Annotated in this window: 55 protein-coding genes, 1 tRNA gene and 1 pseudogene (2 of these 57 cut by a window edge); 28 read left to right on the plus strand and 29 right to left on the minus strand. The window is 52.2% G+C overall.

Annotated features, from left to right (window positions below):
• Together ACF8OF_RS09000 and ACF8OF_RS09005 are read right to left on the minus strand one after the other, a co-directional pair.
• A protein-coding gene (locus tag ACF8OF_RS09000) for a hypothetical protein (RefSeq protein WP_392496391.1) crosses the window boundary here: on the minus strand, positions 1 to 991 show its 5' portion. It extends 773 nt beyond the left edge of the window; only the first 991 of its 1764 coding nucleotides appear in the window; its start codon is at positions 989 to 991; its stop codon lies off the left edge, out of view.
• A 130-nt stretch (positions 992 to 1121) separates the two neighbouring features.
• The gene (locus ACF8OF_RS09005; RefSeq protein WP_262883617.1) at positions 1122 to 2507 is read right to left on the minus strand and encodes an NCS2 family protein; all 1386 of its coding nucleotides are present in this window, start codon (positions 2505 to 2507) and stop codon (positions 1122 to 1124) included.
• A gap of 241 nt (positions 2508 to 2748) precedes the next feature.
• Between ACF8OF_RS09005 and gltS the strand changes: the two genes are divergently transcribed.
• On the plus strand, positions 2749 to 3981 hold the full coding sequence (gene gltS, locus ACF8OF_RS09010) for a sodium/glutamate symporter (protein ID WP_025151522.1): 1233 nt from the start codon (positions 2749 to 2751) through the stop codon (positions 3979 to 3981).
• 50 nt (positions 3982 to 4031) lie between these two features.
• Here gltS and recG read toward each other — a convergent pair whose 3' ends face one another.
• The 6 genes from recG to ACF8OF_RS09040 all read right to left on the minus strand — a co-directional run bounded on the left by recG (position 4032) and on the right by ACF8OF_RS09040 (position 10827).
• Positions 4032 to 6113, minus strand: a complete 2082-nt coding sequence (gene recG, locus ACF8OF_RS09015) for an ATP-dependent DNA helicase RecG (RefSeq protein WP_392496392.1) — start codon at positions 6111 to 6113, stop codon at positions 4032 to 4034.
• Between the two features lie 18 nt (positions 6114 to 6131).
• Positions 6132 to 6827 (minus strand): tRNA (guanosine(18)-2'-O)-methyltransferase TrmH, encoded by a 696-nt coding sequence (gene trmH / locus ACF8OF_RS09020; RefSeq protein WP_279799505.1) that lies wholly within the window; start codon positions 6825 to 6827, stop codon positions 6132 to 6134.
• A gap of 9 nt (positions 6828 to 6836) precedes the next feature.
• Entirely contained in the window at positions 6837 to 8942 is a 2106-nt protein-coding gene (spoT, locus tag ACF8OF_RS09025; protein ID WP_262859588.1) for a bifunctional GTP diphosphokinase/guanosine-3',5'-bis pyrophosphate 3'-pyrophosphohydrolase, read from the minus strand.
• A 17-nt stretch (positions 8943 to 8959) separates the two neighbouring features.
• Complete coding sequence (rpoZ, locus tag ACF8OF_RS09030; RefSeq protein ID WP_004236565.1) at positions 8960 to 9235, minus strand: DNA-directed RNA polymerase subunit omega; 276 nt, start codon at positions 9233 to 9235, stop codon at positions 8960 to 8962.
• A gap of 54 nt (positions 9236 to 9289) precedes the next feature.
• Positions 9290 to 9913, minus strand: a complete 624-nt coding sequence (gene gmk, locus ACF8OF_RS09035; RefSeq protein ID WP_072871429.1) for a guanylate kinase — start codon at positions 9911 to 9913, stop codon at positions 9290 to 9292.
• 296 nt (positions 9914 to 10209) lie between these two features.
• Positions 10210 to 10827, minus strand: a complete 618-nt coding sequence (locus ACF8OF_RS09040) for a trimeric intracellular cation channel family protein (protein WP_004236560.1) — start codon at positions 10825 to 10827, stop codon at positions 10210 to 10212.
• A gap of 139 nt (positions 10828 to 10966) precedes the next feature.
• On the opposite strand from ACF8OF_RS09040, the gene ACF8OF_RS09045 reads away from it, so the two are divergent.
• Positions 10967 to 12247, plus strand: coding sequence for a DUF3748 domain-containing protein (locus ACF8OF_RS09045; protein WP_279799501.1), 1281 nt, complete (start codon positions 10967 to 10969; stop codon positions 12245 to 12247).
• 10 nt (positions 12248 to 12257) lie between these two features.
• Here ACF8OF_RS09045 and ACF8OF_RS09050 read toward each other — a convergent pair whose 3' ends face one another.
• Both ACF8OF_RS09050 and ACF8OF_RS09055 read right to left on the minus strand, forming a co-directional pair.
• On the minus strand, positions 12258 to 12596 hold the full coding sequence (locus ACF8OF_RS09050) for a YceK/YidQ family lipoprotein (protein ID WP_262859586.1): 339 nt from the start codon (positions 12594 to 12596) through the stop codon (positions 12258 to 12260).
• A gap of 470 nt (positions 12597 to 13066) precedes the next feature.
• Positions 13067 to 13639, minus strand: a complete 573-nt coding sequence (locus ACF8OF_RS09055; RefSeq protein ID WP_392496393.1) for a DNA-3-methyladenine glycosylase I — start codon at positions 13637 to 13639, stop codon at positions 13067 to 13069.
• A 184-nt stretch (positions 13640 to 13823) separates the two neighbouring features.
• On the opposite strand from ACF8OF_RS09055, the gene glyQ reads away from it, so the two are divergent.
• Both glyQ and glyS read left to right on the plus strand, forming a co-directional pair.
• Positions 13824 to 14732 carry a glycine--tRNA ligase subunit alpha gene (glyQ, locus tag ACF8OF_RS09060; protein WP_004236554.1) on the plus strand — a complete coding sequence of 303 codons (909 nt, stop codon included), beginning with the start codon at positions 13824 to 13826 and terminating at the stop codon, positions 14730 to 14732.
• 9 nt (positions 14733 to 14741) lie between these two features.
• Entirely contained in the window at positions 14742 to 16811 is a 2070-nt protein-coding gene (gene glyS / locus ACF8OF_RS09065; RefSeq protein ID WP_392496394.1) for a glycine--tRNA ligase subunit beta, read from the plus strand.
• 59 nt (positions 16812 to 16870) lie between these two features.
• Here glyS and ACF8OF_RS09070 read toward each other — a convergent pair whose 3' ends face one another.
• A complete protein-coding gene (locus tag ACF8OF_RS09070) occupies positions 16871 to 17962 on the minus strand; it encodes a filamentous hemagglutinin N-terminal domain-containing protein (RefSeq protein ID WP_392496395.1) in 1092 nt (363 codons plus the stop codon).
• Between the two features lie 267 nt (positions 17963 to 18229).
• Here ACF8OF_RS09070 and ACF8OF_RS09075 point away from each other — a divergent pair.
• From ACF8OF_RS09075 to ACF8OF_RS09115, 9 genes are all read left to right on the plus strand, one after another.
• Positions 18230 to 18306: transfer RNA gene (locus tag ACF8OF_RS09075), tRNA-Pro, on the plus strand.
• Positions 18307 to 18468: 162 nt separating this feature from the next.
• On the plus strand, positions 18469 to 20016 hold the full coding sequence (locus ACF8OF_RS09080; RefSeq protein ID WP_392496396.1) for a ShlB/FhaC/HecB family hemolysin secretion/activation protein: 1548 nt from the start codon (positions 18469 to 18471) through the stop codon (positions 20014 to 20016).
• 438 nt (positions 20017 to 20454) lie between these two features.
• Complete coding sequence (gene dppA, locus ACF8OF_RS09085) at positions 20455 to 22068, plus strand: dipeptide ABC transporter periplasmic-binding protein DppA (protein WP_392496416.1); 1614 nt, start codon at positions 20455 to 20457, stop codon at positions 22066 to 22068.
• Positions 22069 to 22268: 200 nt separating this feature from the next.
• A complete protein-coding gene (dppB, locus tag ACF8OF_RS09090; protein ID WP_072871414.1) occupies positions 22269 to 23288 on the plus strand; it encodes a dipeptide ABC transporter permease DppB in 1020 nt (339 codons plus the stop codon).
• Between the two features lie 12 nt (positions 23289 to 23300).
• Positions 23301 to 24203, plus strand: a complete 903-nt coding sequence (gene dppC, locus ACF8OF_RS09095) for a dipeptide ABC transporter permease DppC (protein ID WP_262859580.1) — start codon at positions 23301 to 23303, stop codon at positions 24201 to 24203.
• A gap of 10 nt (positions 24204 to 24213) precedes the next feature.
• The gene (dppD, locus tag ACF8OF_RS09100) at positions 24214 to 25197 is read left to right on the plus strand and encodes a dipeptide ABC transporter ATP-binding protein (protein WP_279799487.1); all 984 of its coding nucleotides are present in this window, start codon (positions 24214 to 24216) and stop codon (positions 25195 to 25197) included.
• Entirely contained in the window at positions 25190 to 26188 is a 999-nt protein-coding gene (gene dppF / locus ACF8OF_RS09105) for a dipeptide ABC transporter ATP-binding subunit DppF (RefSeq protein WP_392496397.1), read from the plus strand. Before dppD ends, dppF begins: the two co-directional genes overlap by 8 nt.
• Before the next feature lie 190 nt (positions 26189 to 26378).
• The gene (locus tag ACF8OF_RS09110; protein ID WP_392496398.1) at positions 26379 to 27086 is read left to right on the plus strand and encodes a HAMP domain-containing protein; all 708 of its coding nucleotides are present in this window, start codon (positions 26379 to 26381) and stop codon (positions 27084 to 27086) included.
• Between the two features lie 163 nt (positions 27087 to 27249).
• On the plus strand, positions 27250 to 28917 hold the full coding sequence (locus ACF8OF_RS09115) for a M16 family metallopeptidase (RefSeq protein ID WP_392496400.1): 1668 nt from the start codon (positions 27250 to 27252) through the stop codon (positions 28915 to 28917).
• A gap of 55 nt (positions 28918 to 28972) precedes the next feature.
• Here ACF8OF_RS09115 and ACF8OF_RS09120 read toward each other — a convergent pair whose 3' ends face one another.
• The 3 genes from ACF8OF_RS09120 to yhjD form a co-directional block, all read right to left on the minus strand.
• Positions 28973 to 30001, minus strand: a complete 1029-nt coding sequence (locus tag ACF8OF_RS09120) for a serine hydrolase domain-containing protein (RefSeq protein ID WP_392496401.1) — start codon at positions 29999 to 30001, stop codon at positions 28973 to 28975.
• Positions 30002 to 30003: 2 nt separating this feature from the next.
• Positions 30004 to 30210, minus strand: a complete 207-nt coding sequence (locus tag ACF8OF_RS09125) for a 4-oxalocrotonate tautomerase family protein (RefSeq protein ID WP_279799481.1) — start codon at positions 30208 to 30210, stop codon at positions 30004 to 30006.
• A gap of 106 nt (positions 30211 to 30316) precedes the next feature.
• On the minus strand, positions 30317 to 31309 hold the full coding sequence (gene yhjD / locus ACF8OF_RS09130; RefSeq protein WP_392496402.1) for an inner membrane protein YhjD: 993 nt from the start codon (positions 31307 to 31309) through the stop codon (positions 30317 to 30319).
• A 192-nt stretch (positions 31310 to 31501) separates the two neighbouring features.
• On the opposite strand from yhjD, the gene ACF8OF_RS09135 reads away from it, so the two are divergent.
• Positions 31502 to 31951, plus strand: coding sequence for a putative T6SS immunity periplasmic lipoprotein (locus ACF8OF_RS09135; protein WP_392496403.1), 450 nt, complete (start codon positions 31502 to 31504; stop codon positions 31949 to 31951).
• 45 nt (positions 31952 to 31996) lie between these two features.
• Here ACF8OF_RS09135 and ACF8OF_RS09140 read toward each other — a convergent pair whose 3' ends face one another.
• The gene (locus ACF8OF_RS09140; RefSeq protein WP_262859572.1) at positions 31997 to 32386 is read right to left on the minus strand and encodes a DUF1090 domain-containing protein; all 390 of its coding nucleotides are present in this window, start codon (positions 32384 to 32386) and stop codon (positions 31997 to 31999) included.
• A gap of 189 nt (positions 32387 to 32575) precedes the next feature.
• Between ACF8OF_RS09140 and ACF8OF_RS09145 the strand changes: the two genes are divergently transcribed.
• Together ACF8OF_RS09145 and gorA are read left to right on the plus strand one after the other, a co-directional pair.
• Positions 32576 to 33418: a 23S rRNA (adenine(2030)-N(6))-methyltransferase RlmJ gene (locus ACF8OF_RS09145; RefSeq protein WP_262859571.1), complete on the plus strand. Its 843-nt coding sequence runs from the start codon at positions 32576 to 32578 to the stop codon at positions 33416 to 33418.
• A gap of 69 nt (positions 33419 to 33487) precedes the next feature.
• On the plus strand, positions 33488 to 34840 hold the full coding sequence (gene gorA / locus ACF8OF_RS09150; RefSeq protein WP_392496404.1) for a glutathione-disulfide reductase: 1353 nt from the start codon (positions 33488 to 33490) through the stop codon (positions 34838 to 34840).
• Positions 34841 to 35002: 162 nt separating this feature from the next.
• Here the strand turns inward: gorA and ACF8OF_RS09155 are convergent, their stop codons facing one another.
• The 5 genes and pseudogenes from ACF8OF_RS09155 to mobA all read right to left on the minus strand — a co-directional run.
• A complete protein-coding gene (locus tag ACF8OF_RS09155; protein ID WP_392496405.1) occupies positions 35003 to 35404 on the minus strand; it encodes a GNAT family N-acetyltransferase in 402 nt (133 codons plus the stop codon).
• Positions 35401 to 35922, minus strand: coding sequence for an isopentenyl-diphosphate Delta-isomerase (gene idi / locus ACF8OF_RS09160; RefSeq protein ID WP_392496406.1), 522 nt, complete (start codon positions 35920 to 35922; stop codon positions 35401 to 35403). The genes ACF8OF_RS09155 and idi overlap by 4 nt, the downstream gene beginning before the upstream one ends.
• Positions 35923 to 36049: 127 nt before the next feature.
• Entirely contained in the window at positions 36050 to 36352 is a 303-nt protein-coding gene (locus tag ACF8OF_RS09165; protein WP_004240743.1) for an HdeA/HdeB family chaperone, read from the minus strand.
• Between the two features lie 209 nt (positions 36353 to 36561).
• Positions 36562 to 37080 (minus strand): molybdopterin-guanine dinucleotide biosynthesis protein MobB, encoded by a 519-nt coding sequence (gene mobB / locus ACF8OF_RS09170; protein ID WP_279799533.1) that lies wholly within the window; start codon positions 37078 to 37080, stop codon positions 36562 to 36564.
• A 36-nt stretch (positions 37081 to 37116) separates the two neighbouring features.
• Positions 37117 to 37659: pseudogene (gene mobA, locus ACF8OF_RS09175) on the minus strand (molybdenum cofactor guanylyltransferase MobA); the annotation flags it as partial.
• 220 nt (positions 37660 to 37879) lie between these two features.
• Between mobA and ACF8OF_RS09180 the strand changes: the two are divergent.
• The 4 genes from ACF8OF_RS09180 (at position 37880) to polA (ending at position 42923) form a co-directional block, all read left to right on the plus strand.
• Positions 37880 to 38149, plus strand: coding sequence for a YihD family protein (locus tag ACF8OF_RS09180; protein ID WP_025151496.1), 270 nt, complete (start codon positions 37880 to 37882; stop codon positions 38147 to 38149).
• Positions 38149 to 39144, plus strand: a complete 996-nt coding sequence (locus tag ACF8OF_RS09185; protein WP_274371063.1) for a serine/threonine protein kinase — start codon at positions 38149 to 38151, stop codon at positions 39142 to 39144. The genes ACF8OF_RS09180 and ACF8OF_RS09185 overlap by 1 nt, the downstream gene beginning before the upstream one ends.
• A gap of 18 nt (positions 39145 to 39162) precedes the next feature.
• Positions 39163 to 39786 carry a thiol:disulfide interchange protein DsbA gene (dsbA, locus tag ACF8OF_RS09190; protein ID WP_025151494.1) on the plus strand — a complete coding sequence of 208 codons (624 nt, stop codon included), beginning with the start codon at positions 39163 to 39165 and terminating at the stop codon, positions 39784 to 39786.
• A 344-nt stretch (positions 39787 to 40130) separates the two neighbouring features.
• Entirely contained in the window at positions 40131 to 42923 is a 2793-nt protein-coding gene (gene polA / locus ACF8OF_RS09195; RefSeq protein WP_392496407.1) for a DNA polymerase I, read from the plus strand.
• A 258-nt stretch (positions 42924 to 43181) separates the two neighbouring features.
• On the opposite strand, the gene def is transcribed toward polA, so the two are convergent.
• Together def and yihA are read right to left on the minus strand one after the other, a co-directional pair.
• Positions 43182 to 43694 (minus strand): peptide deformylase, encoded by a 513-nt coding sequence (gene def, locus ACF8OF_RS09200; protein ID WP_262859565.1) that lies wholly within the window; start codon positions 43692 to 43694, stop codon positions 43182 to 43184.
• A gap of 449 nt (positions 43695 to 44143) precedes the next feature.
• Entirely contained in the window at positions 44144 to 44767 is a 624-nt protein-coding gene (yihA, locus tag ACF8OF_RS09205) for a ribosome biogenesis GTP-binding protein YihA/YsxC (RefSeq protein WP_025154782.1), read from the minus strand.
• A 553-nt stretch (positions 44768 to 45320) separates the two neighbouring features.
• Here yihA and ppiA point away from each other — a divergent pair.
• The 3 genes from ppiA (at position 45321) to ACF8OF_RS09220 (ending at position 48062) form a co-directional block, all read left to right on the plus strand.
• Positions 45321 to 45887, plus strand: coding sequence for a peptidylprolyl isomerase A (gene ppiA / locus ACF8OF_RS09210; RefSeq protein ID WP_025154783.1), 567 nt, complete (start codon positions 45321 to 45323; stop codon positions 45885 to 45887).
• A 266-nt stretch (positions 45888 to 46153) separates the two neighbouring features.
• Positions 46154 to 46729, plus strand: coding sequence for an aminodeoxychorismate synthase component II (locus ACF8OF_RS09215; protein ID WP_004236520.1), 576 nt, complete (start codon positions 46154 to 46156; stop codon positions 46727 to 46729).
• A 112-nt stretch (positions 46730 to 46841) separates the two neighbouring features.
• Positions 46842 to 48062, plus strand: coding sequence for an aspartate aminotransferase family protein (locus tag ACF8OF_RS09220; protein WP_262883837.1), 1221 nt, complete (start codon positions 46842 to 46844; stop codon positions 48060 to 48062).
• Positions 48063 to 48130: 68 nt separating this feature from the next.
• Here ACF8OF_RS09220 and crp read toward each other — a convergent pair whose 3' ends face one another.
• Positions 48131 to 48763: a cAMP-activated global transcriptional regulator CRP gene (gene crp, locus ACF8OF_RS09225; protein WP_004240730.1), complete on the minus strand. Its 633-nt coding sequence runs from the start codon at positions 48761 to 48763 to the stop codon at positions 48131 to 48133.
• 303 nt (positions 48764 to 49066) lie between these two features.
• Between crp and ACF8OF_RS09230 the strand changes: the two genes are divergently transcribed.
• Positions 49067 to 49474, plus strand: a complete 408-nt coding sequence (locus ACF8OF_RS09230) for an OsmC family protein (protein ID WP_025154785.1) — start codon at positions 49067 to 49069, stop codon at positions 49472 to 49474.
• Positions 49475 to 49537: 63 nt separating this feature from the next.
• On the opposite strand, the gene ACF8OF_RS09235 is transcribed toward ACF8OF_RS09230, so the two are convergent.
• The 3 genes from ACF8OF_RS09235 to ACF8OF_RS09245 are packed head-to-tail and all read right to left on the minus strand — an operon-like array spanning position 49538 to position 51636.
• The gene (locus tag ACF8OF_RS09235; protein ID WP_025154786.1) at positions 49538 to 50413 is read right to left on the minus strand and encodes a phosphoribulokinase; all 876 of its coding nucleotides are present in this window, start codon (positions 50411 to 50413) and stop codon (positions 49538 to 49540) included.
• A gap of 21 nt (positions 50414 to 50434) precedes the next feature.
• Positions 50435 to 50653, minus strand: coding sequence for a YheU family protein (locus ACF8OF_RS09240; protein WP_004236514.1), 219 nt, complete (start codon positions 50651 to 50653; stop codon positions 50435 to 50437).
• Positions 50650 to 51636, minus strand: coding sequence for a hydrolase (locus ACF8OF_RS09245; protein ID WP_274371066.1), 987 nt, complete (start codon positions 51634 to 51636; stop codon positions 50650 to 50652). Before ACF8OF_RS09245 ends, ACF8OF_RS09240 begins: the two co-directional genes overlap by 4 nt.
• A gap of 92 nt (positions 51637 to 51728) precedes the next feature.
• Between ACF8OF_RS09245 and ACF8OF_RS09250 the strand changes: the two genes are divergently transcribed.
• The 3 genes from ACF8OF_RS09250 (at position 51729) to ACF8OF_RS09260 (ending at position 53107) form a co-directional block, all read left to right on the plus strand.
• Positions 51729 to 52331: a LysE family translocator gene (locus ACF8OF_RS09250; RefSeq protein ID WP_025154788.1), complete on the plus strand. Its 603-nt coding sequence runs from the start codon at positions 51729 to 51731 to the stop codon at positions 52329 to 52331.
• A 151-nt stretch (positions 52332 to 52482) separates the two neighbouring features.
• Positions 52483 to 52761, plus strand: coding sequence for a type II toxin-antitoxin system HicA family toxin (locus ACF8OF_RS09255; RefSeq protein ID WP_262883835.1), 279 nt, complete (start codon positions 52483 to 52485; stop codon positions 52759 to 52761).
• Positions 52754 to 53107 (plus strand): type II toxin-antitoxin system HicB family antitoxin, encoded by a 354-nt coding sequence (locus ACF8OF_RS09260; protein WP_262883834.1) that lies wholly within the window; start codon positions 52754 to 52756, stop codon positions 53105 to 53107. The genes ACF8OF_RS09255 and ACF8OF_RS09260 overlap by 8 nt, the downstream gene beginning before the upstream one ends.
• 70 nt (positions 53108 to 53177) lie before the next feature.
• Here the strand turns inward: ACF8OF_RS09260 and murP are convergent, their stop codons facing one another.
• Both murP and murQ read right to left on the minus strand, forming a co-directional pair.
• Entirely contained in the window at positions 53178 to 54623 is a 1446-nt protein-coding gene (murP, locus tag ACF8OF_RS09265) for a PTS N-acetylmuramic acid transporter subunit IIBC (protein ID WP_262862836.1), read from the minus strand.
• Positions 54624 to 54638: 15 nt separating this feature from the next.
• Positions 54639 to 55550, minus strand: a complete 912-nt coding sequence (murQ, locus tag ACF8OF_RS09270; protein ID WP_279799453.1) for an N-acetylmuramic acid 6-phosphate etherase — start codon at positions 55548 to 55550, stop codon at positions 54639 to 54641.
• A 262-nt stretch (positions 55551 to 55812) separates the two neighbouring features.
• Here murQ and ACF8OF_RS09275 point away from each other — a divergent pair, with 262 nt between their 5' ends.
• Positions 55813 to 56673 (plus strand): SIS domain-containing protein, encoded by an 861-nt coding sequence (locus tag ACF8OF_RS09275; RefSeq protein ID WP_392496410.1) that lies wholly within the window; start codon positions 55813 to 55815, stop codon positions 56671 to 56673.
• A 36-nt stretch (positions 56674 to 56709) separates the two neighbouring features.
• Here ACF8OF_RS09275 and ACF8OF_RS09280 read toward each other — a convergent pair whose 3' ends face one another.
• Positions 56710 to 56842 carry the final stretch of an ABC transporter ATP-binding protein gene (locus ACF8OF_RS09280; RefSeq protein WP_004236508.1) on the minus strand. 1796 nt of this gene lie beyond the right edge of the window, so 133 of the gene's 1929 nt are visible here — the last part of the coding sequence; its start codon lies beyond the right edge, outside the window; the stop codon is at positions 56710 to 56712.

A 56842-nucleotide genomic window follows, 5' to 3' on the forward strand; every position in this document is an offset into this window, starting at 1 on the left:
GACCGGTCAGGCGGTTGACGGCAATCTGATCGCCGCGCAGTTCCAGCGTGCTGATAATGTCAGAAAAATGCTGCCCGCTGAGTGTCAGATCCGCGGCGGCGATATCCGCCTGTCCGTTGGCTGTCTGCCAGCGTCCCTGTTTAAAGGCCAGATTTTTGACCGTGCCTTCCAGATAGTTTACCGCCCACTGATGACCTTCGAGCTTGATATTGGTGGCGGTGATATTTTTGGCCTGAATATCCGGCAGATTTTCTGTACTGTCTGCCAGCTGTGTCAGTGTTTGCGGTGTCTGCCAGCGGATGTCATTAAGCAGCAGGTTATCCAGCTGCCACTGACCTTCGGCGCTGCGGCGTCCGGTGGCGGTGATCAGGCCGTTTTCCAGTGTGGCGGTCAGGTTATCAAAGGTGAACTGTTTTCCGCTGACATCCCCCTGTGTGAGGATATTTTTCAATGGCAGGCCGTAGTAGTTCAGGCTGCTGGCGGAAAACTGGTATTTACCGTTACCGGTCAGATCACTGCCCTGTGGCTGCCACGGCGTGATCCCGCCGGTAACACCTTCCGCATCAATTACCCGGTTGCCGTCGGTGCGGCGGAGTGCGGTCTGATTGAGCTGTAATAACCCGGCACTGACCGGCAGAGTACCGCTGTCAGCCGCATCAGAAATTTCGATATCCCCTTTCTGCACAATGATACGGGCAAACCAGCCGGGCTCAGAAAAACTGCGCCAGTCCAGGGTCAGCTCAACATTGGCGGCTTCCAGAGCAAAATCGCCGGAAACCGTGCTGATACTGATATCACTGAGTGAAATACGTGAAGGGGAGGAGAGCGAGTGACTTATCGCGGAAAGCGAGACGTTGTAGCGTGTATTGTCACTGATAAGGGCTGAAACCTGTTTTGTGCCCCATGATGTCTGTACCACAAGGGCACCGGCAACGATAAGAATAATGACCAGTGTTATCAGCCAGAAAACAGCCCGTCCCAACCATTTCATAATGCGCTCCCCGAGAGATAATCCTGAGGGCATACTAGCGTGAGGCTCTTTGTGGTGACAAGGATTATCGCGGTTTTTCCGCACAGAGCAGTCCGCGTGACCGTTTCCGGTCACGCGGTTAAACAGATGATTATTTCTCCGGCGGGAAAATCAGGTTCAGGGCAATCGCGGTCAGACCGCCCGCCGCAATTCCTGAGGAGAGCAGCGTTTTCAGCCAGTCCGGTGCGAACTGCAGGATCAGCGGCTGCTGGGAAACGCCCATGCCGACAGCCAGCGACAGCGCGATAATCATAATCGCGCGGCGGTTCAGGGTTTCGCGGGAAACAATGCGCACACCGGAGGCCGCAATCGTCCCGAACATGACAATGGTTGCACCGCCGAGTACCGGTTCCGGAATGTGCTGCACAAAACCGGCTACAGCCGGGAACAGCCCCAGTACGATCAGCATCAGTGCCACCACATAACCAACATAACGGCTGGCAACGCCGGTCAGCTGGATCACGCCGTTGTTCTGCCCGAAACAGGAGTTCGGGAAAGTATTAAAGACTGCAGACAGGGCGGAATTGAGGCCGTTTGCCAGTACACCGCCTTTCAGACGCTTCATATAGAGCGGGCCGGATACCGGCTGTTCGGAGACATCGGACGTGGCGGTGATATCACCGATGGTTTCCAGCGAGGTCACCATAAAGATCAGGATCAGCGGCAGCAGCAGGTTCCAGTCAATGGATAAGCCGTAATAGAGTGGCGCGGGGATCACCACCACTTCCTCCGGAATTTCCGCATGGTTCTCCGGCAGCATACCCATCCACCAGGCAGCCAGATAGCCTGCGGTCATCGCCAGCACCAGAGAGGCGACACGCAGATACGGGTTTTTCTGACGGTTCAGCAGCACAATCACCGCCAGCACAATACCGGCGAGGATCAGGTTATCGGCAGAGCCGAAGGTGTTATCCGCCATTGCGCCGTAACCGCCGCCGATGGAGGTCAGCCCGACCTGAATTAATGACAGGCCGATAATCATCACCACCACACCGGAGACCAGCGGTGTGATAATGCGGCGCGCCAGATGCAGGAACCGGGAGAGGATCACTTCTGTCATGGCGGCCAGCATCAGCGTGCCGAACAGCGCCGCCATCATTCCTTCTGTATCCACACCATTATTTTTCAGTGCCATACCGCCCATAATCAGCGGGGCAACAAAGTTAAAACTGGTGCCCTGAATCGAGAGCAGCCCGGAGCCGACCGGCCCCCAGGTGCGGATTTGCAGCAGTGAGGCCAGCCCGGAAGCAAACAGCGACATACTGATAATCCGCTGGGTATCATGAGCAGACAGGCCGAGCGCCTGAGCGATAAGCAACCCGGGTGTAATCACCGCCACAAACATCGCCAGCAGATGCTGACAGGCGGCAAAGAGGGTCTGCGGCAGCGGCGGACGATCTTCCAGACGGTAAATAAGTTCACTATTTGTGTTAGTCGCGGGAGTTACGCTGGTTTTGTCAGAAATGGCAGAGTTCATGTCAACAGGTCCGGGATAAGCAATTTCCGTATTTTAATGATCTGCGGCACAAAAGCAATCGTTTGCGCGAATGAGTTGTTATTTTTTATAGCGGAATATAATCACAGTTTTATTTATTTTAACTTGTCTTTATCCGCTTTTTTTTCTTTAATCCGGATACCTGCTTTTTCCTCTTGCGTAACAGGGACGTGATTAACGCGATAATGATGTAACAAATACCAACAATAAAAGGGGTACGTGAATGTATCAACTCGATGTTTACGGCACGCTGGTTGCGGCCACTCTCGTCCTGTTATTGGGACGTAAACTCGTAAAAACTGTACCATTCCTCGAAAAGTATACTATTCCTGAGCCTGTGGCCGGTGGTCTTCTGGTCGCGATTGTATTATTGGGGTTCAAATCCGGTATGGATTTGGAAGTGAAATTTGATGATTCACTGAAAGACCCGCTGATGCTGGCGTTCTTTGCCACCATCGGCTTAAACGCCAACTTAGCCAGCCTGAAGGCAGGCGGCAAAACCTTATTTATCTTTGTGATTGCCGTTGTGGGCTTACTGATTGTGCAGAACTCCGTCGGTATTTCCCTGGCGAAAATGATGGGGCTTGATCCGCTGATTGGTCTGCTGGCCGGTTCTATCACACTCTCCGGCGGTCATGGTACCGGGGCGGCATGGGGTAAGATTTTCAGCGACAGCTATGGTTTTACCGCAGCAACAGAAATTGCGATTGCCTGCGCAACCTTTGGCCTGGTGCTCGGTGGCCTGATTGGTGGTCCGGTTGCCCGTTTCCTGATCAAAAAGACAGCCATGAGTGATGTGAAACTGCAGGATGATGAAGCACCGACTGCGTTTGAAAAACCGCAGGCCGGACGCATGATCACCTCGATGGTTCTGCTGGAAACCATTGCACTGATTGCTATCTGTTTGCTGGCGGGGACGTATCTGTATAGTGTTCTGACGGATTTCTTCACGTCGATGCAATGGAAGTTCCAGATCCCGGCATTCGTGTGTGTGCTGTTTATCGGGGTTATCCTGAGCAACAGTCTGTCACTGATGGGTTTCTACCGTGTATTTGAACGGGCGGTGTCGGTGCTGGGTAACGTCAGCCTGTCACTGTTCCTGGCGATGGCACTGATGAGCCTGAAACTGTGGGAAATTGCCTCTCTGGCGGTACCGATGCTGGTGATCCTGGCGGCACAGACTGTCGTGATGGCACTGTATGCGATTTTCGTCACGTACCGGGTGATGGGGAAAAACTATGATGCGGCGGTACTGGCTGCCGGTCACTGTGGTTTCGGGATGGGGGCAACGCCAACCGCGATTGCCAACATGCAGGCGGTAACTGATCGCTTCGGGCCTTCTCATGTGGCTTTCCTGGTGGTGCCGATGGTGGGAGCGTTCTTCCTCGATCTGATTAACGCACTGGTTATTCCGTTCTTCCTGGCGTTACCGATTTTCCCGGTTGCGGGCGGGTAACGGAACCGTTCTTAAAGCAGGCAAGCCACCCTTCCGGGTGGCTTTTTTCGTTATACGTTGGTGTATTGTGTGCGTTCCGGCAGCCAGCGTTCGATCAGGGCTTTCGCCTGTTCCGGATAATTCTGGTGCAGATGCCGTGCCACGCGCTGTACTTCCGGCAGCATGCCCTGATCGCGCAGTAAATCCGCAACTTTAAATTCGGCATTGCCGGTCTGGCGTGTGCCGAGCAGTTCGCCCGGCCCGCGGATTTCCAGGTCTTTCTGCGCGATAACAAAGCCGTCGTTGCTGTCCCGCAGCACCTGAAGACGCAGTTTTGCCGTCTGTGTCAGCGGGGTTTTATACAGCAGCACACAGTGGGAGACCGCAGAGCCGCGCCCGACCCGGCCGCGCAGCTGATGCAGCTGTGCCAGCCCGAGCCGTTCCGGGTTTTCGATAATCATCAGGCTGGCATTCGGCACATCCACCCCGACTTCAATCACGGTGGTGGCAACCAGCAGATCCAGTTCACCGGCTTTGAACTGCGCCATCACCGCCTGCTTTTCTGCCGGTTTCATGCGGCCGTGAACCATCCCGACCCGCAGATCCGGCAGCGTGGCTGACAGCTCATCAAACGTCACCTGAGCCGCCTGAGCTTCCAGCAGATCTGATTCATCGATCAGGGTACAGACCCAGTACGCCTGTCGCTTTTCATCCTGACAGGCACTGCGTACCCGCTCAATAATCTCATGGCGGCGGCTGTCCGGAATCGCTACCGTGGTCACCGGGGTTCTGCCGGGCGGTAGCTCGTCGATAACCGAGGTATCGAGATCGGCATAGGCGGTCATGGCCAGGGTGCGCGGGATCGGCGTGGCAGTCATGATCAGCTGATGCGGATGGAATCCCTGCTGTTCGCCTTTTTCCCACAATGCCAGCCGCTGGTGGACACCAAAGCGGTGCTGCTCATCAATAATCACCAGCGCCAGGGAATGAAAACGGATATGTTCCTGGAAAATAGCGTGTGTGCCGATAACCATCGCCACATTACCGGCAGCAATGGCCTCTTCCTGTGCCTGTCGTGCCTTGCCTTTCTGTTTTCCGGCAACCCAGCCGACACTGATACCCAGCGGCTCCAGCCACTGACGGAACGTATTGGCATGTTGTTCTGCCAGCAGTTCTGTCGGTGCCATCAGCGCCACCTGTTTGCCGTGTGCGATAGCGCGGAGTGCCGCCAGTGCAGCGACCAGCGTTTTCCCTGAGCCGACATCCCCCTGAATCAGGCGCATCATCGGCACCGGTTTTTCCAGATCCTGCTCTATGTCCGCCACCACGCGCTGCTGGGCATGGGTCGGCGAGAAGGGGAGTTGCGCCAGGAACTGATTTTTCAGTGTCTCCTGCGGTGACAGCGGCAGCGCGTGATAACGCTGCGCCCCGGCTCTGACCGCCAGCATACTGAGGTGATGTGCCAGCAGTTCTTCCAGCACAATCCGTTTCAGTGCCGGATGCTGACCGCTCTCCAGTTCGGTTAACTGTGTGTCTGCCGGTGGCCGGTGCAGTGTTTTCAGCGCCTGCGGCAGACTCATCATAGAGCGGGTCAGTTCCGGCGGCAGTAATTCATTGATGGCACAGGTATCGAGCAGTTCCAGCGCCTGATCGAGCAGTTTGCGGAGTGTGGCCTGGCGGACACCTTCGGTGGTCGGGTAGATGGGGGTGAGTGTTTCCTGTAATTCAACAGACGTATCACTCTGACGGACTTTGTATTCGGGGTGAAAAATTTCCGGGCCGTTTTTGCCGCGCCGGATTTCACCGTAAGCGGTGACCTGTTTCCCGGTCGCCAGTGCATTTTTCATCGCCGCCGAAAAATTAAAGAAACGCAGGGTTAATATGCCGGTACCGTCACTTATCTGACAGGTCATCATCCGTTTGCGGCCAAAGACCACATCGGTGCGCAGCACTTCACCGCTGACAGTGGCATAAATCCCGGGTAACAGATCGGTGATGGTATACAGCCGGGTCTGGTCTTCATAACGCAGCGGCAGATGGAACAGCAGATCCTGAAGGGTATGCAGACCGATACCGGCCAGTTTGCCCGCCTGCCCGGCTCCGACGCCGTGTAAAGTCGTGAGTGGGATAGCATCAAGCAGTTGACCTTTCATTTTCTGCTCCGTTTCGTATCAGGCGGATGGTTTCTTCTGTTGCATGGCAGCCCACCAGCTGTCCGGCGCAATGATATGGCCCTGTTCATCAATCTGCGGACGGGGCAGTTTTTTCTCGCGGGCGACCTGAGCCAGCACCGGATAGCCGCGTTCAAACAGTAGGCGCTGTTGTTCATCCAGTGCCAGGGCGCAGCGGGGATGCTCATAGAGACCGGCGGCTTCGCGCTGGCGCTGTGCCTCATAGAGGATCACGGCAGCGGCAACAGACACATTCAGTGACTGTACCATGCCGGACATCGGGATCATAATATGCTGATCCGCCAGCCGGATGGCTTCCTGAGATATGCCGGTTTTCTCAGAGCCCATGATAATGCAGGTCGGACGGGTAAAATCGACAGCCCGGAAATCCACCGCGCTGTCAGACAGATGGGTGGCAAGAATCTGCATACCCTGAGATTTCAGCAGGGTCACGGCATCACCGAGTGTGTCGTGGTTATGCACATTCACCCAGCTGTTGCTGCCGGCGGCGGAAGAGACCAGGGTTTTGATCTTCTCCGGCCAGACCGCATGCAGGTCATGGATACCGACCGCATCCGCGCTGCGGATCACTGCGGAGACATTGTGCGGCTTATGCACTTCCTCAAGACACAGGGTGAGGTCAGGCTGGCGCATCGCCATCATCCGGCAGATGCGCTCATAACGTTGGGAATTCATACCGTGTGATTAATTCCGGTTGCGGCTGACGCGCAGGACATCCGGCATAATGCGGATCTTACGCATAATATTCGCAAGCTGGATACGGTCTTTTGCGGTCAGGCGGATAAAGGCGCAGTAAACGCGGCCATCTTTCTCCTCGGTATTCATGCTCTGAATACTGGAGTTGGCATCATTAATTGCGGCGGTCAGATTAGCCAGCGCGCCCTGGTGGTTAAACATATCCACTTTGATTTCAGCAATGAAATCCGTGTCGATATCATTATCCCACTCAACAGCCATGAATTTTTCCGGCTCTTTTTCATATCCGCGGATATTACGGCAGGATTCATGGTGGATAACCAGCCCTTTACCCGGACTGATATGGGCGATAATCGGGTCACCGGGCACCGGACGGCAGCATTTGGCGAAGGTAATAAGCACGCCGTCCGCGCCTTTGATCGGCAGCTTGCGGGTGGTGCTCTCTTCGGTATTATTTTCCGGTTCATTCAGCAGGTTACGGGCAACCACCACGCTCATGGCATTCCCCAGGCCGATTTCCGCCAGCAGGTCATCCAGAGTGGCCAGTTTCATCCGCACCAGTTCACGGCTGATATTTTCCTGCGGGATATCGGTGATCTTACGGCCGTTACCGAGTGCGTGGTTGAGCAGACGGCGGCCCAGATTGACGGAATCATCCCGTTTGAGGTTTTTCAGCAGCTGACGGATTTTCGCCCGGGCTTTTGAGCTGACAACAAAGTTCAGCCATGCGGCATTTGGCCGGGCACCCGGTGCGGTAATAATTTCAACGGTTTGTCCGCTGGTCAGTTGCTGGGAGAGCGGGTACGGCTGGCGGTCAACGCGCGCACCGACACAGGAGTGACCGATATCCGTATGGACGGCATAGGCGAAATCCACCGGGGTGGCGCCGGTCGGCAGCTCGACAATCCGGCCTTCCGGTGTGAAGACATAGATTTCATCCGGGAAGAGATCGGATTTCACGCTCTCAATAAATTCGAAGGTGTTGCCGGTACTTTGCTGAAGTTCTATCAGGCTCTGCATCCAGCGGTGGGCACGCACCTGTGCGGTGGTGCCGGATTCACCGTGCTCTTTATAAGCCCAGTGTGCCGCCACCCCCATTTCTGCCATCTGATCCATATCTTCGGTCCGGATCTGCACTTCCACCGGCACCCCGTGAGGGCCGATAAGGGAGGTGTGTAATGACTGATAGCCGTTGGCTTTCGGGATAGCGATATAATCTTTGACGCGACCGGGACGCGGCTTGTACAGGCCGTGAACCTGACCCAGTACGCGGTAGCAGGTATCGACACTGCTCACAATCACGCGGAATGCATAAATGTCCATGATCGAGTGAAAACGCTGCTCTTTCAGGTGCATTTTCCGGTAGATAGAGTAAAGATGTTTTTCCCGCCCGCTGACTTTGCAGCTGATCCCGGCTTCCGTCAGACGTCCTTCGATTTCGGATAAAATCTTCTGGATCATCTCTTTACGGTTGCCGCGCGCGGCTTTTACCACTTCTTTGATGACGCGGTAGCGGTTCGGGTAAAGGGCTTCGAATCCCAGCTCCTCAAGCTCCGTTTTGATATGATGAATACCGAGACGGTGAGCCAGAGGACTGTAGATTTCAAGGGTTTCGCGCGCAATACGGCGACGCTTATCGGGACGCAGAGACCCGAGCGTGCGCATGTTGTGCGTGCGGTCTGCCAGCTTGATGAGAATGACACGAATGTCTTTCACCATCGCCATGACCATTTTGCGGAAGTTTTCAGCCTGAGCTTCTTTTTTGTCGCGGAAGTTCAGTTTGTCTAACTTCGATACCCCTTCCACCAGCCCGGCAACGGTGGTGCCGAACAGTTGTTCAATATCCTGAAAGGTGGCAGGCGTATCTTCAATAACGTCGTGCAGCAGTGCTGCCATCAGTGTTTCGAGGTCGAGACGCATCTCGGCCAGGATACAGGCAACAGCGACCGGATGGGTAATATACGGTTCGCCACTGGAGCGGGTCTGCCCTTCGTGAGCATCCCGCGCAACGACATAGGCTTGTTTTAACAGATCAATCTGCTCTTTCGGCAGATAATCCTTAACAATATGGTTCAGGCTTTCAAACAGGTACAAGGCAGACCTACCTTAACTTAACGACGTCCTTCGGCGATTGCAGAAACCGCTTGCATTTCAGCAGCTTCCTGCTCCTGTTGTTCCTGGCGCTCACGGGCGTCAAGGATCTGGCCGTTGATCAGATTTTCTTCGATTTCGCGCAGGGCGATCACGGTGACTTTATCGTTTTCTTCCGGAACCAGAGGCTCTTTGCCGCCGGCCTGTAACTGACGCGCACGGCGTGCTGCCACTAATACGAGGTCAAAACGGTTACCAATTTTTTCTACTGCGTCCTGGACTGTTACGCGTGCCATAGGTGTGCTACTCCACAGATAAATAAATGACTCGGCATGATACTGAAAGTTGTATCACTGTGCCAATAATTTGGCGATTAAAGCATCATGTCGCTGAACCTGGCGACCTGAACGCAGACGTTCCGCACGGATAATCGTCTGTAAATCGGTCAGCGCGACATTAAAATCATCGTTCACAATCAGATAATCGTACTCGCCATAGTGCTGCATTTCACTGACCGCCTGTGCCATACGTCCGGCAATGACCTCGTCAGTGTCCTGACCACGACCGCGCAGACGGCGCAGCAACTCTTCACGGGACGGCGGCAGAATAAAGATACTGCGGGCTGCCGGCATCTGTTCCCGGATCTGGCGGGCTCCCTGCCAGTCAATATCAAGAAATACATCAACACCGGAGTTCAGGATATCTTCCACTGTTTTACGGGCGGTACCGTAGTAATTCCCGAAGACACAGGCATGCTCGAGAAACTCATTACGGCTGATCATGCTTTTGAATTCATCTTCAGTGGTGAAGAAATAATGCTCTCCGTGCACTTCGCCCGGGCGGAGACCGCGGGTGGTGTGCGAAACAGAAACCTGGGTGTCATATAAAGGCTGTGTTTTCAGTAATGCCTGAATAAGACTCGATTTTCCCGCACCACTCGGCGCAGAGACAATATATAACGTACCTTGGGTCATTGTTGATGTCTTGTCTGATTGGGGGTTGAAAAAGCCTCGGGGAATAAATCCCCGCATATAGTATACACACACGCGCAGCGACATGCAGCGTTCAGGTGATTATCTGCTGAAAATTTCTTATTTTTCCGGTCAGATGAATACGGATGTTTCGTTTTTCTGCACCGGCGGAATAAAAATGTACGTACAGTTCCCCCGGTTACATGACAGTGCGGTACAACAGGAAAAAACAGACAAGCAGGGCTGATAAGCAGCGCCGGAACCGGTATTGTCCGGTTCCGGTTGAGCGGTTATTGCCGTTAATCCTGATTTTCGTAATTAAAGACCGGTAACCCGAGGCGGTAGCGGATGGCAATTAACCGGGATGTCAGACCGGCGACAAGGGTGATAATTATGACGGCATCGCGCGGCAGCGGCGTGTAAAACAGTAATCCCATATAGAGCCAGGCGGCGGCAAAGGAGATACCGGCATATAATTCTTTCTGGAAAACCAGCGGAATGGTGTTACACAGCATATCGCGCAGCACACCACCGAAAACACCGGTGATCACAGCGGCAATGGCGGCAATGATCGGGCCGTAGTTCATATCAAGTGCTATCTGAGCGCCGATAATGGAAAATACCATCAGCCCGATAGCATCCAGGATCAGGAAAAGACGGCGCAGATGTTTCATCATCGGCGCAACCCAGATAGTGATAACGGCAGCACAGGCAACCGTAATAATATATTCAGGGTGTTTGACCCAGCCCAGCGGGTAATGGCCCAGCAGCATGTCACGGACCGAACCACCGCCGATAGCCGTTGCGGAGGCGATAATAATCACGCCGAAGACATCCATTTTACGGCGGCCGGCGGCCAGCGCGCCGGTCATGGCTTCAGCGGTAATACCAATAATGTACAGGATACTGAGTAACATAGTCTTATCATTGCCGGTTTATCGGAAGGTTAGCATAGTCAGCACAGCCGCAAGTCTCGACTGAGTTTTTTTTAGTCTGACCCGATCGGATTACCTGAGGTTATCCGAACTGATGGTATAAAAAGAGAGTATCACTCTAATGAATGAATATCAGATAACAACAATACCCCGTCATCATCAGCTTACTAATATTAATGTATGGACGCCGGATAGCCAATGGCTGGTTTATGATGTCCGCCCTCAGGGGGCTTCATTTACCGGTGAAACGATAGAAAAAATTCATGTGAATACAACGGAGATCCGTGAAATTTACCGGGGAACCGCCGGGGCCTCTGTGGGGGTGGTGACGGTCAGCCCTGAATTACCGGTGCGCTATGCCTTTATCCGCGGGCCACTGAACCCGGATCCGCAGTGGCAGTATGATTTCCATCACCGTCAGGGCGTGATAGTCCGGGATGACGCACCGGGTATCGCACATAATATTGATGCTTTCTGTATTACGCCGCCTTATCAGCCCGGTGCTCTGCGCGGCGGTACACATGTGCATGTGTTCAGTCCGGACGGGGAGTGGCTGAGTTTTACTTATAATGACCATGTCCTGCATGAACGGGACCCGGCGCTGGATCTGCGCAATGTGGCGGTGGCGGTTCCGCTGCATCCGGTGTGTACCGGGAAACATCACCTGCGTGAATATGACGGCGAATTTTTCTGCTGTGTGGTCTCGCGGACAACCCCGGTACCACAACCGGGCAGTGATGACATCAGCCGGGCATACGAAGAGGGCTGGATTGGTCAGCAGGGGTATCTGCGGGCTGACGGTTCCCGTCAGCGCCGGGCGATTGCGTTTATCGGGGATACCCGGGCAGAAAACGGTGAGGTGATCGCGGAGATTTTCCGTCTCGATCTGCCGGAACGGCCTGAGGATTATGCCGTTGCCGGTGATCTGCCGATTGAGGGAACTGACAGCACGATGCCTGCCCCGCCGGCGGGAGTTACCCAGACACGTCTGACGTTTACCCATCAGCGAAAATACCCGGGGCTGGCAAAACAGCCGCGTTTCTGGCTGCGCAGCTCACCGCAGGGCGACAGAATAGCCTTTCTGATGCAGGACGATCGGGGGATTGTTCAGTTATGGACGATTTCCCCGCAGGGTGGTGAGCCGCATCAGGTCACTTCCGGCAGTGATGGTATTGCATCTGCATTCAGCTGGGACAGCTCCGGGCGGTATCTGACTTTTGTCCGCAAAGGATTGGTCATGGTGTGCTGTGCTGAAACCGGGGTATGCCGGGCGGTGACAACATCATCGGCAGAACCGGTGTCAGGGGATGCGGTGGTGTTTTCACCGGATAACAGCCGGGTGGCATTCCTGCGCCGCACAAACGGCTGGCAGCAAATTTGGGTGGCAGACACCGGGCTGTAACAGTGGCTGATTATTCCTGCGGTGCAGGTGGCGGGGAATTGTGCGCGGTTTCCGCTGCTTCCAGGCGTTTTACCCGTTCCGCAGGGGATGACTCACTGTTGTCTTTGCCGTCGGTGGCATAATCGACCGGGGCCAGCAGGGTATCGAGCACCGCAGAAAACGGCAGATCAATGGCGACAAGCGGTTTCATTACCCAGCCGGTTTCGTCATCCTGCAACATGGCGATACTGTTTTTGGTACCGGAATAGTAGCCCTCTGTCGGGCCGGTCCGGGTCATAATACTTGAGCAGCCGCTGAGTATTGTACTCAGTCCCAGCAATCCGCTTATCATCATACATTTGCGTGTCATAACATGTCCCTGCATATACAGCGGGCGGGTACCGGTAATTATTTCACCCGACCGGCGTACTATTCCATAAATAGAGTGTACTGAGAAGTTTTTGTTTTTTTGTGTGATCCGGGTTTCTGTTTAACGGCAGCGCATGATTACCGGTAAATTGCCACCGGTAAAAACGCGCAGATCACAGACAAAGGGTATCATCCCCGGAGAGCTGTTTTAACAGAACCGGCAGAATTATCTGTCAGAAAATGTGACTGAATTTATTGAACAATGCGGTTTGTCGGCGTTAATACAATGATAATAAGGGGATTATTACAGCCATTACCGGAGGAACTTCCGGGTAAACTGGGACGCATTACTGAACGGTGTGAGGTAAATATGCCTTGTGCTTTATACCGGCCGGTAATGTCAGTTAACAGATCCAAAGTCCTCGTTATACCTTTACCCCGTTATGTTCTTACCACATAACGGGGATTTTTTTACCGGCGGCTGCAACAATGCGGCAGATGATCATCAACCATACCGATGGCCTGCATAAAGGAATAACAGATAACCGGCCCGCAGAATTTAAATCCGCGTTTTTTCAGTGCTTTTGCCAGAACATGGGACAGCGGGGTATCGGCAGGGATGGTGCTGCTGTCGGTATAGTGGTTAACCAGCGGCGTGTTACCGGTGAAATTCCACAGAAAATCACTGAAATCCTCACCGGCCTGCTGCATCGTCAGATAGGCTTTTGCATTGCTGATAATGGCATTAATTTTTGCCCGCTGGCGGACAATGCCCGGGTTTTGCATCAGTTTATCCACATCGGCATCGGTCATAGCCGCCACTTTTTCCGGATCGAACTGAAAAAACGCCTGCCGGTAATTTTCCCGTTTTTTCAGGATCACCAGCCAGGAAAGACCCGCCTGCTGGCCTTCAAGGCAGATCATCTCAAACAGCTTATGGTTATCCCGTTCAGGGACACCCCATTCCGTGTCGTGATACTGAATATAAAGCGGGTCATCAGTAACCCAGGCACAGCGGGTCCGGGCAGCAGCGGACGGTGACATGACGTTCTCCGGAAAAACAGCGTTTCTGTTAATCTATACTGGATGAATATCCATGTAAACGGGTATGTTTCCGGTTTTTCGATCCGGGCGGAAAAAGATCGGAGAAGCGCTGTATAGTCCGGCGGTCAGAGGGTATACTGAATGACTTTATTTTATTATTCATTTTCTCGCGTGCGGATCCAACATGCAAAAGTTTGATACCAAAACCTTCCAGGGTCTTATCCTGACGTTACAGGATTACTGGGCGCGCCAGGGCTGTACTATTGTTCAGCCACTGGACATGGAAGTCGGCGCCGGCACTTCACACCCGATGACGTGTCTGAGAGCGTTAGGGCCGGAGCCGATTGCGGCGGCCTATGTGCAGCCATCCCGTCGTCCGACGGACGGCCGTTACGGGGAAAACCCGAACCGCCTGCAGCACTATTATCAGTTTCAGGTCATCATCAAACCGTCTCCGGATAACATCCAGGAACTGTATCTCGGCTCCCTGAAAGAGCTGGGCATTGACCCGACAGTCCATGACATCCGTTTTGTTGAAGATAACTGGGAAAACCCGACACTGGGTGCCTGGGGATTAGGCTGGGAAGTCTGGCTGAACGGCATGGAAGTCACACAGTTTACTTACTTCCAGCAGGTCGGCGGTCTGGAGTGCAAACCGGTTACCGGGGAAGTCACTTACGGTCTCGAGCGCCTGGCGATGTATATCCAGGGCGTGGACAGCGTTTACGATCTGGTCTGGTGTGACGGCCCGCTGGGTAAAACCACCTATGGTGATATCTATCATCAGAACGAGGTTGAGCAATCCACCTATAACTTTGAATACGCCGATGTGGACTTCTTATTCACCTGTTTCGAACAGTATGAGAAAGAAGCGCAGTCCCTGCTGGCACTGGAAACTCCGCTGCCGTTACCGGCCTATGAGCGTATTCTGAAAGCGGCTCACTCTTTCAACCTGCTTGATGCGCGCAAAGCGATTTCGGTGACGGAACGTCAGCGTTATATCCTGCGCATCCGTACCCTGACCAAAGCCGTTGCCGAAGCTTACTATGCCTCCCGTGAGGCACTGGGCTTCCCGATGTGTAAAAAGAACTAAGAGGCTGTCATGACACAACAGACTTTCCTGACGGAAATCGGCACAGAAGAGTTACCGCCGAAGGCGCTTCGTTCTCTTGCTGAATCTTTTGCGGCTAACCTGACTGCAGAACTGGCCGCAGCGAACCTGACTCACGGTGATGTGACCTGGTATGCGGCACCGCGCCGCCTGGCGGTAAAAATTGCCGGGCTGGCGGAATCTGCCGCTGATCGCGAAGTGGAAAAGCGCGGCCCTGCGATCGCCCAGGCATTTGATGCCGAAGGCAAACCGACCAAAGCGGCGGAAGGCTGGGCCCGCGGTTGCGGGATCACCGTTGATCAGGCTGATCGCATGGTCACCGACAAAGGTGAATGGCTGCTGTACCGCGCGGTAGAAAAAGGGAATAACGCCAAAGAATTACTGGCAGATATGGTCAGCCGTGCGCTGGCAAAACTGCCTATCCCGAAACTGATGCGCTGGGGTGATAAAGAGACTCACTTTGTGCGTCCGGTTCATACCGTCACGATGCTGATGGGCGCGGATGTGATTCCGGGTGACGTCCTGGGGATCACCTCTGGCCGTGTTATCCGTGGTCACCGTTTTATGGGTGAAGCGGAATTCACTATCGCACACGCAGATGAGTATCCGGCCATTCTGGAAACGCGCGGTAAAGTGATGGCGGATTACGATGCCCGTAAAGCCATGATCAAACGTGATGCGGAAAAAGCAGCACTGGCACTGGGCGGCGTGGCTGACCTGACTGACAGCCTGCTGGAAGAAGTCACTTCACTGGTGGAATGGCCGGTTGTGCTGACAGCGAAATTCGAGGAAAAATTCCTCGCGGTTCCGTCTGAAGCCCTGGTGTACACCATGAAAGGTGACCAGAAGTACTTCCCGGTTTACGACAAAAACGGCAACCTGATGCCGAACTTTATCTTTGTCGCCAATATCGAGTCTTCTGATCCGTCACAGATCATCGCAGGTAACGAAAAAGTCGTTCGTCCGCGTCTGGCGGATGCCGAGTTCTTCTTCAAAACCGACTGCAAAAAACGTCTGGAAGATAACCTGCCGCGTCTGAGCACGGTCCTGTTCCAGCAGCAGCTGGGCACACTGCGTGATAAAACCGATCGCCTGGAAGCACTGGCAGGCTGGATTGCCGGTCAGATTGGTGCGGATGTGAATCACGCCACCCGTGCCGGTCTGCTGGCCAAATGTGACCTGATGACCAACATGGTCTTTGAATTCACTGACACCCAGGGTGTGATGGGCATGCACTATGCACGCCATGACGGTGAATCTGAAGATGTGGCGCTGGCACTGAAAGAGCAGTATCAGCCGCGTTACGCCGGTGATAACCTGCCGTCAACGCCGGTGTCTGATGCGCTGGCGATTGCTGACAAAATGGATACCCTGGCGGGGATCTTTGGCATCGGCCAGCATCCGAAAGGGGATAAAGACCCGTTTGCGCTGCGCCGTGCCGCACTCGGCGTGCTGCGTATCATCGTTGAGAAAGGCTACAACCTCGACCTGGAAACGCTGACACAGGAAGCGGTCCGTCTGTATGGTGATAAGCTGACGAACGCGAATGTGGTCACTGACGTGGTTGATTTCATGTTAGGCCGTTTCCGCGCCTGGTATCAGGAGCAGGGTTTTGCGATTGATACTATCCAGGCGGTACTGGCGCGTCGTCCGACCCGTCCGGCAGACTTTGATGCCCGCATGAAAGCGGTCACGCACTTCCGCACACTGGACGAAGCTGCCGCTCTGGCCGCGGCTAACAAGCGTGTTTCCAACATTCTGTCGAAGAGTGATGATGCACTGAATGATACCGTTCTGGCGTCATTAATGAATGCACCGGAAGAAATTCGTCTGGCAGCGTACGTGACTGACCTGAAAACACAGCTGGCTCCGCTCTATGCGGAAGGCAAATATCAGGAAGCACTGACTGAACTGGCTTCTCTGCGTGAAGCGGTGGATGCATTCTTTGATAGTGTGATGGTGATGGATAAGGATGATAATATCCGCCGCAACCGTCTGACATTATTAAATGAACTGCGCAACCTGTTCCTGGGTGTTGCGGATATTTCACTGTTGCAGTGATAGTGATGTTGCGGTGATATTACAGGATAAAGCCCGGTTTGATGACCGGGCTTTATTTTTTACTCGAACGGCAGTAATAATGCGCCTTCAGTTTTCCGGATATCCATTTTATTCAGCTCAATATCCTGCTTTCCGCCGATATAATTTGTACCGTCAAAAATCAGGGTGAAATCACTGATCGGGCTTTTCGGATTAAGGTAATTTGTTTTCATCTGACCGTTATTTTCAATGCTGCTGTTACTCATAATGGTATTCATCAGCAATGTATTAATCTTACCTGATGGTGTATTTTCAAATCCGGAATGATGCAGATCCATTGTCAGCTGGTTATGGCCATACATTGGTGTTTTTTCCGGGTCAGTCAGCTGTAATTCAGGCCCGATGGTTATCTGTCCTGCATTCCGTATTTGCGCAGCAGCAGAATGAATATACATGTTATCCGCTTTGATATGACTGTTTCCTTTGATATTCAGAAAGTTTCTGGTGTTTTTTCTGTTTTTCAAAGCGTAATCCGGCTTGATCATTTCCAAATCACGAAGACCGCTGTTTGTTTTTGCCAGATCATAATGACCGATATAGGTTGCCAGATTTTTGGTTTTCAGTTGGCTGTTTTTCATATCAATAGCCGCGGCAATGAATGTGAGTTTATCGGTATCAGCAAAATGCTGTTCTGCGGTATTCAGCATGCGGACTTTTCCGCTGATATTCCGGTAACCGGAAAATTGCCCGTCCGGCGTCATACTGACATTACCGGCAGCCAGACTTAAACTGTTCACACCGGTCACACTGCATCCGTTACAGGCAATACCGTTCGGGTTAGCAATAACCAGATGGGCTTTTTGGCCATCCACATGCATATTGCCGTGCAGACGTGATTTTCCGGTTGAAAGCACTTCGTTAATAATTGTCCCGGCACCGGCGTCACGGTTATTAAATACCACACCCTGTTTATCAACATTAAACTGGTCGTAGGCATTATAAGAAACACCGTGTGTATTTGCCGGGGCGATATTGATGGTGGTGTTGTTTCCCTGACGGACGACCTGAGTTGACGCGGAAGATGCAGGATTAACGGTAATATCCGCCGCAGAGGCGAACTGAGCGAGGAAAAGGGCACTGCTGATAACGGACAGCTTTACTATTTTTGGCATAACCACTCCCTGGTTGTTGTTGAGGTATCAAATCCACGGGCAGGATAAATAAAATCGCTGACAGGAGATATGAACAGCGTGGTTATTTTTTGTCAGTTTTCAGCATTCCGATAGCAAATAAAAAACATACCGTTTACCAATAAGCGGATAAAAAACAGAAATTTGGCTGATAAACCGGCGAAATAAAAATAATGAGGCGAAAAACAAAAAATTCCGGTTTCTGCTCTTGACGTTTAGCCTTTCCGGCAGTAATATCCATCCCGCTTTCGGCGAGTAGCGCAGCTTGGTAGCGCAACTGGTTTGGGACCAGTGGGTCGTAGGTTCGAATCCTATCTCGCCGACCATATTAAGAAAAACCCTGCTTTTACAGCAGGGTTTTTTGCTTTTCAGCATCCTGCACTTTTTCCTTCTGTTCCTTTCAAAAATTACGCCGCTTTTTTGATATCGCTGTTTTCTGTTATCCGTTTAACTGCCCGCTGAAAGGATTTCATCAGACGGACGGATACATGATAAAAAAAACACTCGTTGCTGCTGTGATGGCGGTTTCCGGCTGTGCGTGGGGCAGTACAGACACATCTTCAGCGGTTTCTCCGGCCTCCTGCGCCATACTGTCAGACGTGGTGATTGAGCAGCGTGAATTAATCGGGCCGTCTTATCTGGCGGATCAATTTGAAAAAGATATCACCGGGCGCTGTCTGACATCAGAACAGATGGCAGAAGCGGTGATGGCTCTGGAGTCAGCGGTGCATGAGGCCGGTTTTATCACAGCACAAATCAGTGTGCCGCCGCAGAATGTCAGCGACGGCACACTGACCCTCCACTATCTGCCCGGTTATCTGACTGGCTACCGCGACAAAGAGGGTGGGGATGCACATTTCGGCCTGAATCTGATTTTTCCGCAGCGGGCGGACGGGCAACTGAATATCCGTGATACCGAACTGGGAATGACTCATCTGAATCAATTGCCCGGACTGGGTGCTCAGGCCGCTGTTGAACCTGACCCTCAAAACCCCGGTAACAGTATTATCACCATTGCCCGGCAGAAAAAACGCAGCATCAGCGGCTCACTGGAAATCAATAATCACGGCAGCCCGTCAACCGGCAGCAGGCAGATAAGCAACCGGCTCAGTATTGAGAATCCGTTGCAACTGTATGACCGCCTGTTTATTTATACCCTGCGCGATACGGATCGCGACCATTCTGCCGGCGTAAAATTTATTTATGGCCAGTACCGGCTCCCTTTCCGGCACTGGGAGTTTACCGCAGGCGGCAGTTACAGTGAGCAGAAGCAGCAATACCCGGTGTACCGCGGGTCACTGGACTATTTCACCCGCAGTAAAACGCTGGATCTGAGCCTTGGTCGTAAGCTGCTTCTGACCCCGGCGCATGATATCACCCTCAGCAGCGGCATTTCTGCGCTGACCCGGCATGTCACACTCGGACATGCGCCGCTGATATTGCCGGAGCGCCGTTCTGTTTACTGGAATACCGGGCTGAATCACCGCTGGTATCTGCCGGGTTTTACCTTTCAGTATCAGGTGCAGTATAAGCATTCCCTGAACCGTTTTGGTGCGCTGCCGGTCACCGAAAAAAAATTGAAACCGACGCGGCAACTGATGGCGGAAACAACACTGACAGTGCCGTTCCGTCTGGCTGGTCAGCCGTTTTATTATGAAGGCGTTATGCGTGGTTTTATGAATGCGGATAAAGCGGACGAGATGGATTACGAATCCATGAGCGGTCGTTATTCGGTACGCGGTTATCCGTTTTCCCACAGCATGAGCGCCGCGCGGGCGTTTATCAGCCGTAATGAAGTGGTCTGGCAGCAGGTATTGCCGGGGCATAACCTGTATCTGGCGGCAGATGCCGGGCTGCCGGGGGCAACGATTTCCGGCGGTGCGCGATCGCATGGTCTGGCGGGTACGGAGATCGGGATGAAGGGGTTTTATAACTCACTGAGCTACCAGGTCTTTGCCGGTCTGCCGCTGAAAGAAGCGGAGCGTGTACGGGCCTTTTCACCAGTGGGTGGATTTTCTGTCAGTGTCAGTTACTGAGGCGCAGTTTGATTTCAGTACGTGATAGTTCCGCTGTATATCAGGCAGGAGGCGGATTACAGCGGCAGTCGTGGCAAAATGTGCAACGGAAAACACTGTGACAGCGATATCAGACAAAATAATCGCGCAGTAATTAAGCATTCAGTCACAAAATCCGGATAATTTTTATCAGCTGTTTATTCTGTGAACGTTTTATCCGGCAGCTGAATAAATGCTCAGTTGTGTACCCGCTCAAACATTTTAGCTGTTTTTGTTATCAAAACGTTTGATTTGTGTGTTTTATGTGTAGTCATCGCCCATAGTCAATAGTATTGACTGCCTCTGTGACAGTTGATTTAGTGAAGTGTCAGAAAATAATAAACAAACTGAAATTTGTCGTCCGGCATTGCCGGACGACAGAGCAAACACGACATTCAACGACAGGCGGAGATAATGATGATGAGAAGCGCCAAACGTAAGACAGGATTAGCGAAGCTGGGTATTACACTGGTTGCCCTGGCGGTGTCTGCCAGCGTCAATGCGGCGGGAACGCTGGTTTTTTGTTCTGAGGGATCACCGGAAGGGTTTAACCCGCAGTTGTTCACCTCGGGAACCACGTATGATGCCAGCTCCGTGCCGCTGTATAACCGGCTGGTGGAGTTTAAGGCCGGTACCACAGAGCTGGAGCCGGGCCTGGCGGAATCCTGGGATGTGAGCGAAGACGGAAAAACCTATACATTCCATCTGCGTAAAGGGGTGAAGTTCCACAGCAGCAAGGATTTCAAACCGACCCGTGATTTGAATGCAGATGACGTGGTCTTTACCTTCGACCGCCAGAAAAACCCGGATAACCCGTATCACAAGGTCTCCGGCGGCAGCTATGAATATTTCAGCGGCATGGATATGGATAAAATCATCGACAAAGTTGAGAAAGTTGATGACAACACCGTCCGTTTTCAGCTGAGCCGCGCTGAAGCACCATTCCTGGCAAACCTCGGGATGGACTTCGCCTCCATTCTTTCCGCCGAATATGCCGATCAGATGCTGAAAGCCGGTACACCGGAGAAAGTCGACCTGAACCCGATCGGCACCGGGCCGTTTGTGTTGCAGCAGTACCAGAAAGATTCCCGTATCCTGTATAAAGCCAATGACGATTACTGGAACGGCAAACCGAAAATTGACCGCCTGGTTTTCTCCATCACCCCGGATGCCTCTGTCCGTTACGCTAAACTGCAGAAAAACGAATGTCAGGTGATGCCGTACCCGAACCCGGCAGACCTGGAACGTATGCGTGCGGATAAAAACATTGTTCTGAAAGAGCAGCCGGGCCTGAACGTCGGTTATCTCTCCTATAACGTCACGAAAAAACCGCTGGATAACGTCAAAGTGCGTCAGGCACTGAATATGGCGGTGAATAAAGATGCCATCATTGATGCGGTGTATCAGGGTGCAGGCCAGAAAGCGAAAAACCTGATCCCGCCGACCATGTGGGGTTACAACAACAGCATCGAAGACTATCCGTATGATCCGGAAAAAGCCAAAGCGCTGCTGAAAGAAGCAGGTATGGAAAACGGCTTTGAAATCGATCTGTGGGCGATGCCGGTGCAGCGTCCGTATAACCCGAACGCCCGCCGTATGGCTGAGATGATCCAGGCAGACTGGGCGAAAGTCGGCGTGAAAGCCAAAATTGTGACCTATGAGTGGGGTGAGTACCTCAAGCGCGCGAAAGCGGGCGAACCTCAGACTGTCATGATGGGCTGGACCGGTGACAACGGGGATCCGGATAACTTCTTCGCCACACTCTTCAGCTGTGCGGCTAAAGAGCAGGGCTCTAACTACTCGAAATGGTGTGATCAGTCCTTTGAAAACATCATTCAGCCGGCACGTACCACGGCTGATCCGAAAGAGCGTGCCAGGCTGTATGAGCAGGCTCAGGTGGTGATGAAAGAGCAGGCACCTGCACTGATTGTTGCACACTCAACAGTGTTTGAGCCGGTGCGCAAAGAAGTGAAAGGCTATGTGGTGGATCCGCTGGGTAAACACCACTTTGACAATGTTTCTATCGAAAAATAAGTAAACCGGAAATGAGTGTTACCGGTCTGCCGCCTCCTCCGGGGGGCGGCAACCCTGTATCGAACCGCATTGCACGGACGACGCAGAACACATAATTAAAACAATATTATTCATCGTGTGAGTATAAAGGGAAAGTCCTCCCTTTCGTCCGGTCTTATGACCAGAGCGCTGTCAGCGGCCATTACAAGAGAAACAGGGATATGCTGCAATTTATCCTCCGGCGTGTCGGGATGGTAATACCGACATTTATCGGTATTACATTACTGACGTTTATATTTGTTCATCTGATCCCGGGAGACCCGGTCACTATCATGGCGGGTGAGCGGGGAATTTCCCCGGAGCGCCACGCTCAGTTGATGGCGGCGCTGGGGCTGGATCAGCCTTACTGGAAACAGTACCTTCATTATATCAATGGTGTCCTGCACGGTGATCTCGGCCTCTCTCTGAAGAGCCGCCAGCCGGTGTGGGAAGAGTTTGTTCCCCGTTTTAAAGCCACCCTGGAACTTGCCGCCTGCGCGATGATTTTTGCCATCTCGGTCGGCATACCGGTCGGGGTACTGGCGGCCGTCAAACGCGGGTCGATCTTTGATCACACCGCTATCGGGGTCTCCCTGACCGGCTATTCGATGCCGATTTTCTGGTGGGGTATCATGCTGATCATGCTGGTGTCCGTAAATCTCGATCTGACACCGGTGTCGGGGCGGTTATCGGACAGTGTGTTCCTCGATGACAGTCAGCCGCTGACCGGATTTATGCTGATTGATACCCTGATCTGGGGTGAGGACGGCGATTTTCATGATGCGGTGATGCATCTTATTCTGCCGTCCATTGTGCTCGGTACCATCCCGCTGGCGGTGATTGTCCGTATGACCCGTTCGGCAATGCTGGAAGTGCTGGGTGAGGATTATATCCGTACCGCCCGCGCCAAAGGGCTGAGCCGCCTCCGGGTGATTGTGGTGCATGCACTGCGCAACGCCCTGTTGCCGGTGGTGACCGTTATCGGTTTACAGGTCGGCGTGATGCTGGCCGGCGCGATTCTGACCGAAACGATTTTTTCCTGGCCCGGTATCGGCCGCTGGCTGATCGATGCTCTTCAGCGCCGCGACTATCCGGTGGTGCAGGGCGGCGTTCTGCTGATCGCCATTCTGATTATCCTGGTTAACCTGTGCGTGGATTTACTCTACGGCGTCGTTAACCCGCGGATCCGTCATAAAAAATAACAGGAGCGCACAATGTCTGAGACGACAAATACTACCGTGACCCGCGCGCCTGAGCCGCTTTCCCCGCTGCGCGAATTCTGGCACTACTTCCGGCGCAACAAAGGCGCGCTGCTCGGCCTGATCTATATCCTGCTGATGCTGCTGATCGCCGTTTTTGCCCCGCTGCTCGCCCCGCATCTGCCGGATGAGCAGTTCCGTGACCATTTATTACAACCGCCGGTCTGGCAGGAAGGCGGCTCATGGCAGTTTATTCTCGGTACTGATGATATCGGCCGCGATATTCTGTCGCGCCTGATGTACGGCGCCCGGCTTTCACTGCTGGTCGGTTGCCTGGTGGTAGCGCTGTCGCTGCTGCTGGGGGTGGTGATTGGCCTCGCTGCCGGGTATTTCGGCGGCTGGGTTGATGCCCTGATCATGCGCATCGTCGATATTATGCTGGCACTGCCGAGCCTGCTGCTGGCTCTGGTGCTGGTGGCGATTTTCGGCCCGTCGATTGTTAACGCCTCGCTGGCGCTGACTTTCGTGGCACTGCCGCACTATATCCGTCTGACCCGCGCGGCGGTGCTGACGGAAGTGAGCCGCGACTATGTGACCGCGTCTGCGGTGGCGGGCGCAGGCCCGGTGCGCCAGATGTTTGTTAATATTCTGCCGAACTGTCTGGCGCCGCTGATTGTGCAGGCATCTCTGGGTTTCTCCAACGCTATCCTGGACATGGCGGCATTAGGTTTCCTCGGGATGGGCGCACAGCCGCCGACACCGGAGTGGGGAACCATGCTGTCCGATGTTTTACAGTTTACGCAGAGCGCGTGGTGGGTGGTGACCTTCCCGGGCCTGGCGATTTTACTGACGGTACTGGCGTTTAACCTGATGGGCGACGGATTGCGTGATGCCCTTGATCCTAAGCTTAAGCAGTAGAGGTGCAGACATGGCGTTATTAACAGTTGATAAATTATCTGTTCACTTCGGTGAAAAAGAGATGCCATTCCGCGCCGTTGACCGGATCAGCTATCAGGTTGAGGAAGGCGAAGTGCTCGGGATTGTCGGGGAATCCGGCTCCGGTAAATCCGTCAGTTCACTGGCGATTATGGGGCTGATTGATTTTCCGGGCCGGGTGATGGCGGATAACCTTGAGTTTGACGGCCGCCATCTGCTGACCATCTCAGAAAAAGAACGGCGCGAGCTGGTGGGCGCGGATGTGGCAATGATTTTCCAGGATCCGATGACCAGCCTGAATCCCTGCTATACCGTGGGGTATCAGATTATGGAAGCCCTGAAAGTTCACCAGGGCGGTAACCGGAAAACCCGGTTACAGCGGACTGTCGATCTGCTGACGCTGGTCGGCATTCCGGATCCGAAATCACGGCTGGATGTCTATCCGCACCAGTTATCCGGCGGGATGAGCCAGCGGGTGATGATTGCAATGGCGATAGCCTGCCGTCCGAAGCTGCTGATTGCCGATGAGCCGACAACGGCACTGGATGTGACCATTCAGGCGCAGATCATTGAGTTGTTGCTCGAGTTACAGCAGCAGGAAAACATGGCGCTGGTGCTGATCACTCATGACCTCGCGCTGGTGGCGGAAGCCGCTCATCACATTATTGTGATGTATGCGGGGCAGGTGGCGGAGTCCGGTAAGGCGTCGGATATCTTCCGCGCACCGCGTCATCCGTATACTCAGGCACTGTTACGGGCACTGCCGGAATTTGCCGGTAACAAGAGCCGTCTGGCATCACTGCCGGGGGTGGTGCCCGGTAAATATGACCGGCCTGAGGGCTGTCTGCTGAACCCGCGCTGCCCGTATGCCACGGATTTATGCCGCAGCACGGAACCGGAACTGCGTACTGTCGGGGCGCGTCAGGTGAAATGTCATACCCCGCTGGATGATGAAGGGAGACCGGGCCATGAGTGAAACCACACAGCCGCTGTTACATGTCAGTGATCTGAAAAAATATTATCCGGTGAAGAAAGGCTTTTTCTCACCGGAGCGGATGGTGAAAGCCCTCGACGGCATATCGTTTGATCTGAACCGCGGGAAAACCCTGGCGGTGGTCGGGGAGTCCGGCTGCGGAAAATCAACCCTTGGCCGTCTGCTGACCATGATTGAAAAACCGACCGGCGGGGAGCTGTTTTACCAGGGACAGGATCTGCTGGTGGCGGATAAACAGGCGGAGAAATTGCGGCGGCAGAAAATCCAGATTGTGTTTCAGAACCCGTATGGTTCACTCAATCCGCGTAAAAAAGTCGGGCAGATACTGGAAGAGCCGCTGATTATCAATACGTCCTTCAGTGCGGCAGAGCGCAAAGAGAAAGTGCTGGCGATGATGGCGAAAGTTGGTCTGAAAACCGAGCATTACAGCCGTTATCCGCATATGTTCTCCGGTGGTCAGCGCCAGCGTATTGCCATTGCCAGGGGGCTGATGCTGGATCCGGATGTGGTGATTGCCGATGAGCCGGTATCCGCACTGGATGTGTCCGTCCGCGCTCAGGTACTGAACCTGATGATGGATCTCCAGGATGAGCTGGGGCTGTCGTATGTGTTTATTTCCCATGATTTATCGGTGGTGGAACATATCGCGGATGATGTGATGGTCATGTATCTGGGGCGTTGTGTGGAAAAAGGTACCAAAGCGCAGATTTTTGAGAATCCGCGCCATCCTTACACACAGGCACTGCTCTCTGCGACACCACGGCTTAATCCGGCACAGCGCCGCGAACGGATTAAACTGACCGGTGAGCTGCCGAGCCCGCTGAATCCGCCGCCGGGATGTGCGTTTGCTGCCCGCTGCCGCCATGCATTCGGCACCTGTACGCAGTTTCGCCCGGAGCTCAAATCCTATGGCGGGCAGCTGATTGCCTGTTTTGCGGTGGACAGAGAAGAAGAGGCGAAAATTTCCGCATAACATTCTGTTTTACTGCAGATAGCAGAGAAACATATTTTAACAGAAGACAAACAGCGATAATGGAGCGCTCCGTTATCGCTTTTTCCTGTCTGACGTGTGAGATTAGATCAGCACAAAGTACAATGATGACGTATAATCACGGCGTATGGCGAAAGATGCGATAACTGAATTGTAACGAAAGGCGTGGAATATGCGTGTAAAAGTCAGAAAGTCACTGACTATCAAACAGATGTCAGTTGTCGCTGCGGTGACTTTGGTGACGATCGCACTTTTTATGACGCTTCTGTTATCACATCTGATACAACAGCGGAAAGATGATTACATCAATCAGCTTTATAATTCGTCAGTACAGGTCAGGAAACCGCTGGCAGATGCCTTGTTAGGGTCGGACTTAAACGCGATAAAATCGACGCTGATGACATTGCGGGCCAGCGGGATTTTAGGACGTGCGATTGTGGTGACGCCGGAAAATGTTCAGGTGATAAGCCTGGATTTTGCCACACACCGCCCTATTCCCGGCACAGCAAAAATGATTTTCGGGATCCCGGTTGAGATTAAGGTTCCGCTGTACGCCTATGGCGTGGCACATACCGGAAAACCCCCGCAGGGTTATCTCATTCTTCAGGTGGATGATAACCGCATATACCGCTTCGCGATGAATGTCGTGGCACTGATGGTAACCAGTTACCTGTTGCTGGCACTGGTACTGGTGATCGCGATAAGTTGGTGTATTAACCGCCTGATCGTGCGGCCGCTGCGTAAAATGGCCCGTGAGCTGAACAGTGATGAGCCTGCTGAGCAGCTCAGTTGTTCAGCTTATCATGCGGATGATGAACTCGGCCTGCTGGCGAAGGGTTACCGGAACCAGCTGAATAAACACAAACCGGAGTCATCATAAAACTTCCCGGACAGTTTGCTGTCTAAATCCGGACGAATCAAAGGACGTCCCGGAAGCCGGTCAGTTTTTGCCTGTACGTATCGTCTGTCAGAACAGTATTTCCGGCATCAGTGGTAAACCTCAGAAGAAGGCATACCAGGGATTCATATTAAAAGAGGTCAGCATGCAACGCTCTTATTTACGTGTTTTACTCGGTGGCGTCCTGATTGCCGTCACATCTCAGTTACACGCAGAAGCATTACAGCCGGACCCGGCATGGCAGCAGGGTAAACTGGCAAACGGATTCAGCTGGCAGCTGCTTCAGACGCCGCAGCGCCCGAATGACCGCATACAGATGCGCCTTTCTGTTCAGACCGGTTCCATGATGGAAAAACCGGCTGAAAAAGGGTTTGCTTATCTCATCCCGAAAGTGGTGATGTTCAACAGCCAGAGTCTGAACACACAGCAGTTATCGAACCTGCTGCGTAACGGGATAAACCCGGACATGCCGCTGCCGCCGGCCATTGTTTCCTATGATTTCACACTCTATAACCTGAGCCTGCCGAATAATAATCCGGAGGTGCTGAAAGCGGCACTGAGCTGGATGGCGGATGTCTCAGGTCATGGTATTTTTAATCAGGAAACCGTTGCGGCTGCGCTGGCTGCGCCGGACTCTCCGATCGCCACCTATCCGCCGGATATCAATGATCCTATCTGGCGTGCCCGGATAAAAGGCACCACCCTCCAGGGGTTTGACCCGGTACCGCCGCCTGCGGGCAAAATTGATGTTGAGGCACTGAACAGTTTCTATCAGCGCTGGTACACGCCGGATATGGCAACACTGTATGTTGCCGGCCCGGTTGATAAGCGTGCGCTGGAAGATGCCATCAGCAAAGCATTCGGTTCCCAGGAAGGTAAACGCCAGACACCGGTCAGTGTTGCCACTCTGCCGCCGATGAAACCGCGCTCAGTTCATGCGGTGAATGAAAATCAGAAAGACGATATGCTGGCGCTGGTCTGGGATCTGAACTGGTCTTCCGTTAAAGATTCGGATGCACTGAACCGCTACTGGTTAAATGATCTCGCCCGTGAAGCCCTTTTCGGCGCATTACAGCAGGGCATCGGCAAGAAAAATGAAAAGTTCATGGCAATGAATATGGACTGCCGGATGCAGTATCAGCGCGCCAGCTGTATGCTCAGTCTGCGGGCACCGAATGAAAAAATGCCGGTGATTGTCTCTGAGCTGGCCGGTGAACTGGCTGTGCTGAAAGAAAAAGGGATTTCCGCTGAGAACTTTGATGCCCTGATTGCCATGAAACAGGCTCAGCTTCAGCAGCTGTTTGCTATCTATGCCCGTACCACCACCGATATCCTGATCAACCAGCGTCTGATGTCCCAGCAGAGCAATATCATCGATATTCCGCCGGAGCAGTACCAGCGTCTGCGTCAGGCATTCCTGAACAACCTGACACCGGATGTGCTGAACGCAGAAATTCATGCGATTTTAGAGCAGGATACCGCATTCTTCTTTACTCAGCCGAAAGGTGAGACAGAAATGAATGTGGATCAGCTGCGCGCGCAGTTCGATAAGATAATGCATCCGGAGAAAGCGGTTGCTGCGGCAGAGAAACGGGCGGCAGATGCGGAATCTGCGGAGAAAGCGGCTGCGGAAAAAGCAGCGGCAGAAAAAGCCGCCGCAGAGCAGGTCAAAGCCCCGGTGGTAACCCCGGAAGCCGCAGAGCCGTCACAGGACGTGAAACCGGCAGCACCGGCGCCGGATAAAAAAGGCGGACAAAACGGTAACAGCGAACCACCGGCGGCAGATAATAACACCGACGGTGTCAGTGCCTGATTTTGGGTAACAGCATGAAATAAAAAGGGTATCTGGAAGATACCCTTTTTATTGGTTAGTTATCGTCCTGACATAAGCTGCTTTCCAGCAGATTCATCAGCCATGGACGGGTATCACGGTTATTCACAAATCCCGCCGCCGCAATTTTTTTCTGCGGGTGATAATAAGCTGCGGTTCCCCAGAATCCAAGGTGATACCAGAGCGCCTGTCCGTTCCGCTCTGTCACCATCACCCCGCAGCGGTAATCTTCCGCGCCGTCATGGCTGCCCGGTTGCAGCATGGTTGCAAGGGTTTCCGGCTTGTCAAAAATACGTCCTTCAAACAGATTCGCCATAAACACCGCCAGGGCATTTACCGACATAATTAACCCGCCGCCACCCCAAAGATCCATCGTCGGGCTGATAGTATCCCCGTCAATATTGCCGAGATACTGGTGTGCCCGTGGCGGAAGACCCGCCGGTACCGGTTCTTCCAGCTCCCAGTAAGCGGATTCCATACCCGGGGCATCAAAGCGCAGCAACTGCCGGACTGCCTGTGCCAGAGACAGTTGCGTGATCCTTTCAATGATATCGCCCAGCAGCAGGTATCCGGTATCGGAATAGAAGTAGCAGAGGCCCGGTTTCATCAGCGGATAGCCCCGGCTGACATACAGGCGGATCTGCTCATCCCGTGTCCAGAGATGGCCCGGGTCCGCGAGCACATCACGGATATACTTCTCATCGGCATGATCATACAGCCCGCTGCTGTGACTGAGCAGATGCTGCACCGTGATGGCATTCAGATCATAACCTGCCTCTGTCAGCCAGCGGACATACTGCGGGGAGAGCAGCGGTGCGACCGGTGAACTGAGACTGAGTTTCTGCTGTTCATACAGGCGCAGCACGGCCGCCGCGGTGAACGTCTTGGTGTTACTGGCGATCCGCACCGGGGTATCCGGGGTAACCGGTGTACTGTCGCTTCTGCTCAGGCCGCCGTGTGCGGCACCGTCCGGCAGATCACACCCTTCACCGGTGAAACAGAACGCCGTGGCAAAACCTGCCGGCTGAACATCCTGCAGCAGGGCAGACAAATTCCGCGCGGGCATCGTTATTGCTTCGCATCAGCGCGCAGTTTCGTCACGCTCTGCCCGCCGACACCCCAGTTATCGGTTTCCACCTCATCAATAATCACAAACGTTGAAGCCGGATTTTTCCCCAGCACATCAACGAGTAACTGCGTGGCACCTTCAATCAGTTTTTGTTTTTGTTCTGCGGTCGCACCCTCTTTGGTGATGCGGATATTGATGAATGGCATAGAGGCTCCTGATGATGTGGTTGTCTGCAACTGTCTGAATATCAGCCGGTAACGGTTAAGTATCCGTTACACTGACTGATATTCATACCATATTGCAGCCAAAATCTCAGGCGGTTTTATTTTTTTGGATGTCAGTCGCAATCCAGGCGGCAGAAAAGAGGATCAGCCGTGCGAAGAAATAGAAAAAGGCCATCAGGCCGATAACCGAACCAAATGCCGCACCGGACGGGGAAGCCGCCATATTCGGCAGCAGCCAGGTCATGATGGTTTTCAGGATCTCAAAGCCGATCGCAGCCAGCAGTGTGCCTTTCAGCAGTGATTTGCGGCTCAGCTTCATACGCGGCAGGATCCAGAGAATCCAGGTAAACAGCAGGTAGTTGGCGAGGATGGAAATGGTCAGGCCGATCGCTGTCCAGGCGGGACGCAGCCATTCGACCGCATCCAGGCCGAGAAACGCGACTATCCGGGCTTGTGCGGCACCGGCAATGGAGGTCAGGGAAAGGGTGATCACCAGTGCCACCAGCAGGCCGATCAGCGTGAGAAAATCCCGCAGATAGCGCAGAACCATATTCTCTTTGACTTCGATATCCGGCTCCCACTGGTCATGGTACTGCGCACGGATAGCCATCCGCAGATTACCCACCCAGTTCACCCCGGAATAGAGTGCCAGTGCCAGACCGGTTAACCCCACAGTCGCACGCTGGCGGATGGCGGTATCGATACTGCGTTCAATGGTGGCAGCGAGTGTCGGGTCGCTGATACTGTTGGCAACACCGCGGATAAGTTTGGTCAGCAGTTCCGGATTAAAGGCCAGCACATAACCGGCGGCGGCAAAAGAGACCATCAGAATCGGGATCATGGATAAAAACGAGAAATAGGTGATCGCGGCACCGAACGGGCTGCCCATTCTGTCATTAAAGCGGGTGGCTGTGCGGATCAGGTGAGCAATAAACGGGATATCGCGGATATAATTCCCGGTTTTCACACTCCATTTCAGGGCTTTTTTTCCCTGTTTTATTCCTTCATCAAAATTCTTCCGCAGGGGGGTTAATGATGATGTGCTGTTGTCATCTTCCGGTGTGTCATTTTCCCGGGTCATGTATCCTCGCTTGTTCGGAAATTGATTCCGTTTAAGTTTACTACAGGACTCACCGGATGAACAATTCAGGTTTTGATATAACGGCCTTCAGAATTTCCCGATTGATAAACCGGGATAATAATATGTAATTAACCGCACTTATTTCATCTCAGAATAATGAAAATAAATACCATCTTATAAGATGTTCACAATATGAATAATAAATATGTTTTTCCCGGAAATAACCGGCAGAATTACCGATCTCTGCTGATCACGGTTATTCTGCTGCTTATTAGCGGGTGTGTTTATAAACCGGAAGGGCCGTATTTACCGGCAAATGTGGTGGTTGTGTCAAACCATGTGTGTCTGCTTACCCGGCCGGAGGGGGATGAGAGAATTATCCGCCTGGATATTAATGAAATCGGCAGTGAAAATAAACGGCTGTTAACGCATACCTTTACGCCGGCGCAGGCGGCGGTTAGCCGGGAGCGCTGTATTTCAGTGCAGAATTACCCCTTCCGGAGCGGATATTCTTATACTGCGCTGATAACGCTCGGGTCAGACGTTCAGCGCCGCCTGAATATTCATCCCGGAACGCGGAATTTTGAAGTTCGCTTCCGGCTGACGAATTATTTCGGTCAGTTAAGAGCAACGGAGTTTTAATACGGTTTGCCGGTTTCTGTTATCAGAAAACCGGCAGTGGCATGATTACTTCGATAATGCATCCAGTTCTGCCTGCGCTTCTTTTAATTCCGCTTCGGCTTCGGCCAGTTTGCGTTCGCGTTTGGCAATCTTACTGATATCGCCTTTATCAATGGCTTTCTGCAAATCGGCTTTGCGTTCAGCCACTTCCTTTGTCCGATCGCTGACTTCATCACGGGCATCATCCCGAAGACTGTTTGGTGTGCAGTAAGTATTCACATTCTGCAAAGCCCGCTCCAGCCCCTGCACCCGGTGTGTGTTGCCGTGTGCTTTGGCGTAGCTGAGCTGCTCCTGAATTTTACTCTTTTTAATGTCACAGCCATTCTGCGCACTCAGCGCGGAGGTGCTGACCAGTAATGTTGCCAGTGCCAGCACCGTGGTTGTAAAACGTGTCATATTTACCTCGCTATTTATATCAATCGTCATTTTATGACTACTGATAATGACAATGGTTCATTATCACGCCGCACAGATGAGGAAAGGGCATTGGTTCTTTCCTGCCGAAATCAGGTTATACTGAGTGCTTCAATCTGTACTGATATTCTTGTTCCGGGTGGTGTACACCCGACCATCTGAGGCCTTTGTATGCTTAGTTACCGCCACAGCTTTCACGCCGGCAACCATGCGGATGTGTTAAAACACACCGTCCAGAGTCTGATCATTGAATCATTAAAAGAGAAAGACAAACCCTTTTTGTATCTGGATACGCACGCCGGTGCCGGGCGTTATCAGCTCAGTGGTGAGCATGCGGAGCGTACCGGGGAGTACCTGGAAGGGATCGCCCGCATCTGGGCGCAGGAATCGGTGCCGGAAGAACTGAAAACGTATCTTGAGGCCGTCAGTGCACTGAATCCGCGCGGTGATCTGCGTTTTTATCCGGGGTCGCCGCTGATCGCTGCACATTTGCTGCGTGATCACGATAAATTAAATATCAGCGAACTGCACCCGTCTGATTTTCCGCTGCTGCGCAATGAATTCAGCCGCGATAACCGTGCCCGTGTGGTACGGGAAGATGGCTATCAGCAACTGAAATCACAGTTACCGCCGTCATCCCGGCGCGGATTTGTACTGATTGACCCGCCGTATGAACTGAAAAGTGATTATCAGGCCGTGGTGAAAGGGATTCAGGAAGGTCACCGCCGCTTTGCAACCGGGACTTATGCGGTCTGGTATCCGGTGGTGCTGCGCCAGCAGATCAAACGGATGGTAAAAGATTTTCAGGCAACCGGGATCCGCAAAATTCTGCAAATCGAACTGGCGGTACGCCCTGACAGTGATCAGCGCGGTATGACCGCATCCGGTATGATTGTGATTAATCCGCCGTGGAAGCTGGAATCGCAGATGAAATCCGTGCTGCCGTGGCTGCATAACGTGCTGGTACCGGAAGGTACAGGGCATACACTGGTTGACTGGATCACACCGGAATAATTCGTTTCCGCTGCGGGCATGACGGCAGCGGGTGTTTATGTATTGACTGATAAATGGAACGAGCCAACTATGAGCAAACATTACGATTATATTGCAATCGGCGGCGGCAGTGCCGGTATTGCGTCTGTAAACCGGGCAGCAATGTACGGGCAGAAATGTGCCCTGATTGAAGCAAAAGCGCTCGGCGGCACGTGTGTTAACGTCGGTTGTGTCCCGAAAAAAGTGATGTGGTACGGTGCGCAGATTGCGGAAGCTATCCGCCAGTACGGCCCGGATTACGGGTTTGATACCACCATCAACCATTTCAGCTGGGACAAACTGCTGGAAAGCCGTTCTGCGTATATTGATCGTATTCACCAGTCTTATGAGCGCGTTCTCGGTAATAATAAAGTGGATGTGATCACCGGGTTTGCCCGTTTTAAAGATGCACATACCGTGGAAGTGAACGGTGAAACGTACACCGCGGATCATATCCTGATCGCCACCGGCGGCCGTCCGGTTCCGCCATCCATCCCGGGCGCGGAATACGGCATTGATTCTGATGGTTTCTTCGCACTGAAAGCGTTGCCGTCACGTGTGGCGGTGGTCGGTGCTGGGTATATCGCCGTGGAACTGGCCGGGGTGCTGAATGCCCTGGGCAGCGAAACACATCTGTTTGTCCGCAAACATGCTCCACTGCGTAATTTCGACCCGCTGATCACCGAAACGCTGGTTGAAGTGATGAACACTGAAGGGACGTCACTGCACACCAACTCGGTACCGAAAGCAGTTGTGAAAAATGCCGACGGCAGCCTGACCCTGCAACTGGAAAACGGCCACGAACAAACCGTGGATTGCCTGATCTGGGCTATCGGCCGTGAACCGGCAACTGACAATATCAATCTGGATGTGACCGGCGTGAAACTTAACGATCGCGGTTATATTCAGGTGGACAAATACCAGAACACGTCGGTTCCGGGCCTGTATGCGGTGGGTGATAACACCGGTGCTGTTGAACTGACCCCGGTTGCGGTTGCCGCAGGCCGCCGTCTCTCTGAGCGCCTGTTTAACAACAAGCCGGACGAGCACCTGGATTACACCAACATCCCGACCGTTGTCTTCAGCCACCCGGCGATCGGTACTGTGGGTCTGACCGAACCACAGGCGATTGAGCAGTACGGCGCGGACAATGTGAAATGCTACAAGTCCTCTTTCACCGCCATGTATACCGCGGTCACCAGCCACCGCCAGCCATGCAAAATGAAACTGGTGTGTGCGGGTAAAGACGAAAAAATCGTCGGTATCCACGGCATCGGCTACGGTATGGACGAAATCCTGCAGGGCTTTGCGGTCGCACTGAAAATGGGCGCCACCAAGAAAGATTTCGATAACACCGTGGCCATCCACCCGACAGCAGCGGAAGAGTTTGTGACAATGCGCTGATGGCACATTAATTGATACTGATGTCTGCAAAGCAGGCCGTGACGATGTCCGGCCTGCTTTCTTTTTACGTAATGACAATGACACTACGCAGGGCCATGTTAAAGAGGATGTAGTACTGTTTCCGGAGGAGGATATGACGAAACTATTCTGAATAGCTGACGGTCACCCGAACTTCTTCGACATTCCCTCTGATGCCGGGCTGACCGATTTCCAGCCGAGTTTTTCATAGAAACCGGGTTTATCCGCGATCATCGAGACATAGGAACCTTCGAGTGTGGCGGATGCAAGATAGCCATCGATGCAGTTCATAACCCGACGGCCGAGCCCCGCGCCCTGATATGCCGGATCAACGGCGACATCAACCACCTCAAAATTACAGGCACCGTCACCGACCACGCGCCCCATGGCGATAAGCGTTCCGTCATCCCGGATAGTCACGATATATAAACTGTTGGGCAGCCCGATCTCAGCGGCTTTCAGTGATTTTGCCGATAATCCGGCCTTAATGCGCAGGGTGCAATACTCCTGTGCGGAAGGCGCACGTTCTTCAGTAATCAGTGTCATGATGTTGTTATCTGTAATAAGGGGGACTTTTTGGCAATGACGTTAAACCATTCGGCAAAATGTTGCGGATGATCATGCATCTCTTTTTTCAGGTCAGTGAGTGGTATCCAGCGCACGGCAGCGACTTCCTGCGGGTTCAGGGAAAACGGGCCGTTATAGTGACCGGTAAACAGGTGGTCATACTCATGTTCAATGAGTGACGGCGGAACATCCGCCCGGTAAATGATATGACCGGCAGACTGTAAAGGGCAGGTGATCCCCAGCTCTTCCTGCAGACGGCGCTGTGTTGCCTGTTCCAGCGATTCACCGCGACGGGGATGACTGCAGCAGCTGTTGGCCCACAATCCGCCGGAATGGTATTTGCTGAGTGCGCGCTGCTGGATCAGCAGTTCACCCGCATCATTAAACAGGAACACAGAAAATGCACGGTGGAGTAATCCGAGCTGATGAACGCGGAGTTTTTCGTCATACCCGAGGGCATTATCATGTTCATCGACCAGAATCAGTTCGTCACTCATTATATCTTTTATCCGGTAAAGCGGCTGAAAGATATACTGTAGCAAATATGCAGCGGAAAGTTTGCCGGAATAATGGCATAAAAACGCCGGAATATATCTCCGGCGCTTCATTATTTATTCGGGGGGATTATTTATTGCGGGCAGCCAGGTAATCCTGGAGTGTACCTTCCGGGAATTTTTTACAGAATTCAACGATTTTTGGCGCTTCTGCAATCCCTTTTTCTGACAGTGCCACAAAGTCACCGCCCGGATATTGTGTGTCTTTACTGATCACCCACAGGGCAACCGGTGCCCAGCTTTGCGGATTCAGATTCACGAACTCTTTACAGGTCATTTTATCGGGTACCTGAATATCAGCAGGTTCAGCGAGAGCCACTGAGGAAAATGCACTTGCAGCAACCAGACACGCGGTGACGAAATACTTTTTCATGATAAATAAACCTCGTTTTTTGTTTCAGAAAATACAATAAACACGTTTTCAGAATAGATTAAATAACGTCATATTCAATATTTCTCTGTTTTTAAAACGTAAATAATGATATTAACCGGTTTTTTCAGGATAAAAAGTATGAGTATCCCGGTGAGACTCATATCGGGCCGGGTAACATGATTTTATACCAGTCCCGATATGAGTGACGGTTACGGATTATTTTCCAGCCAGCGGATAATAAAGTCGCGGATGGCAGTGATATTGTTGATATCCAGCTGCGGAACCGTGACATCCTGCCGTGGTTTATCTGACGCAAATGCAATAACAAATTCATCCAGCAGTGTCTGGTACGGGCGGTCAGTCACATCACGAAACAGGGCAATTTTCGCTACGGATTCACCCTTGAACCCTTCCACCAGGATAAGATCCAGCTCCCGTGTATCAAAGCGGTCAGCCAGCTGCATCAGATCCGGCTCCGCACCGCCCGGGGTTTCTGTCATCAGCGCAAACCGCTCCTGACTGACTACCAGCGTCTGATAAGCGCCCGCTTTGCGCAGCTCATAGCTGTCTTTTCCCGGGGTATCGACATCCATATCATGATGCGTGTGTTTGACCAGCCCTATGCGCAACCCGCTTTCCCGCAGTTGCGGGATCAGCTTTTTCAGCAGGGTGGTTTTACCGGTGCCGCTGTAAGCAGTGACCGCCAGCAGGGGCACCTGATGCGGCAGCCGGTGCTGCTTTTCCCATTCCCGGCACTCCGCAAGGGTATTGAGATTAATAAAATCACCGGAATTTGCATCAAATGTGACGGCTTTTGCACCGATGTTATCCATAAACAGCAGAAGTTTGCGATCGCCGCCGGTGAGGTATTCTCTGAGCGGGGTGATCAATGAGCGGTGACACAGCGCGAAGGCAGGATGCGCCCGCTGGTGATCACAGGCATAAGCGCACAGGGCATCCCCTTTCTGCTGCCAGAGTTTTTCCGCCAGATCCGCCGGGAACTGCGGCACATCACACGGCACAAACAGCACCCAGTCGTGCAGGGCGTTTTCAAGACCGGTCAGCATCCCGGCAAGCGGGCCGGGAAAATCCGGTAATGTATCGGCGACCACCCGCAGGCCGGTGGCGTGATAATCCCGCGCATTGCGGTTAGCATTGATAAAAATGTCATCTGTCTGCGGAGCGAGCAGCTTTACACTGTGCTGATAAAGCGGGATCCCGCCCAGTAATACCAGGCCTTTATCCTGTCCCTGCATCCGGGTGGCCCGTCCGCCGGCAAGAATACAGCCGCTGAGTTGCATCATCATTTTCAGTTTCTCTGACAATCTCTGATAAATATTCTGAACTTATCTTAACAAGGATTCCGGTATAGTGAGCGCGAATATCAATGCAATGGTCGTTATAATCACGGATAATACGCCGCAGTTATTACAGCCTGCCAATATTTACGCATCCTGACAGTCCTGTTCTTTCCGGAGCGGCGGATAATTGGTAATGTGTTACGATCTTGCTTATAAGGAATTTATTATGAAATGTCATCGTCTTAATGAGGTTATTGAACTTCTGCACCCTGTCTGGCAGCAACACTCTGATCTGAATCTGATGCAGATGTTACAGAAACTGGCTGACGAAGCCGGGTTTGAGGGTGAATTATCTGACCTGACTGATGATATTCTTATTTATCACCTGAAAATGCGCGGCTCAGAGGCAACAGACGCCATTCCGGGTCTGAAAAAAGATTACGAAGACGATTTTAAAACCGCCCTGTTACGTGCACGCGGCATCATCAAAGAGTAATGCAGACGACAACTCCGCCGGTTTTCACTTTTCAGGATTTCCGGCCCGACCGTCTGATCGACAGCCTCAGCCGTTACGGTATCTGGCTGGATTCCGGTCTGACAGAGCTGAACAGCTATGAAAACCGCGTATATCAGTTTACGGATGAAAACCGTACCCGTTATGTGGTGAAATTTTATCGCCCGGCACGCTGGGATGAGGCGCAGATCCGCGAGGAGCACGACCTGACCCTGACACTGGCTCAGGCCGGGCTGCCGGTCGCGGCACCGCTGGCCTTTGACGGTGACACACTGCTGTCACAGGACGGTTATTTGTTCGCGCTGTTCCCGTCGATCGGCGGACGGGCGTATGAAACCGATAACCTTGATCAGCTGGAAAGCACCGGGCGGCTGCTCGGACGGCTGCACCAGATAAGCCGGGAACGCTGTTTTGAGCACCGGCCGGCGATCGGACTGCAGGAATATCTGCTGACACCGCGTGAAATCCTCGCGCAGTGTCCGCTGATCCCGCAGGCGCGTCGTGACAGCTTTATCGCTACACTGGATACCCTGATCCGTGAGACAGCTGCCCGCTGGCACGACGACTGGCATGCCATCCGTCTGCACGGGGATTGTCATCCGGGTAATATTTTATGGCGTGATGAACCGTGGCTGGTGGATTTCGATGATGCCCGCAACGGCCCGGCGGTGCAGGATTTGTGGATGCTGCTCAGCGGGGATACCGATTCGCGCCGTTATCAGCTCGACATTCTGCTCGATGCCTATCAGGAGTTTTGTGACTTCGATACGCGGGAGCTGGCACTGATTGAACCGCTGCGCGCCATGCGTATGGTTCATTTTTTATCCTGGGTGGCACGCCGCTGGCAGGATCCCGCTTTTCCTAAAGCTTTTCCATGGATGGCGGAAAGTGATTTCTGGTCACAGCAGCAATCACTGATGACGGAACAGACAGCCGTACTGGCGGAGCCTCCGCTGACGCGCTTTCTGCCTTATTGATTTTCAGGAGAGATAAAGATGAAGAAACTTTGGTTAGCGCTGATTGGATTTGCGATGTCTTTCAGTGTGTTTGCAAACCCGGTATCCGGAAAAGAGTACACCGAACTGAGTACACCGGTCACAAATCAGCCTGACGTGGTGGAGTTTTTCTCCTTCTACTGTCCGCACTGCTATCAGTTTGAAGAAAACTTCAAAGTACCGGAATCCATCAGCAAAAATCTGCCGGAAGGGGCCAAACATGAACGTTATCATGTTGATTTCCTCGGCGGCCCGATGGGTCCTGAAATGACCAAAGCGTGGTCTGTGGCTATGGCGATGGGGGTTGAGGACAAAGTGACGCCGATCCTGTTTGAAGGCATTCAGAAAACCGGCACCATTAAAACACCTGCCGATGTCCGTGACGCCTTTATCAAAGCGGGTGTGACCGGTGAGGATTATGATTCTGCCGCTAACAGCATCTTTGTGAAATCCCTGATTGCCAAGCAGCAGAAAGCGGCGGCGGATTACAAATTACGCGGTGTGCCTGCGGTCTTTGTCAAAGGTAAATACCAGATCAACAATGCCGGTCTGGAAGTCAAAGATGTGAATGAATACGGTAAAGCGTTCTCTGATACGGTCAATTATCTGATTAAGCAAAACTGATCTCAGAATTTGTATCTCCGGAAGCAATGGCGGTAACGCCATTGCTTTTTTACTATCCACATTAATCAAGTGATTACAACGGCAGATTATCTTGCGGTATTCGTTTATAACCTATTGATTTTTTTGAATGAGATTCGGGTATATCGCGCTGCAGACAGTGATTTACATAGGGTTCATAAATTTACCCACAAAGTTATCCACAGCTTGTTATTTTTTATTTTCCCGCGATACCCGTCCTGTTCTGAGTGCGGGAAGATTAACGGCTGAGGCCGATAATAGTCGTCTGATGCCGCAGTCTGTGGCATGCTACCCGCAAGAATCCCTTTAATACTGTGAAGGCAATTATGGCTCAGATTGCAGACAACCCTTTGATTTTAGTCGATGGTTCATCGTACCTCTATCGTGCTTACCACGCATTCCCCCCGCTGACCAACAGCGCCGGACAACCGACCGGTGCCATGTACGGCGTGCTGAATATGCTGCGCAGCCTGGTGATGCAGTATGAACCCAGCCATGTTGCCGTGGTATTTGATGCCAAAGGTAAAACATTCCGTGATGAATTGTTTGAAGCCTATAAATCACATCGTCCGCCGATGCCGGATGATCTGCGTGAGCAGATAGCACCGCTGCATGACATGGTTATCGCAATGGGGATGCCGTTGTTATCTGTCTCCGGCGTGGAAGCGGATGATGTTATCGGGACACTGGCGAAACAGGCAGCGGCAGAAGGCCGCGCTGTGCTGATCAGTACCGGTGATAAAGATATGGCACAGTTGGTGACGCCGGATATCACCCTGATCAATACCATGAATAACACCATTCTCGGGCCGGAAGAAGTGGAAACCAAATACGGTGTTCCGCCGTCACTGATTATTGATTATCTGGCACTGATGGGCGATTCCTCCGATAACATCCCGGGGGTGCCGGGGGTCGGTGAGAAGACCGCTCAGGCCTTATTGCAGGGATTGGGCAGCCTGGATGATATCTATGCAGATCTGGATAAAATCGCCGGACTGAGCTTCCGTGGTGCAAAAACCCTCGCGCCGAAGATGGAAACCAACAAAGAGATGGCGTACCTCTCTTACACTCTGGCGACCATCAAAACCGATGTGGAGCTCGATCGCACCTGGGATTCCCTGGCATTGTCGGAACCGGATCTGGATAAGCTGCATGCCTTATTCACACAGTATGAATTTAAACGCTGGATAAGTGATCTGGAAAACGGCGGCTGGCTGGCGAAGAAAAGTACCCGCAGCGCGCCGTCAAAAGCCGCGGTAACCGCCGCAGCACAGACCCCGGCAGCACCGGCAGCCACGCCGGACATCAGCAGCGAAAACTATGAAACCATCCTTGATGAAGAGGCGCTGAACCGCTGGGCGGATATCCTGCGTGAAGCCGGTGAGTTTGCGTTTGATACCGAAACTGACAGCCTGGATAATCTCTCTGCGCGTCTGGTCGGGATGTCATTTGCGGCGAAAGCAGGCCATGCGGCGTATGTGCCGATCGGTCATGATTATCTGGATGCACCGGATCAGTTGTTAACCGAGCAGGTGCTGCGGGTGATGAAACCGATTCTTGAAGATGAAAACATCCGTAAAATCGGTCAAAACCTGAAGTTTGATCGCGGGATCATGGAAAATTACGGTGTGGAACTGCGCGGAATCGCCTTTGATACCATGCTGGAATCTTACGTGCTCAACAGTGTCGCCGGGCGTCATGATATGGACAGCCTTGCTGACCGCCATCTGAATTACAAAACCACCACCTTTGAAGATATCGCCGGGAAAGGCAAAAAGCAGTTAACGTTTAATCAGATCCCGCTGGAAGAGGCTGCCAATTATGCGGCGGAAGATGCGGATATCACACTGCTGCTGCATCAGGCGCTGTATCCGCAGCTGGAAGCAGAAAAATCGCTGCTGCATGTCTACCAGGATATCGAAATGCCGCTGGTGCCGGTGCTCTCCCGTATGGAGCGGACAGGGGTTCTGATCGACGCCAATGTGCTGGCTGCTCAATCAGTGGAGCTGACAGCCCGTCTGGATGAACTGGAGAAGCAGGCATTTGTGATTGCCGGAGAGGAGTTCAACCTCTCTTCGCCGAAGCAGTTGCAAACCATTTTGTTTGAAAAACTGAATCTGCCGGTGGTGAAAAAAACCCCGGGTGGCGCACCGTCAACCAATGAGGAAGTGCTGGAGGAGCTGGCGGATAACCATGAACTGCCGCGCGTGATCCTCGAGCACCGCAGCCTCTCCAAACTGAAAACCACCTATACCGATAAACTGCCGCTGATGGTGGATCCGAAAACCCGCCGTGTGCATACCTCGTATCACCAGGCAGTGACCGCGACCGGCCGTCTTTCTTCCCGTGATCCGAACCTGCAGAATATTCCGGTCAGAACCGATGAAGGCCGCCGTATCCGTCAGGCGTTTATTGCCCGTGACGGCTACTGCATTATGGCGGCTGACTATTCACAGATTGAGCTGCGCATCATGGCACATCTGTCACAGGACAAGGGGCTGCTGAAAGCCTTTGCCGAAGGCAAGGATATCCACCGTGCAACCGCCGCAGAAGTGTTTGGTGTGCCGCTTGACGATGTGACGGCAGATCAGCGCCGCAGCGCGAAGGCGATTAATTTCGGTCTGATTTACGGCATGAGCGCCTTTGGTCTGGCACGTCAGCTGGGGATCCCGCGCGGTGAAGCGCAGCGCTATATGGATCTCTATTTTGAGCGCTATCCGGGCGTGCTGGACTATATGGCCCGCACCCGTGAACATGCGGCAGAAAAAGGATACGTGGAAACGCTGGAAGGCCGCCGTCTCTGGTTGCCGGAAATCAATTCCCGTAACGGTATGCGCCGCAAGGCCGCTGAGCGCGAGGCGATCAACGCCCCGATGCAGGGCACCGCAGCGGATATCATCAAAAAAGCGATGATTGCCGTGGATGACTGGCTGCAAAAAGAGAACATCGATGCGCTGATGATTATGCAGGTACACGATGAACTGGTGTTTGAAGTCAGAAAAGAACAGCAGGCAGAGATGGCAGAGAAGATCCGCGGGCTGATGGAAGCCGCGATGAAACTGGATGTGCCGTTAAAAGTGGAAGCGGGGGTAGGCGCCAACTGGGACGAAGCCCACTAAGGCGTCATCCTTCGGCCTGCAGCGGTGTTCGCTGCGCGTCACGAACCGGGTCACATACTGATGTATGCTCCCCGGTTCCTTCTGCTTGCTGCCTTGCTGCAAACCGAATGATTTAGCCTTAGCATCCGGCATCATGTCGGTTGCACTCAGAAATCCGGGTCACATACTGGTGTATGCTCCCCGGATTTCTTCTTTTGCTGCTTTGCCACAGATGAAATCTATAGCGTAAAGGCATTGTGTTCCGGGGGGATTTTCCTGTTATGCGTTTTCTTCCCGCATTTTCAGGGTTTTCTTCACTTTTTTCTCAATACGCTGGCGCTTCAGCGGCGAGAGATGATCGATAAATAACTTGCCGTTAAGGTGGTCGATTTCGTGCTGCAGGCAGCCCGCCTGTAATCCTTCCGCTTCAAGGGTATGTTCTGTACCGTTTATATCCTGATAACGGACAGTGACTGAAGAGTAGCGCTGTGTCTCCGTATAACTCTCCGGCAGGGACAGGCAGCCGTCCATCATCATCATGTCGCCGTCGCACTGAATAAATTCCGGGTTAATCAGCGCCATCGGCTGATCGCGGTTTTCAGAGACATCCACGATAATCACACGCTTACAGACACCGACCTGCGGCGCAGCAAGGCCGATGCCCCGTTCGGCATACATGGTTTCTGTCATATCTGTGACAAATGTTTTCAGTTCGTCATCAAAAACCGTGACGGGTTGGGCTGTTTCCCGCAGGCAGGGATCAGGAAAATGCCGTAATGTCAGTAATGCCATAGCTAACTCACTAATATAAATAAAAATTATGGGGAGACGTACTCCCGGATGCGCTCAGACTATCATAACAGTATGGTGTGAAAACGGCACCATTTGTGCTGTTTTGTTGCTATTTTGTGCGATCAGCCCGGAACTATCTATAGACCCGGATCGCATAAATATGTAATTAAAGTACATTTGAAGGGAATATTACCGTTTTGTGACAAGCTGAATCGTGCTTAATATGAAAAAAAATTACAAAAAAGGTTTTTTTGTCCGTAAATTTGCGGTAAAGTTGTTCGCGTAGGGTACAGAGGTAAGATGTTCTATCTTTCAGACCTTTTACTTCACGTAATCGGATTTAGCTGAATATTAGCTGCTCCGGTCAGATAACGTCTGACCGGAGCATTTTTTTTGCATAAAAAAACCCGCTGTACGCGGGCTTCTTCATGAGCGGATATGTCAGCGGATCATTCTGTGTCGCTTTCGCTGAACCAGGTGTCCAGTTTCAGGCGTAACTTATCAATGCCGATTTTTTTCAGGGCGGAGAAATATTCCACCTGAATATCACCGGTGTCACTCAGGTCTGTCAGTGCATCACGCACCGCCATCAGCTGCTTCTTACGTGCGCCGCTGGCCAGTTTGTCGGCTTTGGTCAGCAGTGCCAGAACCGGCACCTGCATTGCCACTGCCCATTCAATCATCTGCATATCCAGGTCTTTGAGCGGATGGCGGATATCCATCAGCACCACCAGGCCGCGCAGACAGTTGCGCTTTTGCAGATATTCGCCCAGTGCCGCCTGCCATTTACGTTTCATGGCTTCCGGAACTTCAGCGTAACCGTAGCCCGGCAGGTCAACCACGCGGCAGCCGTCAGTGACCTCAAACAGGTTGATAAGCTGGGTACGTCCCGGTGTTTTACTGGTGCGCGCCAGGCTTTTTTGCTGTGTCAGTGCATTCAGCGCACTCGATTTTCCGGCATTGGAGCGACCGGCAAACGCCACTTCGATCCCCGTATCTTCCGGTAAATGGCGGATATCCGGTGCGCTGATGACAAAATGGGTCACTTGGTAGTTGTGCGTTTTAATGGTCAAAATCTGTTCTCCTCAGGTCGAAACCGGGATGATTATAGCCTAATGCCTGTTGTTTAAGAACTGCGGCGGAGAGATTACTGTGCCTGTTTATTCTCAGAACGGGAAAAAGTAATAACAATAACAGGCCGGGGGCAGTAACCGATATAATCCGGAGAAAACAACGTCTTTCCGGTGAAAAAAACGCGGATATTTACCCGCAAAAAGATAAAAAACAGAATGGTTTATTATCTGTTATACAGACAGGTGCTATTTTTTATTTGGTATAAGTTGATTTTTTTATCGGGAAATAAAAATTTTCCATCAAAATCAAAGCAATATTTATATTTACGCATTAAATGCAATAAGGGTACAGCAGAATGGACAGTTACGTCTTATTTTGCTAAATAACGGACTGTGCACAGAATATCATCAGTACAAATACGTGAAAAATTCTTATATTAATTAGTTATCCCGGCGGTAAAGGTAAATTAAAGTAAATCGGTGGCGCTCAGCGTCATTGCCCATTAAAATCGATAAGATTAGTGTCAGTTTATTTCGTTGAAAGGAATTGGGAATGTTAAAACGTGTTTTAGTTACATTTGTGGCAGCCTGTACCCTCAGTGCAACGTCGCTGGCGTTTGCGGCAGAGCAGACGCATGTTAAATTTACCACCACTGCAGGCGATTTTGAAATTGCGCTGGATAATGAAAAAGCGCCGAAAACCGTGGAAAATTTCAAACAGTATGTCACCGATAAATTCTATGACGATACAACATTCCACCGTGTCATCCCGGGCTTTATGGTACAGGGTGGTGGCTTCACGGCGGATATGAATCAGAAACAGACCCGTCCGCCGGTAAAAAATGAAGCGGATAACGGCCTGCGCAACCTGCGCGGCACGATTGCAATGGCGCGTACTGCAGATAAAGACAGCGCAACCAGCCAGTTCTTTATCAATGTGGCGGATAATGCATTCCTCGATCACGGCCAGCGCGATTTCGGCTATGCCGTGTTTGGTAAAGTCGTGAACGGCATGGATGTTGTCGATAAAATCTCAAAAGTGAAGACAGAAAACATCGGTCCGTATCAGAACGTGCCGTCAACACCGATCAAAATTATCTCTGCAACTATCGTAAAATAAACCGTATTTTCGTGCAGATTAAGGGGAATATTTCCGGATATTCCCCGTAAGTGTGTCAAACTCCCTGATAGTCTGAATAAGACGACATCTGCCTCTGCGGCGCCGTGCCGCATTCGGGCTATTTTCTCTGTCCGGCTGTGGTATTATAGCCCGCTTCATGAAACTGTCTGTGCAATCTCCCGGGGTTGCAGGGTATTGTCAACGTGTGCCTGATACAGCAGTTTGAAAATAAAAAAGATAAATATATCAGTCGGATATAGATAATCATGCTATTAATTATCGATAATTATGACTCATTTACTTATAACCTGTATCAATACTTCTGTGAGTTAGGTGCAGATGTACAGGTTAAACGAAATGATGCCGTCAGCCTCAGTGATATTGAGCAATTATCGCCATCTCATCTGGTGATCTCACCGGGTCCCTGCACGCCGTCAGAAGCCGGTATTTCACTGGATGCGGTCAGCCATTTCGCCGGTGAAATCCCGATCCTCGGGGTGTGTCTCGGGCATCAGGCTATCGGCCAGGCATTCGGCGCGCAGGTGGTGAAGGCGCGTAAAGTGATGCACGGTAAAACCACCGCAATCCATCATAACCAGCAGGGTGTGTTCAAAGGGCTGAACCGTCCGCTGACCGTCACCCGCTATCACTCGCTGGTGATTGCCCCGGAAACGCTGCCGGCTTCGTTTGAGGTTACCGCATGGAGCCTGCATGACGGTAATGTGGATGAAATCATGGGGATCCGCCATAAAACGCTGCCGATTGAAGGTGTGCAGTTCCATCCGGAAAGTATTCTCAGTGAGCAGGGGCATGAACTCCTGAATAATTTCCTGAAATACTAATCAGTTATCGCTTATTTTATCCCCGGTTCTGTTTTTTCATTCGTTTTGATTTGATTTTTTATTCATATTTGGTGATTATATTTTCACTTGTGGATAGATCAGGTAAGGAACGATGACAAAACAGAATGCGGTTACGCGCGGCACTTATGATGAAGTAATGCTGCCAATTTATGCACCGGCTGATTTTATTCCTGTCAGAGGACAGGGAAGCCGGGTGTGGGATCAGAATGGCACCGAATATGTTGATTTCGCCGGGGGGATTGCCGTGCTGGCGCTGGGTCATTGTCATCCGGCACTGGTCGCGGCACTGAAAACCCAGAGCGAGTCGCTCTGGCATGTCAGCAATATTTTTACCAATGAACCGGCGCTGACACTGGCGCAGAAGCTGATAAACCACACGTTCGCGGAACGGGTTTTCTTTGCCAACTCCGGCGCGGAGGCGAATGAAGCCGCATTCAAACTGGCGCGCCATTATGCACTGACCCGTCATCATCCTTATAAAACCAAAATTATCGCTTTTCATCACGGTTTTCACGGCCGGACACTCTTTACCGTTTCTGTCGGCGGTCAGCCGAAATATGCCGATGGCTTCGGGCCGAAACCGGCGGATATTATTCATGTGCCTTTTAACGACCTCGATGCTGTCAAAGCGGTGATGGACGATCACACCTGTGCCGTGGTGCTGGAACCCATTCAGGGTGAGGGGGGGATCACGCCTGCCACTCCTGCTTTTATGCAGGGAGTACGTGACCTGTGTGATAAACATCAGGCATTGCTGGTCTTTGATGAAGTGCAAAGCGGGATGGGGCGCAGCGGAAAACTGTTTGCCTATATGGATTATGGCATTGAGCCGGACATCCTGACTACGGCGAAAGCGCTGGGCGGCGGTTTTCCGATCAGTGCCATGCTGACAAAACAGGACATTGCGCAGGTGATGGTGCCCGGTACACACGGCACAACCTATGGCGGTAACCCGCTGGCCTGTGCGGTCGGCAATGCGGCCTTTGATCTGATCAACGACCCGGCACTGCTGGCGGGTGTGAATGAGCGCCATCAGTGGTTTGCGGATGCACTGCAATCCCTGAACAGCACATTTGGCGCGTTTGCGGAGATCCGCGGGAAAGGGCTGCTGATTGGTGCCGAACTGGCAGGTATCTACCGTGATCAATCAAAAACGCTGCTGGGACTGGCGGCTAAAAACGGTCTGATGCTGCTTAACGCCGGGACCAATGTGCTGCGTTTCACGCCATCGCTGATTATTGAAAAAGCCGATGTGGATGAAGGGATGAAACGGCTGGCAAAAACCCTGAATGATTTCCGGGAAATGCAGTAAAACGGCGGAATTCAGAAACAAAAAAACAGGCGCAATTGCGCCTGTTTTGGTGATAAAGGCCGTCCGGATTAACGGGTGCCGTATACCACGATGGTTTTACCGTGTGCGGAGATCAGGTTCTGATCTTCCAGCATTTTCAGAATACGGCCGACGGTTTCGCGGGAACATCCCACAATCTGGCCGATTTCCTGGCGGGTAATTTTGATTTGCATACCGTCCGGATGTGTCATGGCATCCGGTTGTTTTGCCAGGTTGAGTAATGTCTGGGCGATGCGGCCTGTCACATCAAGGAATGCAAGGTTTCCGACCTTTTCTGATGTGGTTTGCAGGCGGCTTGCCATCTGCGCGGAAAGGCGCATAAGGATATCCGGGTTAACCTGGATAAGCTGGCGGAACTTTTTGTACGAGATTTCTGCAACTTCGCAGGCGCTTTTTGCCCGTACCCACGCTGTACGTTCCTGTCCTTCCTCAAATAATCCGAGTTCACCGATGAAATCACCCTGGTTGAGATAGGATAAAATCATCTCTTTGCCTTCTTCATCTTTGATCAGCACCGCAACAGAACCTTTTACAATGTAGTAGAGTGTTTCTGCCTTTTCGCCCTGATGAATAAGCGTGCTTTTGGATGGATATTTGTGGATATGGCAGTGAGACAAAAACCATTCAAGCGTGGGGTCTGTTTGTGGCTTGCCGAGAACCATTCGCGTTATCCTCTGTTGTTAGTTATTGCAAACCGTTGTTTACGCTCTGCAATTATATAAAGTCTTAGCTTATCATATTAACTTGCTGAATTTCCGGCAAGTTAGTTTATTAAAATAGTATAATAATCCTCACGGAAAGATATTGATCTTAGCCATAGATAAATCCTTGCCGTGTTTTTAGCACAGGAAAACCGTCCTGTCTTCCACTGTCTCGCTTCAGCATAATAAACTATGAGAGAGATTGCCAGCCCGTGAATGAAAGGGTAGTCTGTCGTGAATTATATTGATGATGAGGGTATAAAAATGGAAGCGCGTGTAAAGTGGGTTGAGAACATGACTTTCTTAGGGGAATCCGCGTCAGGACACCAGATTACAATGGACGGTAATGCCGGTGAAAAAGCCCCGAACCCGATGGAGATGGTACTGATGGCAACCGGCGGCTGCAGCGCCATTGATGTTGTCTCTATTTTGCAAAAAGGCCGTAATCAAGTCATTGATTGTGATGTAAAACTCACCGCTGAACGTCGTGAAACCGCGCCGCGTTTATTCACTCATATCAATCTGCATTTTATTGTGACCGGCCGTGACCTGACTGAAAATGTTGTCGGACGTGCTGTGCAATTATCCGCTGAGAAATATTGCTCTGTTTCATTAATGTTAGGCGAAAGTGTTAAAATTACACATAGCTTCGACGTAAAAAATATTGAATAATTTTTTGAAATATTATTTTTATTTTTGAACACTAACCGGGTAATACATTATTACCCGGTTTTTTTATCGCTTGTTTATTTGTTTTCCCTGCAATAATTGCTCTGCCAGCGGCGCCATTATTAATTCCATCGCCAGCCCTAATTTTCCGCCGGGCACGACAATGGTATTTGAGGCGGAAATAAAGGAGCCCTGAAGCATGGATAACAAATAGGGGAAATCGATTTTTTTCAGGCCGCGAAAGCGGATCACGGTAAAGCTCTCATCCTGTGACGGAATGGATTTGGCCGAGAACGGGTTGGAGGTATCCACCGTCGGCACCCGCTGGAAATTAATGTGGGTGCGGGAAAACTGCGGGGTGATATAGCGGATGTAATCATCCATCGAACGCACGACCGAATCCATGACCGCTTCCCGTGAATGACCGCGATCGTTCGTGTCACGGACCAGCTTTTGTATCCACTCCAGATTGACTATCGGTACCACACCGACCAGCAAATCCACATGACCGGCAATATTATGTTCCGGCGTGACCACGCCGCCGTGCAATCCCTCATAGAAAAGTACGTCTGTCCCGGCAGGCAGTGCCTCACGCGGGGTGAAGGTGCCGGGCAGCTGGTTATAGGGCACGGCTTCATCATAGGTATGCAGGTATTTGCGGCGCTCGCCGCTGCCGTTTTCGCTGTACTGGCGGAATGTGCTTTCGAGCAGACCAAAATCGTTGGCTTCGGGCCCGAAATAGCTGATATGACGCCCCTGTTCACGGGCCTTACGAATGGCGGCATCCATTTCCGGCCGCGTGTAACGGTGGAAACTGTCACCTTCAATAATGGCGGGAACCGCATCCAGTTGCTGGAAGATCTTACGGAATGCCTGACTGGTGGTCGTGGTACCGGCTCCGCTGGAGCCGGTAACGGCGATAATCGGGTGGGTCCGTGACATGCGGTGTTTCCTCCGGCTGAATCAGCCGCGGAATTGTGCCGACGGCATGATGTTGAGTGTTTCGTGTAATTCCGACCAGACAATCACAATGTCGCCGTTTTTGAGTTGCGTGTAAAGATCCGCTACTTTATCACTGAGTGATTTTTCATGTTCGCCGTAGTCAGTACCTTCACGCAGCACCACACTTTCCAGGATACTTTCCAGTGTTTCCGGCGCGATATCCTGCCAGGGAATAATCATGGTGTCTCCTTTGCGGCCAGATGCGGTGCAAGCCATTCCGGAATGCGCTCCTCCAGCCATAAACGCGGACGGCGCCAGCTGCCGGTCACAAAACCGACATGGCCGCCGTGCTCGGTCATCTGATATTCCACACACGGGGGTAATTGTGACAGATCCGGCACCACTTCCTGTGCCATAAAGGGATCATCTTTGGCGTGGATGATCAGCATCGGCTTACGTACAGCCGGGAGTTTCGGCAGCGCGCTGCACCGGCGGTAGTAATCCGAGGCATCACGGAAACCGTGGATCCGTGAGGTGATAATGTCATCAAATTCGCGGATACGTTTAATCGCACGGATATGCAGCAGGTTTGTCGGCAGTGAATTCGGGTAGCGCACCAGTTTGCGGGTGGCATTACGTTTCAGCCCTTTCAGCAGATACCACTGATAAAAACGGGAAAAGCCCTTTTCCATTTTGAAGGAGCAGGGTTCCAGCATCAGCGGGGCAGAAACCACAATGCCGGCATCCACCGCCGCATTTTCACCTTCTTCGGCGAGATAACAGGCCAGCATATTACCGCCGAGTGAATAACCGACCGCACCGGTCGGCACTTTGCCGTAGGTATCCTGCAGCCACTTCAGCAGATAACGGGCATCACCGGTTTCCCCGGAGTGGTAAATCCGTTTTGATCGGTTCGGCTCGCCGCTGCAGCCGCGAAAATGCATGACAACGCCAAGCCAGCCCTGACGGGCAGCCGCAGCCAGAATACCGTGCGCATACGGGCTGCGGAAACTGCCTTCCAGCCCGTGAAAGATGACCAGACGTGGTTTATGGCGCGCGGTATCCGGGTCTTCGCTCCATGCAAGATCAATAAAATCATTATCCGGCAGCGTCAGGCGCTGCCAGAATGGTTTTATCATTGGTTTCCGGCGGAAAATCCGGGGCAGCAGCGTTTGCAGGTGCGGATTTGTTGCCCAGGAAATCGGTTGAAAATGACTAGACATAGTTAGATTCGTAATGAAAAAACATCTCTTGTTTAATGAAAAACATGCTGGTAATTTCCGGTAAAGAAAATGACCATGTTGCCGGATGACTCATGACTGCACACCTTCTTATCTCGCTTTCTGTTTTTATGTTTATCGCGGCAGTCACGCCCGGACCGAATAATCTGTTACTGACCGCCTCCGGTGCGCAGTACGGTTTCCGCCGCACACTGGTGCTGATGGCCGGTATTATGCTCGGTATGCAGACAGTATTATACCTTTCCGCCTTTGGTGTTGCGGCTATTTTACTGATTTATCCCAAATTGCATACTGCTATGAAAATTGCCGGCAGTCTTTACCTTCTGTGGCTTGCCAAAAAACTGGCCACCGCGCCGTATCAGCCTATTGATGAACCGCAGGTCAGCAAGGCCGTTACCTGGTATCAGGGGGCGCTGCTGCAGTTTATCAACCCCAAGGCCTGGCTGATGGGACTCGGGGCGGTCGGCAGTTACAGCCTGAGCGGTGATGCCTATATGCTGTCTGTCGGGGTGATGAGTATCGTGATGGTCTCAGTGAACCTGGTTGCCGGGTTTATCTGGATCGGATTCGGTGCCTTTATCGGCCGTTTTCTGCGCAGCCGCAATGCCTGGTTCACCTTCAATATTGTGATGGGGTTACTCACCGCCGCCTGTGTGCCGCTCATCTGGCTTGAATAGCCGACATAATATAACCTGCGGAACAAAAACAGAAGCTGAATGAAAAATGGCTCACAATAATCTGCCTCACTATTCTATGTGATATCATGAGTTGACGTCATATTCTTCCTGCATAAAGTGATATCATTAAATGACACCGGCAGGATAAGTAATGATTAAGATCAAAGCGCTGAGTGCCAGGCACCGTAAAACGATGGCAGATATACTGACAACACCACCAAAGTCAGGAATAAAATGGGATGATGTCAGCAGCCTGATCGGTAATCTTGGCGGTAAAGTTAAAAATGGAAACGGCTCCCGCCGGAGGTTTGTTTTGATGAGGTCTGTGTACCTGACTCATCAGCCTCATCCCGGAAATGTGATGGACAAAGGGGCGGTGGCGGGTCTGAAAGAGTGGTTTGAGAATAATATTGGGGTGGAACATGATTAAGAGCACAAATATCATGACTATCGAAGGTCACCCTGCATCCGTAACTTATGAGGATGAAATTAAGGCATTCCGTGGTAAGTTTTTGGATGTAAACGGGTATTGCGATTTTGTATCTGACAGCATTGAAGGCCTGAAAAAAGAAGGCGCAGTGTCTCTGGAGGAATTTATACAATCTTGTATTGAAGAAGGCATTGAGCCTTTTAAAGAGACTGATAAGTTAAAGGCCTTTACGCTGCGTTATCCGGGCTGGCTTGAGGCGCGGCTGAATGCTGCAACAACAGCGAATTCAGTCTCAAAAAATCAGTTTATTGTTCAGTTACTGGAGCAGGCACTTATTTCCCGCTGATTTTATCCTGTTTGAATAATCATGAAAAACAGACCGCATTGCGGTCTGTTTTTTTATCGCTATAGCTAAATCAGCTTAAATCCACATTCTTACTGCCGAACAGCAGGGTAAACAGGAATCCGGTCAGATAGGCGACGAGTAACCCGCCGGTATAGACCGCCATCCCCATGAAGATACCGCTGTCGGATGTCATGACCGGAATCGCGATAATCCCCGATGGCCCGAAAACGGTGTTCAGCCCGACCGGATAGCCGAACCAGGCGACAAGTCCGATAAAGAACCCGCCTGCCGCACCGCCGCAACAGGCGGTAATAAACGGCTTCACGCGCGGCAGGGTCACACCGTAGATCAGCGGCTCGCCAATCCCGAGGAAGCCCGGGATAATCGCCCCGCGGATTTGATTACGCAGCACCGAATCTTTTTTCGCGCGGACGTACAGTGCCAGCGCAGCACCGACCTGACCGGCACCCGCCATGGCGAGGATCGGGAACAGAGAGTTAAAACCCTGGGTGCCGACCAGCGCGGTGTACACCGGGATAAAGCCCTGATGGATGCCGAACATCACTGCAATCAGGAACAGACCGGCGAGAACCGCAGCACCGAACGGGTTGGCGTTGAGGTGCATAAACAGCCAGGACATGCCGTCAAACAGCCAGACGCCGATCGGCATAATCACAATAAAGGTCAGTGCGCCCATAATCAGCAGGGTGATGGCGGAGGTCAGAATGATATCCAGGTTTGCCGGGATAAAGCGCCGCACCTGACGTTCCACCCATGCGCCGGTGATGGTGGCGATCAGAATACCGATAATGTTACCGCGCGGGTCAATACCGTGACCAAAGAACGTTTCCATACCGGAGTAGAAACCTTTGGTCGCCTGCGGATCATAACCGAGGATAAACAGCGCCGCGATAATTGCGCCATTGACGCCGGAACCGCCGAAGGCTTTTTGTGCGTTATAGCCGATCAGTATCCCCATAAAGGTAAACAGCCCTTTGCCGAAGACCTTCATGTAGCTCAGCACTTCGACCAGCGTACTGTTCGGGGTCGGATTTCCGGTGACCCAGAGCGATTCAAACAGTGTGGCAAAGCCGAGCAGCAGACCCACGCCGATAAAACCCGGAATAAGCGGGGTAAAAATCGTGGCAAATTTGGCGAGAAAACGCTGTACCGGGTTCGTTTGTTTCTCTTTCAGATGCTGTTTTTGATCGGCGGCAATTTCTTTCAGACTGCGGCTGTCCGGTTCACTGCCGGGAACATAGTCATCGAGATGTTTCTGCATCAGTTCTGCGGCGGTTTGTGCTTTGCCCGGCCCCAGCACAATCTGGAACTGCTCATCACTCTCAATCACACCCAGCACGCCCTCAATTTTTTTGATGGCAATTTTATCCGCCAGCTGTGTATTGTTCAGTGTCAGACGCAGGCGGGTCATACAGTTGCCGCTCTGTGCCACGTTACCCGGACCGCCGATGGCATCCAGAATTTGTATGATGGTTGACTGACTGATTTTGGCCATGGTGATTACCTTGTGTTAGGAGTGCGCCGCGCCGGTCAGCGCGTCACGGATAAACCCCTGATGCTGTGCCAGCAGGGCTTTGGCGTCACCGGCACTCAGCTGTGCCAGGATCATCACGATGGCGGTTTTGCAGTGTCCGCCACAGGCGGTAAGGGCCTGTTCTGCGGTCGCTCTGTCACATTCCGTTGCGGCCATCACAATACGTTTCTGCCGCTCAACCAGTTTGGCGTTGGTTGCTTCCACATCTGCCATCAGGTTGCCGTACACTTTCCCGGAGCGGATCATGGCACCGGTGGTGATCATATTGAGTATCAGTTTCTGGGCGGTGCCGGCTTTCATACGGGAGGAACCGGTAATGACTTCCGGGCCGACCACCGGTGTGATGGCGATACCGGCGAGGCGGCTCATTTCACTGTCCGGGTTACAGCTGATGGCGGCAACTGTTGCGCCGAGCGACAGCCCGTATTCCATGCCACCCAGCACATAAGGGGTACGACCGCTGGCGGCGATCCCGACCAGGACATCGTTCTTACTGAAATTCAGCGCTTTCAGATCACTCACCGCCAGTTCGCGGTTATCTTCCGCATTTTCAACAGCTTTCAGAATAGCTTTGTGACCACCGGCAATCAGACCGACCACCTGCTCTGCCGGGGTGCCGAAGGTCGGCGGGCATTCACTGGCATCCAGTATCCCGAGGCGACCGGAAGTCCCCGCGCCCATATAAATCAGGCGTCCGTCCAGACGGAATGCCTGTGCCACCGCATCCACCACCTGTGCCACCTGCGGCAGGGTTTTTTCCACGGCAAGGGCTACGGTCTGGTCTTCGCGGTTAATCACCCGCAGCATATCTAATGTCGGCAGGCTGTCGATATCCGCGCTGGCCGGGTTGCGGCTCTCGGTAATCATAGAGGTTAAGTCAATCTTCATGCGTGATCCTTTGTATAAGATATAATCGCATGCTAAAGAATTAAATATTCTTTTTGTGTGAGAATTATCACAGAGCAATCTATTCAACTATGATGCTATAGCAGGAATAGTTTCATTTCCCCCATCATTTTATTTTTTATATTTGGTTGAATATAAATATATTTTTTATTAATAAGATACGTTATTTATCAGGAATAATTCGTCGTTTTTGTTAAAATAATTTATTCCTTTTTTATTCTCTGCAGAAGGAAAACAGACACACATGGCGATCCTGACAAAAATCAGCTGGGTAAAAGCAGAGCTGGCGACCAATCAGCAGCATATTGCCGATTTCATTCTGGCGCAGCCGGAAGAAACCGTCACACTTTCTTCTCAGGTACTGGCGGAGCGGGTGGGTGTGAGTCAGTCCGCTATAGTGAAGTTTAGTCAGAAACTGGGATTTAAGGGATTTCCGGCACTGAAAGTCGCTATCAGCGAAGAGATTGGCCGCAACCGGGTGCTGGCAGCTAATCAGCAGCAAGCGCTGCATAACCGGATTGAAGCACATGATCCGCTGTTGGTGATCGCACAGAAACTGGCACAGGAAAAGCAGCATTCCATTACGGAAACCACCCGGCGGCTCGATTTTGAACAGATGGCAGAGATTGTTGCCTGTCTGGATCATGCCCGTTGTATTCAGGTTGCCGGCATCGGCGGCTCCGGGCTGACGGCGAAAGACCTGGCCTATAAGCTCCAGAAAATCGGGCTGATGACACTGGCAGAAGCCGACCACCATATCCAGATCGCTTTTTCCCAGACGCTGACCGAAAAGGATGTGCTGGTGGTATTGTCATTCAGCGGCAAACGCAAGGATATGCTGGTCACCGCCGCCACGGCGAAAAAACAGAATGCCACGCTGATTGCGATTACCGGGAACCGTCAGTCACCGCTGGCAAGAATGGCGGATTATGTGCTGGAAACGGTTGCGGAAGAAAATGAGTGGCGCAGTTCGTCCATTTCCTCGCGGACGGCACAGAATACGGTAACGGATTTGCTGTTTATGGCGCTGTTACAGCGGCGGGAAGAGCAGGCGCGGCAGCTGGTGATCAATGCCCGCACCATGATTAACAGCCTGGACGGCTGATAAGAAAAGAGAGCGGCAATTGCCGCTCTTTATCACTTACTGATTTTCAAATGCCTGTGTCATGGCTTCGAGGTTTTCCTGAATCTCCATCCAGGCCATTTCCGCCTCTTCCAGCTCCGCTTTGAACTGCGCCTGTTCCTGAAGGCAGGTGTTCAGTTCGGCTTTGCGG

It is taken from the genome of Morganella sp. TYF_1 (assembly GCF_043105645.1).
Classification (GTDB): domain Bacteria; phylum Pseudomonadota; class Gammaproteobacteria; order Enterobacterales; family Enterobacteriaceae; genus Morganella; species Morganella morganii_B.

What these genes read in the sequence shown, in the direction of transcription:
- ACF8OF_RS09005 (WP_262883617.1), bottom strand. Translation starts at nt 2,507, where the DNA reads ATGAACTCTGCCATTTCTGACAAAACCAGCGTAACTCCCGCGACTAAC.
- gltS (WP_025151522.1), top strand. Translation starts at nt 2,749, where the DNA reads ATGTATCAACTCGATGTTTACGGCACGCTGGTTGCGGCCACTCTCGTC.
- recG (WP_392496392.1), bottom strand. Translation starts at nt 6,113, where the DNA reads ATGAAAGGTCAACTGCTTGATGCTATCCCACTCACGACTTTACACGGC.
- trmH (WP_279799505.1), bottom strand. Translation starts at nt 6,827, where the DNA reads ATGAATTCCCAACGTTATGAGCGCATCTGCCGGATGATGGCGATGCGC.
- rpoZ (WP_004236565.1), bottom strand. Translation starts at nt 9,235, where the DNA reads ATGGCACGCGTAACAGTCCAGGACGCAGTAGAAAAAATTGGTAACCGT.
- gmk (WP_072871429.1), bottom strand. Translation starts at nt 9,913, where the DNA reads ATGACCCAAGGTACGTTATATATTGTCTCTGCGCCGAGTGGTGCGGGA.
- ACF8OF_RS09040 (WP_004236560.1), bottom strand. Translation starts at nt 10,827, where the DNA reads ATGTTACTCAGTATCCTGTACATTATTGGTATTACCGCTGAAGCCATG.
- ACF8OF_RS09045 (WP_279799501.1), top strand. Translation starts at nt 10,967, where the DNA reads ATGAATGAATATCAGATAACAACAATACCCCGTCATCATCAGCTTACT.
- ACF8OF_RS09050 (WP_262859586.1), bottom strand. Translation starts at nt 12,596, where the DNA reads ATGACACGCAAATGTATGATGATAAGCGGATTGCTGGGACTGAGTACA.
- ACF8OF_RS09055 (WP_392496393.1), bottom strand. Translation starts at nt 13,639, where the DNA reads ATGTCACCGTCCGCTGCTGCCCGGACCCGCTGTGCCTGGGTTACTGAT.
- glyQ (WP_004236554.1), top strand. Translation starts at nt 13,824, where the DNA reads ATGCAAAAGTTTGATACCAAAACCTTCCAGGGTCTTATCCTGACGTTA.
- glyS (WP_392496394.1), top strand. Translation starts at nt 14,742, where the DNA reads ATGACACAACAGACTTTCCTGACGGAAATCGGCACAGAAGAGTTACCG.
- ACF8OF_RS09070 (WP_392496395.1), bottom strand. Translation starts at nt 17,962, where the DNA reads ATGCCAAAAATAGTAAAGCTGTCCGTTATCAGCAGTGCCCTTTTCCTC.
- ACF8OF_RS09080 (WP_392496396.1), top strand. Translation starts at nt 18,469, where the DNA reads ATGATAAAAAAAACACTCGTTGCTGCTGTGATGGCGGTTTCCGGCTGT.
- dppA (WP_392496416.1), top strand. Translation starts at nt 20,455, where the DNA reads ATGAGAAGCGCCAAACGTAAGACAGGATTAGCGAAGCTGGGTATTACA.
- dppB (WP_072871414.1), top strand. Translation starts at nt 22,269, where the DNA reads ATGCTGCAATTTATCCTCCGGCGTGTCGGGATGGTAATACCGACATTT.
- dppC (WP_262859580.1), top strand. Translation starts at nt 23,301, where the DNA reads ATGTCTGAGACGACAAATACTACCGTGACCCGCGCGCCTGAGCCGCTT.
- dppD (WP_279799487.1), top strand. Translation starts at nt 24,214, where the DNA reads ATGGCGTTATTAACAGTTGATAAATTATCTGTTCACTTCGGTGAAAAA.
- dppF (WP_392496397.1), top strand. Translation starts at nt 25,190, where the DNA reads ATGAGTGAAACCACACAGCCGCTGTTACATGTCAGTGATCTGAAAAAA.
- ACF8OF_RS09110 (WP_392496398.1), top strand. Translation starts at nt 26,379, where the DNA reads ATGCGTGTAAAAGTCAGAAAGTCACTGACTATCAAACAGATGTCAGTT.
- ACF8OF_RS09115 (WP_392496400.1), top strand. Translation starts at nt 27,250, where the DNA reads ATGCAACGCTCTTATTTACGTGTTTTACTCGGTGGCGTCCTGATTGCC.
- ACF8OF_RS09120 (WP_392496401.1), bottom strand. Translation starts at nt 30,001, where the DNA reads ATGCCCGCGCGGAATTTGTCTGCCCTGCTGCAGGATGTTCAGCCGGCA.
- ACF8OF_RS09125 (WP_279799481.1), bottom strand. Translation starts at nt 30,210, where the DNA reads ATGCCATTCATCAATATCCGCATCACCAAAGAGGGTGCGACCGCAGAA.
- yhjD (WP_392496402.1), bottom strand. Translation starts at nt 31,309, where the DNA reads ATGACCCGGGAAAATGACACACCGGAAGATGACAACAGCACATCATCA.
- ACF8OF_RS09135 (WP_392496403.1), top strand. Translation starts at nt 31,502, where the DNA reads ATGAATAATAAATATGTTTTTCCCGGAAATAACCGGCAGAATTACCGA.
- ACF8OF_RS09140 (WP_262859572.1), bottom strand. Translation starts at nt 32,386, where the DNA reads ATGACACGTTTTACAACCACGGTGCTGGCACTGGCAACATTACTGGTC.
- ACF8OF_RS09145 (WP_262859571.1), top strand. Translation starts at nt 32,576, where the DNA reads ATGCTTAGTTACCGCCACAGCTTTCACGCCGGCAACCATGCGGATGTG.
- gorA (WP_392496404.1), top strand. Translation starts at nt 33,488, where the DNA reads ATGAGCAAACATTACGATTATATTGCAATCGGCGGCGGCAGTGCCGGT.
- ACF8OF_RS09155 (WP_392496405.1), bottom strand. Translation starts at nt 35,404, where the DNA reads ATGACACTGATTACTGAAGAACGTGCGCCTTCCGCACAGGAGTATTGC.
- idi (WP_392496406.1), bottom strand. Translation starts at nt 35,922, where the DNA reads ATGAGTGACGAACTGATTCTGGTCGATGAACATGATAATGCCCTCGGG.
- ACF8OF_RS09165 (WP_004240743.1), bottom strand. Translation starts at nt 36,352, where the DNA reads ATGAAAAAGTATTTCGTCACCGCGTGTCTGGTTGCTGCAAGTGCATTT.
- ACF8OF_RS09180 (WP_025151496.1), top strand. Translation starts at nt 37,880, where the DNA reads ATGAAATGTCATCGTCTTAATGAGGTTATTGAACTTCTGCACCCTGTC.
- ACF8OF_RS09185 (WP_274371063.1), top strand. Translation starts at nt 38,149, where the DNA reads ATGCAGACGACAACTCCGCCGGTTTTCACTTTTCAGGATTTCCGGCCC.
- dsbA (WP_025151494.1), top strand. Translation starts at nt 39,163, where the DNA reads ATGAAGAAACTTTGGTTAGCGCTGATTGGATTTGCGATGTCTTTCAGT.
- polA (WP_392496407.1), top strand. Translation starts at nt 40,131, where the DNA reads ATGGCTCAGATTGCAGACAACCCTTTGATTTTAGTCGATGGTTCATCG.
- def (WP_262859565.1), bottom strand. Translation starts at nt 43,694, where the DNA reads ATGGCATTACTGACATTACGGCATTTTCCTGATCCCTGCCTGCGGGAA.
- ppiA (WP_025154783.1), top strand. Translation starts at nt 45,321, where the DNA reads ATGTTAAAACGTGTTTTAGTTACATTTGTGGCAGCCTGTACCCTCAGT.
- ACF8OF_RS09215 (WP_004236520.1), top strand. Translation starts at nt 46,154, where the DNA reads ATGCTATTAATTATCGATAATTATGACTCATTTACTTATAACCTGTAT.
- ACF8OF_RS09220 (WP_262883837.1), top strand. Translation starts at nt 46,842, where the DNA reads ATGACAAAACAGAATGCGGTTACGCGCGGCACTTATGATGAAGTAATG.
- crp (WP_004240730.1), bottom strand. Translation starts at nt 48,763, where the DNA reads ATGGTTCTCGGCAAGCCACAAACAGACCCCACGCTTGAATGGTTTTTG.
- ACF8OF_RS09230 (WP_025154785.1), top strand. Translation starts at nt 49,067, where the DNA reads ATGGAAGCGCGTGTAAAGTGGGTTGAGAACATGACTTTCTTAGGGGAA.
- ACF8OF_RS09235 (WP_025154786.1), bottom strand. Translation starts at nt 50,413, where the DNA reads ATGTCACGGACCCACCCGATTATCGCCGTTACCGGCTCCAGCGGAGCC.
- ACF8OF_RS09240 (WP_004236514.1), bottom strand. Translation starts at nt 50,653, where the DNA reads ATGATTATTCCCTGGCAGGATATCGCGCCGGAAACACTGGAAAGTATC.
- ACF8OF_RS09245 (WP_274371066.1), bottom strand. Translation starts at nt 51,636, where the DNA reads ATGTCTAGTCATTTTCAACCGATTTCCTGGGCAACAAATCCGCACCTG.
- ACF8OF_RS09250 (WP_025154788.1), top strand. Translation starts at nt 51,729, where the DNA reads ATGACTGCACACCTTCTTATCTCGCTTTCTGTTTTTATGTTTATCGCG.
- ACF8OF_RS09255 (WP_262883835.1), top strand. Translation starts at nt 52,483, where the DNA reads ATGATTAAGATCAAAGCGCTGAGTGCCAGGCACCGTAAAACGATGGCA.
- ACF8OF_RS09260 (WP_262883834.1), top strand. Translation starts at nt 52,754, where the DNA reads ATGATTAAGAGCACAAATATCATGACTATCGAAGGTCACCCTGCATCC.
- murP (WP_262862836.1), bottom strand. Translation starts at nt 54,623, where the DNA reads ATGGCCAAAATCAGTCAGTCAACCATCATACAAATTCTGGATGCCATC.
- murQ (WP_279799453.1), bottom strand. Translation starts at nt 55,550, where the DNA reads ATGAAGATTGACTTAACCTCTATGATTACCGAGAGCCGCAACCCGGCC.
- ACF8OF_RS09275 (WP_392496410.1), top strand. Translation starts at nt 55,813, where the DNA reads ATGGCGATCCTGACAAAAATCAGCTGGGTAAAAGCAGAGCTGGCGACC.